This window comes from Paraburkholderia sp. J63, assembly GCF_905220245.1.
GTDB lineage: Bacteria > Pseudomonadota > Gammaproteobacteria > Burkholderiales > Burkholderiaceae > Paraburkholderia.
This window is the reverse complement of the sequence record NZ_CAJMZF010000041.1, coordinates 1-57671: the sequence shown is the minus strand read 5'-3', so window position 1 is coordinate 57671 and position 57671 is coordinate 1. Positions and strand designations below refer to the sequence as shown.

General features: G+C 67.1%; 49 protein-coding genes and 1 tRNA gene (1 of these 50 running past the window's edge). 26 read left to right on the top strand and 24 right to left on the bottom strand.

Features of this window, described 5'->3' with window-relative positions:
• The 3 genes from U5775_RS30980 to U5775_RS30970 all read left to right on the top strand — a co-directional run.
• A protein-coding gene (locus U5775_RS30980) for an HlyD family secretion protein (RefSeq protein ID WP_322061939.1) crosses the window boundary here: on the top strand, positions 1–812 show its 3' portion. It extends 52 nt beyond the left edge of the window; 812 of the gene's 864 nt are visible here — the last part of the coding sequence; the start codon falls outside the window, past its left edge; its stop codon occupies positions 810–812.
• Between the two features lie 258 nt (positions 813–1070).
• A complete protein-coding gene (locus U5775_RS30975; RefSeq protein ID WP_322061938.1) occupies positions 1071–1709 on the top strand; it encodes a HyaD/HybD family hydrogenase maturation endopeptidase in 639 nt (212 codons plus the stop codon).
• Between the two features lie 174 nt (positions 1710–1883).
• The gene (locus U5775_RS30970) at positions 1884–3788 is read left to right on the top strand and encodes a propionate--CoA ligase (RefSeq protein WP_322061937.1); all 1905 of its coding nucleotides are present in this window, start codon (positions 1884–1886) and stop codon (positions 3786–3788) included.
• 169 nt (positions 3789–3957) lie between these two features.
• On the opposite strand, the gene U5775_RS30965 is transcribed toward U5775_RS30970, so the two are convergent.
• The 4 genes from U5775_RS30965 to U5775_RS30950 form a co-directional block, all read right to left on the bottom strand.
• Positions 3958–5331 (bottom strand): MFS transporter, encoded by a 1374-nt coding sequence (locus U5775_RS30965; RefSeq protein WP_322061936.1) that lies wholly within the window; start codon positions 5329–5331, stop codon positions 3958–3960.
• Positions 5332–5529: 198 nt separating this feature from the next.
• Positions 5530–6351, bottom strand: a complete 822-nt coding sequence (locus U5775_RS30960) for a 5'-methylthioadenosine/adenosylhomocysteine nucleosidase (protein WP_322061935.1) — start codon at positions 6349–6351, stop codon at positions 5530–5532.
• Positions 6352–6450: 99 nt separating this feature from the next.
• On the bottom strand, positions 6451–8817 hold the full coding sequence (locus tag U5775_RS30955; RefSeq protein WP_322061934.1) for a UvrD-helicase domain-containing protein: 2367 nt from the start codon (positions 8815–8817) through the stop codon (positions 6451–6453).
• Between the two features lie 172 nt (positions 8818–8989).
• Positions 8990–9712: a hypothetical protein gene (locus U5775_RS30950; RefSeq protein ID WP_322061933.1), complete on the bottom strand. Its 723-nt coding sequence runs from the start codon at positions 9710–9712 to the stop codon at positions 8990–8992.
• Positions 9713–10101: 389 nt separating this feature from the next.
• On the opposite strand from U5775_RS30950, the gene U5775_RS30945 reads away from it, so the two are divergent.
• On the top strand, positions 10102–12969 hold the full coding sequence (locus tag U5775_RS30945) for a valine--tRNA ligase (RefSeq protein ID WP_322061932.1): 2868 nt from the start codon (positions 10102–10104) through the stop codon (positions 12967–12969).
• A gap of 65 nt (positions 12970–13034) precedes the next feature.
• Positions 13035–13916 carry a UTP--glucose-1-phosphate uridylyltransferase GalU gene (gene galU, locus U5775_RS30940; RefSeq protein WP_322061931.1) on the top strand — a complete coding sequence of 294 codons (882 nt, stop codon included), beginning with the start codon at positions 13035–13037 and terminating at the stop codon, positions 13914–13916.
• Positions 13917–14034: 118 nt separating this feature from the next.
• Here the strand turns inward: galU and U5775_RS30935 are convergent, their stop codons facing one another.
• The 4 genes from U5775_RS30935 to U5775_RS30920 form a co-directional block, all read right to left on the bottom strand.
• Positions 14035–14262, bottom strand: a complete 228-nt coding sequence (locus tag U5775_RS30935) for a sulfurtransferase TusA family protein (RefSeq protein WP_028208042.1) — start codon at positions 14260–14262, stop codon at positions 14035–14037.
• Positions 14263–14420: 158 nt separating this feature from the next.
• Positions 14421–15476 (bottom strand): Gfo/Idh/MocA family oxidoreductase, encoded by a 1056-nt coding sequence (locus U5775_RS30930; protein ID WP_322061930.1) that lies wholly within the window; start codon positions 15474–15476, stop codon positions 14421–14423.
• An 82-nt stretch (positions 15477–15558) separates the two neighbouring features.
• Positions 15559–16566: an inositol 2-dehydrogenase gene (gene iolG, locus U5775_RS30925; RefSeq protein ID WP_322061929.1), complete on the bottom strand. Its 1008-nt coding sequence runs from the start codon at positions 16564–16566 to the stop codon at positions 15559–15561.
• Complete coding sequence (locus U5775_RS30920; RefSeq protein ID WP_322061928.1) at positions 16559–17449, bottom strand: MurR/RpiR family transcriptional regulator; 891 nt, start codon at positions 17447–17449, stop codon at positions 16559–16561. The genes iolG and U5775_RS30920 overlap by 8 nt, the downstream gene beginning before the upstream one ends.
• 257 nt (positions 17450–17706) lie before the next feature.
• Here U5775_RS30920 and U5775_RS30915 point away from each other — a divergent pair, with 257 nt between their 5' ends.
• The 7 genes from U5775_RS30915 (at position 17707) to iolB (ending at position 26784) form a co-directional block, all read left to right on the top strand.
• Positions 17707–18768 (top strand): sugar ABC transporter substrate-binding protein, encoded by a 1062-nt coding sequence (locus tag U5775_RS30915; RefSeq protein WP_322061927.1) that lies wholly within the window; start codon positions 17707–17709, stop codon positions 18766–18768.
• 127 nt (positions 18769–18895) lie between these two features.
• On the top strand, positions 18896–20071 hold the full coding sequence (locus U5775_RS30910) for an ABC transporter permease (protein ID WP_322061926.1): 1176 nt from the start codon (positions 18896–18898) through the stop codon (positions 20069–20071).
• Between the two features lie 13 nt (positions 20072–20084).
• Positions 20085–20921, top strand: a complete 837-nt coding sequence (locus tag U5775_RS30905; protein WP_322061925.1) for an ATP-binding cassette domain-containing protein — start codon at positions 20085–20087, stop codon at positions 20919–20921.
• A 32-nt stretch (positions 20922–20953) separates the two neighbouring features.
• Positions 20954–22969, top strand: coding sequence for a bifunctional 5-dehydro-2-deoxygluconokinase/5-dehydro-2-deoxyphosphogluconate aldolase (locus U5775_RS30900; RefSeq protein ID WP_322061924.1), 2016 nt, complete (start codon positions 20954–20956; stop codon positions 22967–22969).
• A complete protein-coding gene (gene iolD / locus U5775_RS30895; protein WP_322061923.1) occupies positions 22966–25035 on the top strand; it encodes a 3D-(3,5/4)-trihydroxycyclohexane-1,2-dione acylhydrolase (decyclizing) in 2070 nt (689 codons plus the stop codon). Before U5775_RS30900 ends, iolD begins: the two co-directional genes overlap by 4 nt.
• Positions 25036–25060: 25 nt before the next feature.
• A complete protein-coding gene (iolE, locus tag U5775_RS30890; RefSeq protein WP_322061922.1) occupies positions 25061–25984 on the top strand; it encodes a myo-inosose-2 dehydratase in 924 nt (307 codons plus the stop codon).
• Complete coding sequence (gene iolB, locus U5775_RS30885) at positions 25981–26784, top strand: 5-deoxy-glucuronate isomerase (RefSeq protein WP_322061921.1); 804 nt, start codon at positions 25981–25983, stop codon at positions 26782–26784. Before iolE ends, iolB begins: the two co-directional genes overlap by 4 nt.
• A gap of 91 nt (positions 26785–26875) precedes the next feature.
• On the opposite strand, the gene U5775_RS30880 is transcribed toward iolB, so the two are convergent.
• Complete coding sequence (locus tag U5775_RS30880; RefSeq protein ID WP_415913690.1) at positions 26876–28456, bottom strand: methyl-accepting chemotaxis protein; 1581 nt, start codon at positions 28454–28456, stop codon at positions 26876–26878.
• A 540-nt stretch (positions 28457–28996) separates the two neighbouring features.
• Here U5775_RS30880 and U5775_RS30875 point away from each other — a divergent pair.
• From U5775_RS30875 to U5775_RS30865, 3 genes are all read left to right on the top strand, one after another.
• The gene (locus U5775_RS30875; protein ID WP_322061956.1) at positions 28997–30250 is read left to right on the top strand and encodes an MFS transporter; all 1254 of its coding nucleotides are present in this window, start codon (positions 28997–28999) and stop codon (positions 30248–30250) included.
• Between the two features lie 279 nt (positions 30251–30529).
• Positions 30530–31015 carry an adenosine-specific kinase gene (locus tag U5775_RS30870; protein ID WP_322061919.1) on the top strand — a complete coding sequence of 162 codons (486 nt, stop codon included), beginning with the start codon at positions 30530–30532 and terminating at the stop codon, positions 31013–31015.
• A 6-nt stretch (positions 31016–31021) separates the two neighbouring features.
• Complete coding sequence (locus U5775_RS30865) at positions 31022–31951, top strand: ATP adenylyltransferase family protein (protein WP_322061918.1); 930 nt, start codon at positions 31022–31024, stop codon at positions 31949–31951.
• Positions 31952–32002: 51 nt separating this feature from the next.
• Here the strand turns inward: U5775_RS30865 and U5775_RS30860 are convergent, their stop codons facing one another.
• The 7 genes from U5775_RS30860 to U5775_RS30830 all read right to left on the bottom strand — a co-directional run bounded on the left by U5775_RS30860 (position 32003) and on the right by U5775_RS30830 (position 38457).
• Complete coding sequence (locus tag U5775_RS30860) at positions 32003–32713, bottom strand: ABC transporter ATP-binding protein (RefSeq protein WP_322061917.1); 711 nt, start codon at positions 32711–32713, stop codon at positions 32003–32005.
• Entirely contained in the window at positions 32710–33486 is a 777-nt protein-coding gene (locus U5775_RS30855; protein WP_322061916.1) for an ABC transporter ATP-binding protein, read from the bottom strand. Before U5775_RS30855 ends, U5775_RS30860 begins: the two co-directional genes overlap by 4 nt.
• Positions 33483–34796 (bottom strand): branched-chain amino acid ABC transporter permease, encoded by a 1314-nt coding sequence (locus U5775_RS30850; RefSeq protein WP_322061915.1) that lies wholly within the window; start codon positions 34794–34796, stop codon positions 33483–33485. Before U5775_RS30850 ends, U5775_RS30855 begins: the two co-directional genes overlap by 4 nt.
• Before the next feature lie 6 nt (positions 34797–34802).
• The gene (locus U5775_RS30845) at positions 34803–35786 is read right to left on the bottom strand and encodes a branched-chain amino acid ABC transporter permease (protein ID WP_322061914.1); all 984 of its coding nucleotides are present in this window, start codon (positions 35784–35786) and stop codon (positions 34803–34805) included.
• A 66-nt stretch (positions 35787–35852) separates the two neighbouring features.
• Complete coding sequence (locus U5775_RS30840; RefSeq protein ID WP_322061913.1) at positions 35853–36314, bottom strand: thioesterase family protein; 462 nt, start codon at positions 36312–36314, stop codon at positions 35853–35855.
• A gap of 88 nt (positions 36315–36402) precedes the next feature.
• A complete protein-coding gene (locus U5775_RS30835) occupies positions 36403–36933 on the bottom strand; it encodes an NUDIX domain-containing protein (protein ID WP_322061912.1) in 531 nt (176 codons plus the stop codon).
• Between the two features lie 171 nt (positions 36934–37104).
• Positions 37105–38457, bottom strand: a complete 1353-nt coding sequence (locus tag U5775_RS30830; protein WP_322061911.1) for a YbfB/YjiJ family MFS transporter — start codon at positions 38455–38457, stop codon at positions 37105–37107.
• Positions 38458–38583: 126 nt separating this feature from the next.
• On the opposite strand from U5775_RS30830, the gene U5775_RS30825 reads away from it, so the two are divergent.
• The gene (locus U5775_RS30825) at positions 38584–39504 is read left to right on the top strand and encodes a LysR family transcriptional regulator (RefSeq protein WP_322061910.1); all 921 of its coding nucleotides are present in this window, start codon (positions 38584–38586) and stop codon (positions 39502–39504) included.
• A gap of 154 nt (positions 39505–39658) precedes the next feature.
• Here the strand turns inward: U5775_RS30825 and alaS are convergent, their stop codons facing one another.
• Positions 39659–42283, bottom strand: coding sequence for an alanine--tRNA ligase (alaS, locus tag U5775_RS30820; RefSeq protein WP_322061909.1), 2625 nt, complete (start codon positions 42281–42283; stop codon positions 39659–39661).
• 358 nt (positions 42284–42641) lie between these two features.
• Between alaS and U5775_RS30815 the strand changes: the two genes are divergently transcribed.
• Entirely contained in the window at positions 42642–43862 is a 1221-nt protein-coding gene (locus U5775_RS30815) for a CaiB/BaiF CoA-transferase family protein (RefSeq protein WP_322061908.1), read from the top strand.
• Here the strand turns inward: U5775_RS30815 and U5775_RS30810 are convergent.
• Positions 43859–44461, bottom strand: coding sequence for an RBBP9/YdeN family alpha/beta hydrolase (locus tag U5775_RS30810; protein WP_322061907.1), 603 nt, complete (start codon positions 44459–44461; stop codon positions 43859–43861). The genes U5775_RS30815 and U5775_RS30810 overlap by 4 nt on opposite strands.
• Before the next feature lie 163 nt (positions 44462–44624).
• On the opposite strand from U5775_RS30810, the gene U5775_RS30805 reads away from it, so the two are divergent.
• Positions 44625–46349, top strand: a complete 1725-nt coding sequence (locus tag U5775_RS30805) for a glutamine--tRNA ligase/YqeY domain fusion protein (protein WP_322061906.1) — start codon at positions 44625–44627, stop codon at positions 46347–46349.
• A gap of 127 nt (positions 46350–46476) precedes the next feature.
• Here the strand turns inward: U5775_RS30805 and U5775_RS30800 are convergent, their stop codons facing one another.
• Both U5775_RS30800 and U5775_RS30795 read right to left on the bottom strand, forming a co-directional pair.
• Positions 46477–46926 carry an NUDIX hydrolase gene (locus U5775_RS30800; protein ID WP_322061905.1) on the bottom strand — a complete coding sequence of 150 codons (450 nt, stop codon included), beginning with the start codon at positions 46924–46926 and terminating at the stop codon, positions 46477–46479.
• A gap of 7 nt (positions 46927–46933) precedes the next feature.
• A complete protein-coding gene (locus tag U5775_RS30795) occupies positions 46934–47320 on the bottom strand; it encodes a hypothetical protein (RefSeq protein ID WP_322061904.1) in 387 nt (128 codons plus the stop codon).
• A gap of 223 nt (positions 47321–47543) precedes the next feature.
• On the opposite strand from U5775_RS30795, the gene U5775_RS30790 reads away from it, so the two are divergent.
• Complete coding sequence (locus tag U5775_RS30790; RefSeq protein ID WP_322061903.1) at positions 47544–47786, top strand: hypothetical protein; 243 nt, start codon at positions 47544–47546, stop codon at positions 47784–47786.
• Positions 47787–47827: 41 nt separating this feature from the next.
• Here U5775_RS30790 and U5775_RS30785 read toward each other — a convergent pair whose 3' ends face one another.
• Positions 47828–49282, bottom strand: a complete 1455-nt coding sequence (locus U5775_RS30785; protein WP_322061902.1) for a cytochrome-c peroxidase — start codon at positions 49280–49282, stop codon at positions 47828–47830.
• Between the two features lie 298 nt (positions 49283–49580).
• Between U5775_RS30785 and U5775_RS30780 the strand changes: the two genes are divergently transcribed.
• The gene (locus U5775_RS30780) at positions 49581–51164 is read left to right on the top strand and encodes an acid phosphatase (protein ID WP_322061901.1); all 1584 of its coding nucleotides are present in this window, start codon (positions 49581–49583) and stop codon (positions 51162–51164) included.
• 58 nt (positions 51165–51222) lie between these two features.
• Here the strand turns inward: U5775_RS30780 and U5775_RS30775 are convergent.
• Together U5775_RS30775 and U5775_RS30770 are read right to left on the bottom strand one after the other, a co-directional pair.
• Positions 51223–51299 (bottom strand) — tRNA-Arg (locus U5775_RS30775).
• A 120-nt stretch (positions 51300–51419) separates the two neighbouring features.
• On the bottom strand, positions 51420–52247 hold the full coding sequence (locus U5775_RS30770) for an undecaprenyl-diphosphate phosphatase (RefSeq protein WP_322061900.1): 828 nt from the start codon (positions 52245–52247) through the stop codon (positions 51420–51422).
• 627 nt (positions 52248–52874) lie between these two features.
• Here U5775_RS30770 and U5775_RS30765 point away from each other — a divergent pair.
• The 5 genes from U5775_RS30765 to U5775_RS30745 all read left to right on the top strand — a co-directional run bounded on the left by U5775_RS30765 (position 52875) and on the right by U5775_RS30745 (position 56990).
• On the top strand, positions 52875–53786 hold the full coding sequence (locus tag U5775_RS30765; protein WP_322061899.1) for an aldose epimerase: 912 nt from the start codon (positions 52875–52877) through the stop codon (positions 53784–53786).
• 163 nt (positions 53787–53949) lie between these two features.
• The gene (locus U5775_RS30760) at positions 53950–54633 is read left to right on the top strand and encodes a peptidoglycan DD-metalloendopeptidase family protein (RefSeq protein ID WP_322061898.1); all 684 of its coding nucleotides are present in this window, start codon (positions 53950–53952) and stop codon (positions 54631–54633) included.
• Between the two features lie 371 nt (positions 54634–55004).
• Complete coding sequence (locus U5775_RS30755) at positions 55005–55301, top strand: hypothetical protein (protein WP_322061897.1); 297 nt, start codon at positions 55005–55007, stop codon at positions 55299–55301.
• A gap of 28 nt (positions 55302–55329) precedes the next feature.
• Complete coding sequence (locus U5775_RS30750; RefSeq protein WP_322061896.1) at positions 55330–55638, top strand: DUF2288 domain-containing protein; 309 nt, start codon at positions 55330–55332, stop codon at positions 55636–55638.
• A gap of 50 nt (positions 55639–55688) precedes the next feature.
• Entirely contained in the window at positions 55689–56990 is a 1302-nt protein-coding gene (locus U5775_RS30745; protein WP_322061955.1) for an MATE family efflux transporter, read from the top strand.
• 26 nt (positions 56991–57016) lie between these two features.
• Here the strand turns inward: U5775_RS30745 and U5775_RS30740 are convergent, their stop codons facing one another.
• Complete coding sequence (locus U5775_RS30740) at positions 57017–57214, bottom strand: hypothetical protein (RefSeq protein ID WP_322061895.1); 198 nt, start codon at positions 57212–57214, stop codon at positions 57017–57019.
• Between the two features lie 111 nt (positions 57215–57325).
• Here U5775_RS30740 and U5775_RS30735 point away from each other — a divergent pair, with 111 nt between their 5' ends.
• Positions 57326–57499, top strand: coding sequence for a hypothetical protein (locus tag U5775_RS30735; protein WP_322061894.1), 174 nt, complete (start codon positions 57326–57328; stop codon positions 57497–57499).
• The last annotated feature ends 172 nt before the right edge of the window (positions 57500–57671 follow it).

The window sequence follows — 57671 nt, the reverse complement described above, 5'->3', positions numbered from 1 at the left end:
TCGCCATCCTGGTCGGGCGCGTCCTGTGGGTGCACTACATGGACGAGCCGTGGACACGCGACGGCCGCGTGCGCGCCGAAGTGGTGAACATCGCGCCCGACGTCTCGGGCGCCGTGGTCGAGCTGCCCGTGCATGACAACCAGTTCGTGCACAAGGGCGACCTGCTGATGCAGATCGACCCGTCGCACTACCAGATCGCCGTGGAGCAGGCGCAGGCCGCCGTGGCCGCGCGCAAGGCCGAGCTGACCATGAGGCAGGACGACGCCCGCCGCCGCGCCGACATGGACAGCCAGGTCGTCTCGCAGGAAAGCCGCGAAAACGCCTCGCACACCGCGAATTCGGCGCAGGCGCAGTACGAGCAGGCGACAGCCGCGCTCGACGCCGCGAAGCTTAACCTCGAGCGCACACGCGTGATCTCGCCGGTGGATGGCTACATCACCAACCTGCAGGTGTTCCAGGGCGACTACGCGACCTCGGGCCAGGCCAAGCTCGCCGTGGTGGACAGCCACTCGTTCTGGGTCTACGGCTACTTCGAGGAAACCAAGCTGCCGCGCGTGAAGGTGGGCAACAAGGCCGACATCAAGCTGATGAGCGGCGGCACGCTCGAAGGCCATGTGGAAAGCATCTCGCGCGGCATCTACGACCGCGACAATCCGCAAAGCCGCGAGCTGCTCGCCGACGTGAACCCGACCTTCAACTGGGTGCGCCTTGCACAGCGCGTGCCGGTGCGCATCCACATCGACAAGGTGCCCGACGGCATGATCCTTTCCGCGGGCACGACCTGCACCGTGGTCGTGAAGCCCGGTGCGTGAGAGCGCTATGAAAATCGCATAAGGGCGATGGAACATGACGAAAAAGAGCGCACTCGTGCGCTCTTTTTCATTGGCTCGCCTGAACATTGCTTGAGATTTTTAACCCTCTACCAGGCATCGTCTGACAGCGAATCGCCCGGACCTGCAAAAACTATCCCGGGATACCGACAAATTCCTACTACCTTGACACGCCTCAACACAAAAACGCGCAACAGCTAAGAGTATTCTGAGTTTTGTGTCCTTCGCAAAGTGATTCGCGTGAGCTTTCTCTACGAACACGTTCCATTTATCTTCGCGCGCTCCCTCCTCGCGGCGCCGACCCAAGCCGCGGTCCGCACCGCCGCGCCGCCGCGCATCGTCGTGCTGGGAATCGGCAATGTGCAATGGGGCGACGCGGGATTCGGCATGCGCGCCATCGAGCGGCTCATGGCCGGCTGGTGCTGTGCATCGCATGTGGAGTTCGTGGCGGGCGGCACGCAGGGGCTCGCGCTGCTGCCCCTCGTGGAGTCGGCGCAACGCATGATCGTCTTCAACGCGGCCGACTTCGGCCGCGCGCCCGGCACGCTGTGCGTGCGCGAAGGCGACGCGGCCGCCCAGCATCTGCATACGCGTCCCGTGAGTCTGCATCAGATGGACCTCGCCGACGCGCTCGCGTGCGCCCAGCTCAAAGGCCACTATCCGCGCGAGCTCGTGCTGATCGGCGTGCAGCCGCTCGCGCGCGACGATTACGGCACCGGCCTCGGTCCTGCGGTGAGCGCGCAGCTCGACCCGGCCATCGCGATCGCGTGCCGCTGGCTGCGGCGCTGGCATGCGCAGCCGCGGCCGCTCGCGCAGTCCGACGCCGGGGATCCCGCCACGGTGCGCTCCGGATCGCGCACGGACGTCCCGCACGCCTGATGCGCCCGCGCGCCTGAAAGCCTGACGCGGCGGCCCCCCGCCGCATAGTGGTGAACCCGCGTTGCCCGCGCCCATTGCGCTGCACTATCCTCGACCCTTCAGAGCCGGATCCGGCCGCCACGCGGGCCTGCGCAACGTGCAGAAACCGCCACACCGCACGGGAGGATGGACGTCATGGGCCGTTACCGCGAGTTCCACCGCGAGTCGATCGATCGACCTGAAGACTTCTGGCGCCGCGAAGCCGCGCGCATCCATTGGGAGACGCCGTTCACCGAGGTGCTCGACCGCTCGAATCCGCCCTTCGCGCGCTGGTTCGCGGGCGGGCGCACGAACCTGTGCTTCAACGCCGTCGACCGCCACCTCGCGACGCGCGCACACCAGAACGCACTCGTCTACGTCTCGACCGAAACCGGCATCGAGCGCCGCTACACCTATGCCGATCTGCACGCCGAAGTGAACCGCATGGCCGCCGTGATGCGCTCGCTCGGCGTGAAGCGCGGCGACCGCGTGCTGATCTATTTGCCGATGATTCCCGAGGCCGTGTTCGCGGTGCTCGCCTGCGCGCGTCTTGGCGCGATTCACTCGGTCGTGTTCGGCGGCTTCGCGGCGCCGAGCCTCGCCGCGCGCATCGACGACGCAAAACCCGCGCTGCTCGTCTCCGCCGACGCCGGCGCGCGCGGCGGCAAGGTGATCGACTACACGCCGCTCGTCGACGAGGCCATGGCGCGCGCCGAACATGCGCCACCGCACGTGCTGATGATCGACCGGCAGCTTGCGCCCGAACGCCTGAACGCGCCGTACCGGGTCGACTACGAACCGTTGCGCGAGCAGCATTACGAAGCGCAGATCCCTTGCGAATGGCTCGAATCGAACGAGCCCTCGTATGTGCTCTACACCTCGGGCACGACCGGCAAACCGAAGGGCGTGCAGCGCGACGTGGGCGGCTATGCCGTGGCGCTCGCCGCCTCGATGGAATACATCTTCGAGGGCCGCGCGGGCGACACGCTGTTCACGGCGTCCGATATCGGCTGGGTCGTGGGCCACAGCTACATCATCTATGCGCCGCTCCTCGCGGGCATGACCACGGTGATGTACGAGGGCACGCCCGTCCGGCCCGATGGCGGCATCTGGTGGCGCCTCGTCGAGCAGCACCGCATCAACCTCATGTTCACGGCCCCCACCGCGATTCGCGTGCTCAAGAAGCAGGACCCGGCGCTGCTGCGCGCGGCCGATCTCTCGAGCCTGCGCACGCTGTTTCTCGCGGGTGAGCCGCTCGACGAGCCCACGGCCGTCTGGATCGCCGATGCGCTCGGCAAGAAGGTCGTCGACAACTACTGGCAGACCGAGACCGGCTGGCCGATGCTCGCGATCCAGTCCGGCGTGGAGGCGCTGCCGCAGAAGGTCGGCTCGCCGGGCGTGCCCTGCTACGGCTACGATCTCGTGCTGCGCAACGAGCATACGGGCGAGCCCTGCGCGCAAGGCGAAAAAGGCGTGATCACGCTTGGCTATCCGCTGCCGCCGGGCTGCATGCAGACCGTCTGGGGCGACGACGCGCGTTTCGTGAAGACCTACTGGGAGAGCGTGCCGGGCCACGAGGTCTATTCGACCTTCGACTGGGGCGTACAGGACGAGAACGGCTATGTGACGATCCTCGGCCGCACCGACGACGTCATCAACGTGGCGGGCCACCGGCTCGGCACGCGCGAGATCGAAGAGGCGATCTCGTCGCACGCGGCGGTCGCGGAAGTGGCCGTGGTGGGCGTGAACGACGCGGTCAAGGGCCAGGCCGCCCTCGCATTCGTGGTGCTCCGCGATGCGGCCGCGGCGGCCGACCCCGCCGCGGCGGAAAAGCTCGCCGCCGCGCTCGCGGCCACCGTGGACCGCCAGCTCGGCGCGATCGGGCGGCCCGCGCGCGTGCACTTCGTCTCGATGCTGCCGAAGACGCGCTCGGGCAAGCTCCTGCGCCGCGCGATCGCGGCGCTCGCCGAGGGGCGCGAGCCGGGCGAGTTGCCGACCATCGAGGACGCCGCGGCGCTGCAGCAGATCCGCGAGGCGGTGGCGTTGGCCGGGAAGGCGTGAGGTGACGGCGCGCGGGGCGGCGCCAAGCGAGGTTGGTCGACTTTAAGCGACGCCCGGAAACGTCAAGCAACCCCAGCCAAGCGAAATCAAACGACGCTAATCGACGGGAGACATTCGGTCAGGTTGCGCCCGCGCGGCTGAGGCCATCGACCGCCGCTTCGAACAAGCCTCAGGAAAGCTGCGCGCCGCGATCGGCGGCGCCTCGCGCCCGAGCACCGTCGCCTGCCGCCTCCCCGCCCTCGCCCGCCTCCACGCGCGCACGCGAGGGCAATGCCGCGACCGCCAGCGCCGCCACGAGCCCCGTCGCCGCGAAGGCCACGAAATTCCACGACCAGTTCGCGCCGACGCTCGCGATATAGCCGCCCATGAGCGGCCCGCACACCGCCCCGAAGCGCGCGAAGGACAGCGCCCAGCCCGTCGCCGCGCCGCGTGCATGGGCCGGATAGAAGTGCGTCAGGTGCCCGGTCAGGATCAGCGAAGCGGAGATGCTGCCGATGCCGGCGAGCGCCACGAGCGCATAGCTCGCAAAGAGCGCATTGCGGGTCATCAGCGCGGCGATCGCGAGCGCGCCGATGGCGTAGGCGAGCGCGACCGTCGCGCGCACGCCGAAGCGGTCGGCGAGCTTGCCGAGCACCACGCCGCCGCAGGCCGAAGTCAGGCTGAACACGAGCAGGAAGGCGAGGCTCGAACCGAGGTCGTAGCCCTGCTTGCGCATGATCATCGGCAGCCAGGTGTTGAGGCCGTACACGAGCAACATGCCGCAGAACAGCGCGACCCAGAAGCAGGCCGTCGCGCGCAGGCGGCGCCGCGCGAAGATCGCCGCCACGACGTCGCTCAGGCTGGCCCGCGCGTGCGATGCGGCGTCTTGCTTAACAGGACGTTCGGCAAGCTCGCCCGTCACGCCGAGCCGCGCGGCGAGCGCCCTCGCCTCGGCCAGGCGTCCGCGCGCGGCCAGATAGTCGAGCGATTCGGGCAGCACGCGCGCCATGGGCACCAGCGCGAGCAGCGGCAGCGCGCCCACGGCCATCACGCCGCGCCAGCCCCACACGGGCAGGAGCACCATCGACACGAGCGCGGCGCAAAGAATGCCGAGCGAGTAGCCCGAATACATCATCCCGTAGTTGACGCTGCGGCGCGCCGGCGGCGAATACTCGATGGTGAGCGCGGCGGCCACCGGAATCACGCCGCCGAGGCCCAAGCCGCCCAAGAAGCGGCACACGCCGAACCAGAACGGCGTGGGCGCGAGCGCGGCGCCGGCCATGGTGAGCGAAAACAGCGCGACGCAGGCCAGCAGCATGCGCCGCCGCCCGAGCAGGTCGCCGAGCGTGCCGATCGCCATGCCGCCGAAGAACATGCCAGCGAGCGCGTAGCTGCCGAGCGCGCCGAGCTGCATCGGCGTGAGGCTCCAGTGGCGGTCGGCGGCGAGCGCGGGCAGCACCGCGCCGAGGCTGCCGACGTCGTAGCCTTCGAAGAGGACGGACAGGCCGCAGACGAGCAGGACGGCGCGCGTCGTGCGCGCGGGGATGGAACGGGCATCGGACATGGGCGGGCACGGCGCCTTCCCGGCCGGCATCTCACCATGCCTTATAGGGGGGTCTAAGGCGCGGGCGCGGACTTTCAGGCGCGGTCGGTCAATGGCGGTTGAACAGTTCGCGCCAGATTACTTTAGATATAAATAATTTCACAGTCATTGTTAACCCGCGCCCACGGGTTGACTGCGGCCCGCCGGGATCCGCTCCGCTCAGCGCCCCGCCGGGGTGTACGACGCGAGAAAGCGCCGCAGAATGCCAGTCGAATACGTGCCGGCGATCTCGGTGAGGAACGACGAGAACGAGGTGCTCGCATGCTCGTCGGCGGTATCGGAGATGGTGCGCACCACGGCGCACGGCACGTCGTACTCGTGACAGACCTGGGCGATGGCGGCGCCTTCCATTTCCACGGCGAGCGCGTCGGGCAAGGCCGCGCGCAGCGCGCCCACGGCCGCGGCGCTCGCCACGAACTGGTCGCCGCTGATCACGAGCCCGCGATGCACGCGCGGCAGCGCCGTTTCGAAGCGCGGCAGCGCGGCGCCAAAGCGCGCGGCCAGCGCCGCGCTCTCCTCGGCGATGAAGCGCTCGCACGCGGCCGCCAGCGCGGCGGCCAGCGCATGGTCGGCGTCGAAGCGCGAGCGCGCGAGCAGCGGGATTTCGTGGCGCGGGAACAGCGGCTCGGCGTTCATGTCGTGCTGGAGCAGCGTCTCGCCGACCACCACGTCGCCGACATGCACGTCAGGTCCCACGCCGCCCGCGACGCCCGTGAAGACCACGGCGTCCACGTCGAATACGTGGATCAGCGCGCTGGCCGTGGCCGCCGCGGCCACCTTGCCCACGCGCGCGAGCGTCACCACGCAGGGCGCGCCGTGCACGGTGCCGAGGTGATAGTCGCGCCGCCCGAGCGTGCGCGTGAGCACACCCGACTCGGCCTGCATCGTGGCGATCAGGTCGCCGAGTTCCTGGGGAAGCGCGGCGAGCACGCCAAGCGGGCGCGCCGCGGCGGGGCTGGACTGCGGGGACGAGGAGTTCATGGCTTCAATGGCCTGCCGGATTGCGAAGGATTACGCCGAAGGATTGCGTCGAAGATTACGCCGAGGGGTCAAGTCGATTCGTGCCAGGCGCCACGGCGCTCACTCGACCGCCTGCAGCTTCGCCACGGCCAGCGCGAGCCACTTCTCGCCGTGGCGCTTGAAGCGCACCTGCGCCTTGGCGTCGGCGCCGCTGCCTTCGAGCGCCGTGATCGTGCCTTCGCCGAACTTCGTGTGGAACACGGCCTGGCCCACGCGGAAACCCGTCTCGGCCGCGCGCTGCTCGTTGGCGAACGCGGGCGCCGGGCTCTTGTCCGCGATATAGGCGTCGCGCTCGCGGCCGCCGGCACTGCCTCCGCCCGGACGCGAGAACCAGTCGCGGCCCCAGCCGGCGTTGTCCGAGCGCCCGCCCCAGCGCGCGCCCGCCTCGACCTTCGGCGTGAGCCACTTGAGCGACTCCTGCGGCAGCTCGTCGAAGAAGCGCGAGCGCACGTTGTAGCGCGTCTGGCCATGCAGCAGGCGGCTCTGCGCGAACGAGATATAGAGCCGCTCCTTCGCGCGCGTGATCGCCACGTACATCAGGCGGCGCTCTTCTTCGAGGCCATCGGCCTCCATCGCGCTGTTCTCGTGCGGGAACAGCCCCTCTTCGAGACCGGTAATGAACACCGCCGTGAATTCGAGGCCCTTCGCCGCGTGCACGGTCATCAGCTGCACGGCGTCCTGACCCGCCTGCGCCTGGTTGTCGCCGGCTTCGAGCGACGCGTGCGAGAGAAAGCCCGCGAGCGGCGTCATGAGGTCGGGGTTCTGCGCGGGATCCGTGATCGCGGGCGCCTCGAGCACTTCGATCTCGCCGTCCTGCGAGACGATCTCGGGCGCCTTGCTCGCGCCGGGGCGCAGCGGAATCGAGCGCGCGGGCGTGTCCATGCCGTAGCCTTCCTCGCTCACGAACGCCGTGGCCGCGGTCACGAGTTCCTGCAAGTTCTCCAGACGGTCCTGGCCTTCGCGCTCATTCTGGTAGAACTCGGCCAGACCGCTCATGCGCACCGTGTACTCGACGGTTTCGGGCAGGCTCATCTGCGCGGTGTCGACGCGCATCTTCGCGACGAGATTCGCGAACGAGCCGAGACTCGTGCCCGCCTTGCCCGTGACGTAGGGAATCGCCGCCGCCATCGAGCAGTTGTAGAGGCGCGCGGCGTCGGCGAGCTGCTCGATCGAGCGCGCGCCAATGCCGCGCGTCGGGAAGTTCACGACGCGCGCGAACGCGGTGTCGTCGTTCGGGTTGTCGATCAGGCGCAGATACGCGAGCGCGTGCTTCACTTCCTGGCGCTCGAAGAAGCGCAGGCCGCCATAGACCTTGTACGGCACGCCCGCGTTCACGAGCGTGTGCTCGATCGTGCGCGACTGCGCGTTGCTGCGGTAGAGAATGGCGATCTCGTTGCGCGCGAGGCCCTGATTGATGAGCGCGCGCACCTCCTCGACGATCCAGCCCGCTTCCTGCGAGTCGGTCGCGGCCTCGTAGACGCGCACCGGCTCGCCGTGGCCCGCGTCGGTGCGCAGGTTCTTGCCGAGGCGCCGCGAGTTGTGCGCGATCAGATAGTTCGCGGCATCGAGAATATGGCCGTGCGAACGATAGTTCTGCTCGAGCTTGATCAGATGCTTGACGCGGAATTCCTCTTCGAAGTCGCGCATGTTGCCGACGTTCGCGCCGCGGAACGCATAGATCGACTGGTCGTCGTCGCCCACGGCGAAGATCGCGTTGCCGGGCCCCGCGAGCAGCTTGAGCCACGCGTACTGGAGCTTGTTGGTGTCCTGGAACTCGTCGACGAGGATGTCGCGAAAGCGCGCCTGATAGTGCGCCCGCAGCGGCGGGTTATGCGCGAGCAGTTCGTAGCAGCGCAGCAGCAGCTCGGCGAAATCGACCACGCCTTCGCGCTGGCACTGCTGGTCATAGGCTTCGTAGAGCTCGACGAACTTGCGGTTGAAGTTGTCCGTGACGTCGACGTCCTTCGGCCGCAGGCCCTGCTCCTTCGCGTTGTTGATGAAGTACTGGAGGTTCTTCGGCGGATACTTTTCGTCGTCGATGTTCAGGCCCTTCATCAGACGCTTGATGGCCGAAAGCTGGTCGGCCGTGTCGAGGATCTGGAAGGTCTGCGGCAGGCCCGCGTCGCGGTAATGCGCGCGCAGCATGCGGTTGCACAGGCCGTGGAAGGTGCCGATCCACATGCCGCGCGTGTCGATGGGCATCATCGCCTGCAGGCGGCTCATCATTTCGCGCGCGGCCTTGTTCGTGAAGGTCACGGCGAGGATCGTCATCGGCGAGGCGAGGCCCTGCTGGATCAGCCACGCGATGCGCGTGATGAGCACGCGCGTCTTGCCGCTGCCGGCCCCGGCCAGAATGAGCGCCGGTTCGTTCGGCAACGTGACGGCGGCGTGTTGTTCGGGGTTCAGGTTCGCGAGCAGTTCGGGCATGAGGGCAGCGGGCTTCAGAGTAGACCGCCATTATAGATGGGCATGGCTCGCAACCCTGCAAGGCGCTTCGGGCCCCGGGACGCCGGCGAATGCCCGGTGTCCCGAGGGGCATGACGGGCGGCGCGAGCGGTAACGCCCCGCTCCGCCACGTCAGTCACTCCGCGCAGGCGGCCTACGCCATGCTGCCGTAGCTGCTGAAGCTGCTGCTTTGGCTCGACGATTGCTCGCCGGTCAGCGCATTGAGGCTATTGCTGGCATCAGCCTCGCTACTGTAGCCACCGGAGGGCGCGACCGCGCCCGAATTTGAGTAGCTCGTCTGGCTGAAGAGTCCGGCCGGATTGCTGTAGCTGTAGCTAGCGCTGTTGTTGTAGTTCGCCGGACCGCCAGCGTTATCGTTCGCTGAACCGCCAGCGCTGAAATTCCCCGTGGATGCGCCTGCCAATGCGTAACCGCCGGCCATATCGCCGCCAGCATCGGGCGGCGGCGGCGGCATGCCGGGCGAAGGCGGCGGCATGCCGGGCGGCAAACCTGCGCCGCCGGCCAGCGCGCCCGGGATGGAAGCCGAACCTGCGCCGCCGTCCGCCCCCGAAGCTGCGGGCGAACCCCCGGCTAGATTTCCCGTAGCGGCGTTGATCAGACCGCTCGCGAGGCCGCCCGCCCCGCCGCCCGCGCCGCCCAGAATCGCGGCCCCGAGCGGCCCCGCCAACGCACCGCCGAGCCCGCGCCCCAGGCGCCCGCCAATCTCGCCACCGGGGTTGCCGCCTGTGGTGCTGCCGTTGCCGCCGGTGCCGTCCTGCGCACCCGTTGGCCAATCGAGCAACGACTGGAGGCCGCAGGAGAGGATGCCGCAACCGCCCGCCACCGATTTCATTTCTTCTCTGTCGATTTTTCGCATGACTATCCTTCAGACTCAAAACCAGAGGACCCGTCTGGCCGGGTTGTCCGGAAAGCCAGCCATAACTGGCCGCGCACGCGCAGTCGGCAACGCCGCTGCGCAACGCGCGCGCCCTTCGCGATGGACCGGTCCCGTGAAAGCTGCCTGCAAACGCAACGAGGCAGTTCCGCGGGCGTCCGGTGCCACAGCCCTGGAGGCCGCTACGCGAAAGCCGGGACAGAGAGGAAGTTACGGGAAGGAAAAACGCCGATGCGATACCTGTACATCATTTTGCGCTGACGGCCGGCGAGCGCCTCGCGACCCGCTCCATCCGGTCCGGGCGCCCGGCCCGGCGACGCTTCCCCTTATAATCGAAGGTTTTCAGCATCTTTTTTCGGCAGATTCCACCCATGAGCGACAGCACGCTAGCGAAAAGCTTCGAGCCGCAGACGATCGAAGCCCATTGGGGCCCCGAATGGGAGCGCCGCGGCTATGCCGCCGCGCCCCTCACGCCCGGCCGCGCCAACTTCTCGATCCAGTTGCCGCCGCCCAACGTCACGGGCACGCTGCACATGGGACACGCGTTCAACCAGACCATCATGGACGGCCTGACGCGCTACCACCGCATGCTCGGCGAAAACACCCTGTGGGTGCCGGGCACCGACCACGCGGGCATCGCCACGCAGATCGTCGTGGAGCGCCAGCTCGACGCGCAGAAGATCTCGCGCCACGACCTCGGCCGCGAGAAGTTCGTCGAACGCGTATGGGAATGGAAACAGCAATCGGGCTCGACCATCACGGGCCAGGTGCGCCGCCTGGGCGCCTCGATCGACTGGTCGCGCGAATACTTCACGATGGACGACAAGATGTCGGCCGCCGTGCGCGATGTGTTCGTGCGCCTCTACGAACAGGGCCTGATCTACCGCGGCAAGCGCCTCGTGAACTGGGACCCGGTGCTGCTCACCGCGGTCTCTGACCTCGAAGTGGCGAGCGAAGAAGAAAACGGCAACCTCTGGCACCTGCGCTACCCGCTCGCCGACGGCTCGGGCCACCTCACGGTCGCGACCACGCGCCCGGAAACCATGCTCGGCGACACGGCCGTCATGGTCCATCCCGAAGACGAGCGCTACGCGCACCTGATCGGCAAGATGGTGAAGCTGCCGCTGACCGACCGCGAGATCCCCATCATCGCCGACGAATACGTGGACCGCGAGTTCGGCACGGGCGTCGTGAAGGTCACGCCCGCGCACGACTTCAACGACTACCAGGTGGGCCAGCGCCACGGCCTGCCGATGATCGAGATCCTCACGCTCGACGCGAAGATCAACGAGAACGCGCCCGAGAAGTACCGCGGCCTCGATCGCTTCGACGCGCGCAAGCAGGTGGTCGCCGACTTCGAGGCGCTGGGCCTGCTCGAATCGGTGCAGCCGCACAAGCTCATGGTGCCGCGCGGCGACCGCACGGGCGTCGTGATCGAGCCGATGCTGACCGACCAGTGGTTCGTGGCGATGACCAAGCCCGCGCCCGAAGGCACGTTCAACCCCGGCAAGTCGATCACCGAAACCTCGCTCGACGTGGTGCGCAGCGGCCAGATCAAGTTCGTGCCCGAGAACTGGACCACGACCTACTACCAGTGGCTCGAAAACATCCAGGACTGGTGCATCTCGCGCCAGCTCTGGTGGGGCCATCAGATTCCGGCCTGGTACGGCGAGAACGGCGAAATCTTCGTCGCCAAGAGCGAGGAAGAAGCGCGCGCGCAGGCCGACGCGAAGGGCTACCAGGGCGCGCTCAAGCGCGACGAGGACGTGCTCGACACGTGGTTCTCGTCGGCGCTCGTGCCGTTCTCGTCGCTCGGCTGGCCAGAGGAGACGCCTGAACTGAAGGCCTTCCTGCCGTCTTCCGTGCTGGTGACGGGCTTCGACATCATCTTCTTCTGGGTGGCGCGCATGGTCATGATGACCACGCACTTCACCGGCAAGGTGCCGTTCGACACCGTCTACGTGCACGGCCTCGTGCGCGACGCCGAAGGCCAGAAGATGTCGAAGAGCAAGGGCAATACGCTCGACCCGATCGACATCGTCGACGGCATCGAGCTCGAGGCGCTGGTCGCCAAGCGCACCACGGGCCTCATGAATCCCAGGCAGGCCGCGACCATCGAGAAGAAGACGCGCAAGGAGTTCCCGAACGGCATTCCGGCCTTCGGCACCGATGCGCTGCGCTTCACGATGGCCTCGATGGCCACGCTCGGCCGCAACGTGAACTTCGACCTCGCGCGCTGCGAGGGCTATCGCAACTTCTGCAACAAGCTCTGGAACGCCACGCGCTTCGTGCTGATGAACTGCGAAGGCCACGACTGCGGCTTTTCCAAGCCGGGCCCCTGCGCGCCGGGCGATTGCGAACCGGGCGGCTACACGCACTTCTCGCAGGCCGACCGCTGGATCGTCTCGCTGCTCCAGCGCGTGGAAGCCGAGGTCGCGAAGGGTTTCGCCGACTATCGCTTCGACAACGTGGCCAACGCCATATACAAGTTCGTCTGGGACGAATACTGTGACTGGTACCTGGAGCTCGCGAAGGTTCAGATCCAGACCGGCACGCCCGAGCAGCAGCGCGCCACGCGGCGCACGCTTTTGCGCGTGCTGGAGACGGTGCTGCGCCTCGCGCATCCGGTGATTCCGTTCATCACCGAAGCGCTGTGGCAGAAGGTGGCGCCGCTCACCGACGCGTACCCCGAAGGCGCGGCCGAGGGCGAGGCATCGATCATGATGCAGCGCTACCCGCTGGCCGAGCCGAAGAAGATCGACGAAGCCGCCGAGCAATGGGCCGCGGATCTGAAGGCCGTGATCGACGCGTGCCGCAACCTGCGTGGCGAGATGGGCCTCTCGCCCGCCACCAAGGTGCCGCTGCTGGTCACGGGCAACGCGGAGCGTCTCGCGTCGTTCGCGCCCTATGCGCAGGCGCTCGCGAAGCTCTCGGAGGTCCAGATCATCGCCGACGAGGCCACGCTGGACGCCGCCTCGGCGGGCGCGCCGGTTGCTATCGTAGGGACAGACAAGCTCGTGCTGAAGGTCGAGATCGACGTGGCAGCCGAGCGCGAACGTCTCTCGAAGGAGATTGCGCGACTGACGAACGAAGTGACGAAGTGCAATGCCAAGCTAGGAAATGACAGTTTTGTAGCAAAAGCCCCGCCTGCGGTGGTTGAGCAAGAGCAGAAGAGGCTGGCAGAATTTCAGGCAACGCTGGGCAAGCTGACCGCGCAACTCGCGCGGTTGCCTGCCTGAATCGGCTAAGGTGAGCTCTGGCGGCGCGCACGGCGCCGGAGCTCACCAGAACCAGGACCATAGACATGCTAAAAGTTACTAAAGCGGTATTCCCGGTGGCGGGCCTCGGCACGCGCTTCCTTCCCGCCACCAAGGCGAGCCCGAAGGAAATGCTGCCGGTCGTCGACAAGCCGCTGATCCAGTACGCGGTCGAGGAGGCCGTCGCGGCTGGCATCACCGAGATGATCTTCGTGACGGGCCGCAGCAAGCGCGCGATCGAAGACCATTTCGACAAATCCTATGAGATCGAGGCCGAGCTCGAGGCGCGCGGCAAGGCCAAGCTGCTCGAGCTGGTGCGCAACATCAAGCCGAACAACGTCGACTGCTTCTACGTGCGCCAGCCAGAAGCATTGGGTCTGGGCCACGCCGTGCTGTGCGCGGAAAAGCTCGTGGGCGACAACCCGTTCGCCGTGATTCTCGCCGACGACCTGCTCTACGGCACGCCGCCCGTCATGAAGCAGATGGTCGACGTGTTCGACCACTACCATAGCTCGGTGCTCGGCGTGGAAGAGATCCCGCCCTCGGAGACGCGTTCGTACGGCATCGTCGACGGCAAGGAGTGGGAAGACGCAATCGTCAAGCTCTCGGGCATCGTCGAAAAGCCGGCGCCCGAAGTCGCGCCGTCGAACCTCGGCGTGGTGGGCCGCTACGTGCTCAAGCCGCGCATTTTCGAGCATCTGCGCGCGCTCAAGCCCGGTGCGGGCGGCGAGCTGCAGCTCACCGACGCCATCCAGTCGCTGCTCGCCGACGAGCAGGTGCTCGCGTACAAGTATCACGGCACACGCTTCGATTGCGGCAGCAAGCTCGGCTACCTGAAGGCGACCGTGGAATTCGCGATGCGCCACCCGGAAGTGGGCGAGGACTTCGCCGAGTATCTGCGCACGCGTAATCCGGTGCTCGAAGGCTAAGACGCGCTTCGTCAAGGCGCCTTCTGGCAAGGCGCCGGCCACGAAAAATGGCCCGCAATCTCACGATTGCGGGCCATTTTTATGCGTTGCGCTTTGAACGCCGCTCGCTCGGTTCGCCTCAGCGGCGACGCATCAGGAAGACGAAGGTCTTGTCTTGCTGCGAGCTTTCCACGATCTCGTTGCCTGTTTGCTTCGCGAAAGCCGCGAAATCGCGCTGCGAGCCGGGATCGGTCGCGAGCACCTTGAGTATCTGGCCGCTTTCCATATCGGCGAGCGCCTTCTTGGCGCGCAGGATCGGCAGCGGGCAGTTCAGCCCGCGCGCATCCACTTCCTTGTGAACCTGAATCTGCATCGGGTGGATCCTTCGTTGGCGCGCCGCCGCTTGCGGATGGCGCTGGGTACGTCACGGATAGCTGCGATTTTACCGCAGCCACGGACAACGACGCTTGCACCCTCTTTGCGTTGGTCGCCCGGTATCCGCGTGCCCCGGCGACGCCCCGCGGCTCAGAGCGTCACCGCCTGCCCCGTGCGCAGCGACTCGCGCAGCGCGAAGCCGATTCGCGTGGCCTCCAGCGCGTCCTCTAGCGTCGCGCCCTGCCCCGCGTCCGCCGATGCGCCGCCCTCGCGCGCATGAACCGCCGCGACAAACGCCTGGGCCTCGACGAGGAAGGCCTCCTCGAAGCGGTCGAAGAAGGTCGGCGTGCAAACGCTCCGCACGCCCTGCGCGTCGTAGATCTCCACGCGGTTCGCGCGCGGCACATGGCCGATCGCGAGCGCGCCGGCCGTGCCGATGACCTCGCTCGACGTGTCGTTGCCGTGCGCCATGGTCCGCGACGCATAGAACATCGCGAGCTTGCCACCCTCGAACTCGCAGATCGCGACGCCGTTGTCGACGTCGCCGAATTCGCGCAGACCCTCGTGCAGCGCGACCGCGCCCGCCGCAAACACGCGCGTGGCGCGCGGCTTGCCGAGCAGCCAGCGTGCAACGTCGATGTCGTGCACGGTGCAGTCGAGAAAAATGCCGCCCGAAGTCGGCGCGAAGCGCACGAAGAAGCCGTCGGGATCGTTGAGATCGCAGGTTTGCGAGCGCACGAGAAATGGCCGGCCGATCGCCCCCGCGCGCACCTTCGCAAACGCGTCGTGATAGCTCGGGTCGAAACGACGCATGAAGCCGATCGTCACCTGCTGGCCGGCAAAGCGCCGCGCCTGATCGACCACGCGCTCGCACTCGGCCACGTCGAGCGAGAGCGGCTTCTCGCAGAACACGTGCTTGCCCGCGCGCAACGCGTCGACGATCTGCTGCGCGTGCAGCGCCGAAGGCGTCACGAGCCAGATGGCGTCGATCGATGTATCGGCGAGCAGCTCGGTGTAGTCGCGGTAAGGGCGGGCCTCGGGCAACGCGTCGCGCGCCCACGCGAGGTCGTCTTCGAGCGGGCTGCAGACCGCCGCCAGCGTCGCGCCCGGCACGCGATACGCGAAGTTCAGCGCGTGCCGCCGCCCGAGCCGCCCGAGTCCCGCCACGCCCACGCGCAACGGCCGGGCACGTTCATTCGCCTGCATCGTTCGCCTCCTTTGCAATTACTTCGGCATCCTGTGCATCTGGCTAGCGCCACGTTTCGTGCGCGGCACCCATGCGATCAAATCACTCTCCGAGCTTCACCACGCGGCCTTCACGCCACGAAAGCGCTGCCGCTTCCGCGAGCTCCAGCGCCTTGAGGCCATCGGCCACGCTCGTGCGCACGGGCGTGCCCTGCGTGAGCGCCTCGTAAAAATGCGCCATCTCGCGCGCATACGCGGCCCGATAGCGCTCGAGGAAGAACGCCTCGGGCACGTCCTGCGCCACCGCGTGCTTCGTCCATGCCACGACCTCGGTGGGCTTCAGGTTGCCGGCCTGGAGCATGCCCTCGCTGCCGAGAATCTCGAAGCGCTGGTCGTAGCCATAGGCCGCGCGCCGCGCCGTGTTGATCTGGCAAAGCCGGCCGCGCTTCGTGCGGATCGTCACGGCGGTCGAGTCGATGTCGCCGGCCTCCGCGATGGCCGGATCGGAAAGGCAGCTACCCGTGGCATGCACGGTCTCGGCTTCGTCGTCGAGAATCCAGCGGAAGATGTCGAAGTCGTGGATCAGCATGTCCTTGAAGATGCCGCCCGAGTGCTTGATGTATTCGACGGGCGGCGCGCCCGGATCGCGGCTCGTCACGATCAGCATCTCCGGCGTGCCGATCTCGCCCGCGTCGAGGCGCGCCTTGAGCGCGGCAAAGGTCGGATCGTAGCGGCGCTGAAAGCCGATCATGGCCACCACGCCCGCGCGCGCGACGCTTTCAGCGCACTCGCGCGCGCGGTCGATGGCGAGATCGACCGGCTTCTCGCAGAAGATGGGCTTGCCCGCGGCCGCCGACTTCAATATCAGTTCGGTGTGCGTATCGGTGGACGAGCAGATCACCGTCGCGCCAATCGAGGCGTCGCCGAACGCGCCGTCCACGTCGGCCACCTGCGCGCCGTGCTGCGCCGCGAGTGCGGCAGCGGCCTCGCGGTTCACGTCGACCACGTATTTCAGACGCACGCCGCTCTGGCGCGCGAGGTTCGCCGCATGAATGCGGCCGATGCGGCCCGCGCCGAACACCGCCACGTTCAGCGTCTTTGCTTCAGTCATCGTATCCTCCGGAGTCGGTCGATTCTTCCACGTTGAGTTCGAGCCGGTACGCGAGCGCCACGAACAGCGCCTGGCACAGGCAGAATGTGCTGGTCAGCGAGCGGAACGCGAACGCGCTCCCCTCCTTCACATAGAGCTGCGCATCGGCGTGACGCGCGAGCGGCGAAAGTTGGCTGTCCGTAATAACCAGCGTCTTCGCCTGGTGTTGCTGCGCCACGCGCAGGCAGTACTGCGTTTCCTTGCCGTAGGGCGCGAAGCTGATGGCGATCACCACGTCGCCCTTCTTCACGCTGCGGATCTGCTCGTGATACATGCCGCCGAGACCCGAGACGAGATGCACGCGCTTTCTCGTGTGCTGGAGCGCGTAGACGATATAGCTCGCCACCGCGAACGAGCGGCGCACGCCGATCACGTAAATGTTGTCCGCGTGCTCGAGCATCTTCACCGCCGCGTCGAACTGCGCGTCGTCGAGCCCGGCCTCGAGCTCGTCGAGCCCGTTGCGGCACGCGCCGATGAATTCGCGCGCCACCGCGCCACCGAGCGCCGGACTCGCGTTGCCGTCCTTCGCCTCGATCAGCTGGCGAATGCGCTGCTGATAGCTCGTGGCCGACGCCCCCTGCCCCGCGTAGGCCTGGCGGAACACCGCCTGCAGATCGGAAAAGCCCGAAAAGCCGAAGCGCTGCGCGAAGCGCACCACCGCCGACGGATGGACCCCGCAGCTTGCGGCGATGTCGCTCGTGCGATCCATCATCACGCTCGCGCGGTTCTGCTCGATATAGGTCGCGACATTCTTCAACTGCCGCGGCAGCGCCTCGTAGTCGTGCGCGATGCGCTGCATCAATTCGTCTACGCCTGCTACGGCGTCGCTGGTTTCATCCGCCATGATGGTTTTTCCCGGTGCGTGCCGCAGTGCCGCAAACCCTTGCCAAGCCTGGTTTCGAGCGACATGCCGACGGAGCCGATTATAGGCAGCCCCACCGCCGATTGGAACAGATTTTCCATTTTTATTTGCAATGAAATTTTCATTGCAACCGGCCAGGCGATCGCCTAATCTTGTCGATGAGCACGCTCGCAAAGCTCGCCACGACGCTTGCCGCGCTCGCCCGAAAAACGAACGACAGACCGAGAAAGGTGGAGACTATGACGCAACGCAAGGGCAGGACCATGCTCCGCAGGTTGGCCGCGGCGCTCGCGCTGGCAGCGGGACTGAGCGGCTTGAGCGTGCTGGGCGCGCAGACGGCGCAGGCCGCCGACGCGCACTTCGTGTTGATCAGCCATGCGCCCGATTCGGACTCGTGGTGGAACACCATCAAGAACGCCATCAAGCAGGCCGACGAGGACTTCAACGTCGAGACCGACTACCGCAATCCGCCCAACGGCGACATCGCCGACATGGCGCGCCTGATCGAGCAGGCCGCCGCGCGCAACTACGACGGCGTCATCACCACCATCGCCGACTACGACGTGCTCAAGAGCGCCATCGGCAAGGTCACGGAAAAGAAGATCCCGCTCGTCACGATCAACTCGGGCACCGAGGAGCAGAGCGCGCAACTGGGCGCGATCATGCACGTGGGCCAGCCCGAGTACGTCGCGGGTCACGCGGCCGGCGAAAAGGCCAAGGCCGCAGGCGTGAAATCGTTCCTCTGCGTGAACCACATCGCCACCAACACCGTTTCGTTCGACCGCTGCCGCGGCTTCGCGGACGCCATCGGCGTGAACTACAAGACCTCGACGATCGACTCGGGCCAGGACCCGACCGAGATCCAGTCGAAGGTGAGCGCGTATCTGCGCAACCATCCGAACACCGGTGCGATCCTCACGCTCGGCCCGGTGCCGGCCGCGGCCACGCTCAAGGCCGTGCAGCAGATGGGCCTCGCGGGCAAGATCTACTTCTGCACCTTCGACTTCTCCGACGAGATCGCCAAGGCGATCCGCGCGGGCACGATCCAGTTCGCCATCGACCAGCAGCCGTATCTGCAGGGCTATATCCCCGTGGCCGTGCTCGCGATCGTGAAGAAAGACCATACGACCGATCCGGCGAAGATCCGCCAGATTCTCGAAGCCAATCCCAAGTTCAAGCAGCGGCTCGAAACCTATGGCCTGCAACCCTCGTACGGGCCGCGCAATATCCGCTCGGGTCCGGGTTTCATCACGAAGGAGAACCTCGACAAGGTTGTGAAGTACGCGGGTCAGTACCGCTGATCTACTGGTTCATTTCATTAGCAACTGCATGAGATCGCACCGGGCACAAAGCGCCAGGTGCGATCGAGCCTTGCATGGGACCGCACTAAGCGCTGAAGCGCCAAGTGCGGTCGACAAAGGAGACATCATGGGTGTAGCCGGCAAACACTTCCCCTCGCATGCAACGGACGGCGCGCAAGATCCGCGCGCAGGCCAGCCGTCGCCGGCGGGGCCTCGCGCCACCGACGAGCGCGTGCGTCGCGAATCGTGGTTCGGGCATCTGCTCGGCCGCCCCGAATTTGCCGCGATTTCCGGCACCGTGCTGGTCTTCGCCGTGTTCGCGATCGGCGCGGGCGGCTCCGGCATGTTCGACCTCGACGGCGTGATGAACTGGTCGCAGGTTGCCGCTTACTTAGGCATCCTCTCGGTGGGCGCCTGCCTGCTCATGATCGCCGGCGAGTTCGACCTTTCGATCGGCTCGATGATCGGCTTCGCCGGCATGATGGTCGCCATTCCCACCATGTACTTCCACTGGCCCATCGCGCTGTCGATCCTGTTCGCGTTCGCGGGCTGCACCGCGCTCGGCGCCTTGAACGGCTACCTCGTGATGCGCACGCGGCTGCCCTCGTTCATCGTCACGCTCGCCTTCCTGTTCATCCTGCGCGGCCTCACGCTCGCGCTCTCGATCATGTTCGCCGACCGCACGATCGTCTCGGGCGTGGGCGACGTCGCGAAAGCCGACTATGTGACCAACCTGCTCTTTCACGGCACCGCGTTCAAGGGCCTCTTCATCGCGCTCGCGCACGTCGGCATCGTCAAGATGCTCGACAACGGCCAGCCGCTCGTGCCGGGCGTGCCGAAAGTGATCCTCTGGTGGTTCGCGCTCGTCATCGTCGGCGCGTTCGTGCTCGCCAAGACGCGCTACGGCAACTGGATCCTCGCCGTGGGCGGCGACGCCAATGCCGCAAAGAACGTGGGCGTGCCGGTCAAGCGCGTGAAGATCTCGCTCTTCATGCTGACCGCGTTCTGCTCGTGCCTGTTCGCGGTGCTGCAGGTGTGCGACATCGGCTCGGCCGCCGCGGACCGCGGCCTGCAAAAGGAATTCGAAGCGATCATCGCCGCGGTGATCGGCGGCACGCTGCTCACGGGCGGCTATGGCTCGGTGATCGGCGCGGCGTTCGGCGCGCTCATCTTCGGCGTCGTGCAGATCGGCATCACCTATACGAACATCGACTCGGACTGGTTCCGCGTCTTCCTCGGCATGATGCTGCTGATCGCCGTGCTCTTCAATCACTATGTGCGCCGCCGCGTCGCGCAATCGTAAGCCGGAGGCCGAGATGACCCAATCGCAAAACAGCGCCGCGAACGAGGCCGCGTCCCCCAGCGAAAGCGGCGACACGATTCTCGCGCTCGAAAACGTCAGCAAGTATTTCGGCAAGGTGATTGCGCTCAACGGCGTCACGCTGCGCCTGAAGCGCGGCGAAGTGCACTGCCTGCTCGGCGACAACGGCGCGGGCAAGTCCACGCTCATCAAGACGCTGGCCGGCGTGCACGCGCCCACCTCGGGCCAGTATTTCGTGGACGGCCAGCCCGTGCACTTCGAGTCGCCGAGGGACGCGCTCGACCTCGGCATCGCGACCGTCTATCAGGATCTCGCGCTGGTGCCGCTGCTTTCGGTGGCGCGCAACTTCTTCATGGGCCGCGAGCCGCAGAAAAAATTGTTCGGTTTCCTCAATGTCATGGATCTCGATTCGAGCGCCCAGATCGCCAAGGAACGACTCGCGGAAATGGGCATCAACGTGCGCGACCCGCTTCAGGCCATCGGCACGATGTCGGGCGGCGAGCGCCAGTGCCTCGCGATCGCGCGTGCGATCCACTTCGGCGCGCGCGTACTGATTCTCGACGAACCGACCGCCGCGCTCGGCGTGAAGCAGAGCTTCAACGTGCTCAAGCTGATTCACAACGCGCGCGCGAAAGGCATCTCGGTGATCTTCATCACGCACAACGTGCACCACGCCTATCCGATTGGCGACTCGTTCACGCTGCTCAATCGCGGCCGCTCGCTCGGCACCTTTACGAAGGACACCATCAGCAAGAACGAAGTGCTCGACATGATGGCCGGCGGCGCGGAAATGCAGAAGATGATCGCCGAGCTCGACGGCGCAACCATCTGAGACCCAATCGACCCCAATCGACAGGAATGCTCATGGCCCTCCCCCGCACTCCCGCTTCGCGCTTCGCGTCCGGACGCAGCCGCGACATCGTCTGCCTCGGCCGGCTCGGCGTCGATCTCTACGCGCAGCAGGTCGGCGCGCGGCTCGAAGACGTCTCCACGTTCGCCAAGTATCTCGGCGGCTCGTCGGCGAACATCGCCTTCGGCTGCGCGCGGCTCGGGCTGAATTCAGCCATGCTCACGCGCGTCGGCGACGACCACATGGGCCGCTTTCTCACGGAAACGCTCGCGAAAGAAGGCTGCGACACGAGCCACGTGCGCGTCGACCCCGAGCGGCTCACCGCGCTCGTGCTGCTCGGCCTCAAGGACCGCGAGACCTTCCCGCTCATCTTCTATCGCGAGAACTGCGCCGACATGGCCGTCGATACGGGCGACTTCGACGAGGCGTTCATCGCCTCTTCGAAAGCATTGCTCATCACGGGCACGCACTTCTCGACCGGACAGGTGAACCGCGCGAGCCTCCAGGCGCTCGACTACGCGCGCCGCAACAACGTGCGCACCGTGCTCGACATCGACTATCGTCCGGTGCTCTGGGGTCTCACCGGCAAGGCCGACGGCGAGACGCGCTTCGTCGCGAGCGCGGGCGTGAGCGAGCATCTGCAGCGCATTCTCCCGCACTTCGATCTCGTGATCGGCACCGAGGAGGAATTCCGCATCGCGGGCGGCAAGGAAACGCTCACCGATGCGCTCAAGCGCGTGCGCGAGGTGACCCGGGCCACGCTGCTCGTGAAGCGCGGCCCGCTCGGCTGCCAGATCATCGAAGGCGCGGTGCCCGATTCGCTCGACGCGGTGCCGCTGCAGCGCGGCGTGGAGGTCGAGGTGCTCAACGTGCTCGGCGCGGGCGATGCGTTCGCCGCAGGCTTTCTCTCGGGCTGGCTGCGCGACGCGCCGCTCGAAGACTGCGCGCGCACGGCCAATGCGTGCGGCGCGCTCGTGGTCTCGCGCCACGGCTGCGCGCCCGCGATGCCCACGCCCGCGGAGCTCGACTATTTCCTGCGCGAAGCCGCTGCGGACCCCGAACGCATGCGCCGCCCCGACCGCGATGCCACGCTCGCGCGCCTGCATCGCGTGACGCCCGCGCGCAAGCAATACGACGAGGTGCTGGGCTTCGCGTTCGACCATCGCAACCAGTTCTTCGACCTCGCCCAGCAGACCGGCGCCAGCGAGTCGCGCATCTCGCACCTGAAGAACCTGTTCGTCGATGCCGTGGCACAGACGGAAAGCGCGCTCGGCCTGCAAGGCCGCATCGGAGTCCTGATCGATGATCGCTACGGCCAGGACGCGCTCAACGCCGCAACCGGACGCGACTGGTGGATCGGCCGTCCCGTCGAGCTGCCGGGCTCGGTGCCGCTCGTATTCGATCACGGACGCTCGATCGGCACGACGCTCGCGGCCTGGCCCATCGGGCACACGGTCAAGTGCCTCGTGCAGTTTCATCCCGACGAGCCCATCGAGCAGCGCCTCGAACAGGAGGCGCAATTGCGCGCGCTCTACGACGCCGTGCAGGCGAGCGGCCACGAGCTGCTGCTCGAAGTGATACCGCCGAAGCTCGACGGCAAGCCCAATGCGCCCGACACGGTCTATCGCGCGCTCAAGCGGCTCTACAACATCGGCCTCTATCCCGAGTGGTGGAAGCTCGAGCCGATGGACGCCGCGCAGTGGCGCGACGTCGACGCGCTGATCGCCGGGCGCGATCCGCATTGCCGCGGCGTGGTACTGCTCGGCCTCTCCGCGCCCATCGAGCAATTGACGAGCGGCTTTCGCGCGGCGGCGGCTTCGCAAACGTGCCGCGGCTTCACGGTGGGCCGCACGATCTTCTACGAGCCGAGCCTCGCCTGGCTCGCTGGGGAGATCGACGACCAGGAACTGATCGCGCGCGTGCGCCGGGCCTTCGAGACGCTGATCGCGGCATGGCGCGCGGCGCGGGGTCAGGTGCAGGGCCAGGCACAAGGCGATGCCCACGCCACGCGCGAGGAGAAAGCAGCATGAATCAGCGCATCGCTCCCATCGCCGGCGCCTCACTCGACGGACAACCGGCCGCCGCCACGCAAACCCCGCCCGCCGCCACGGTGCGCCTCACCGCGGCGCAGGCGCTGGTGCGCTTTCTCGCGGCGCAGCGCGTGGCCTGCGAAGACGGCTCGGGCCGCACCGAGCCGCTCTTCGGCGGCGTGTTCGCCATCTTCGGGCACGGCAACGTGGCGGGCCTAGGCGAGGCGCTCTACCACTATCGTCACGAGCTGCCCACGCTGCGCGCGCACAACGAGCAGGCGATGGCGCACAGCGCGATCGCCTATGCGAAGGCGTATTTCCGCCGCCGCATGATGGCCGTTACCACTTCGATCGGCCCCGGCGCGACCAACCTCGTGACGGCCGCCGCGCTGGCGCACGTGAACCGCCTGCCGCTCCTGCTGCTGCCCGGCGATATCTTCGTCTCGCGCGAGCCCGATCCGGTGCTGCAGCAGGTCGAAGATCCCCATGACGGCGGCCTCTCCGCCAACGATGCGCTCAAGCCCGTGTCGCGCTACTTCGACCGCATCGTGCACCCCGCGCAGTTGCTCAGCGCACTGCCGCGCGCGCTGCGCGTGCTCACCGACGCCGCGCTGTGCGGCCCGGTCACGCTCGCGCTGCCACAGGACGTGCAGGCCACGGCGTGGGACTATCCCGCGAGCTTCTTCACGCCGCGCCTCGTGAGCTTTCACGCGCCCGCGCCCGTAGAGAGCGAGATCGACACCGCGCTCGCCCTGCTGCACCGCTCGAAGCGTCCGCTCATCGTCGCCGGCGGCGGCGTGCTCTACTCGCGCGCAGCGGCGCCGTTGCAGGCTCTCGCGGCAGCGCGCGGCATTCCGGTGGCGGAGACCCAGGCCGGCAAGGGCTCGCTCGGCTGGGACGATCCGCTCAATGTGGGCGCGATCGGCGTGACGGGCTCGCCCGCCGCGAACGCGCTCGCACGCGACGCCGACTGCATTCTCGCCGTGGGCACGCGCTTGCAGGACTTCACGACCGGCTCGAACTCGCTGTTCGCGCACGCGCACGTGATCGGCGTGAACGCGAACGGCTTCGACGCGCTCAAGCACAACGGGCTCGCCGTAGAGGCCGATGCGAAGCTCGCGCTCGCGGCGCTGAACGACGAGCTCGTGAACTGGCGCGCCGACGCCAACTGGACCGCGCGCGCACGACGCCTCGCCGACGAATGGCGCGCGAGCGTCGAAGCGCTCACGCACGCGCCGCAGGAACGCCACAGCCTGCCCTACGACGCCGACGTGATCGGCGCGGTACAGCGCTCGTCGAGCCGTTCGTACACCGAAGATATCGTCGTGTGCGCGGCCGGCACGCTGCCCGCCGAGCTGCACAAGCTCTGGCGCGCGGGCCAGCCCGGCGCCTATCACGTCGAATACGGCTACTCGTGCATGGGCTACGAGATCGCGGGCGGGCTCGGCGCGAAGCTCGCGCGGCCCGAGCGCGAGGTCATCGTCATGGTCGGCGACGGCAGCTATCTGATGATGAACAGCGAGATCGCGACCTCAGTGATGCTGGGCGCGAAGCTCATCATCGTCGTGCTCGACAATCGCGGCTATGGCTGCATCAACCGGCTCCAGCAGGCTTGCGGCGGCGCACCGTTCAACAACCTCTTCGACGATTGCGCGCAAGGGCCGCTCGGCGCGCCGCGCATCGACTTCGCCTCGCACGCGCGCTCGCTGGGCGCGCAGGCCGAGCACGTGGCCAATGTCGCCGAGCTCGAAGCCGCGCTGCAACGTGCGCGCGCCGCGTCGCGCACCTACCTCATCAGCATCGACACCGATCCGGCGCGCACGACCGAGGACGGCGGCTGGTGGTGGGAAGTGGCCGTGCCCGAGGTCTCGCCCCGCGCGGCCGTGCGCGAGGCGCGCGAGCGCTACGACGCGCAGCTCGCGCAGCGCGGCGGGCGCGAACGCCGTGGCGACGCGTCGCGCGCGACCAAGACGAAGGCCGCGCCCGACGCCGGCCGCGAAAAAGAAAGCGAAAGCGGCCAGCAAGGCGATGACGCGGACGGCCCGAGCGACCCGAACCGCGCCTGACGAGACTCACGAACGAGGAACCCCCATGAGCGCATTTGAAGTACGCATCGGCATCAATCCGCTGTCGTGGATGAACGACGACCTGCCCTCGCTCGGCGGCGAAACGCCGCTCGCCCAGGCGCTCACCGAGGGACGCGAGATCGGCTACGAAGGCTTCGAGCTCGGCAACAAGTTTCCGCGCGAGCCGCAGGCGCTCAAGACGCTGCTCGCGCAATACGATCTCTCGCTCGTGTCGGGCTGGTACTCGGGCAGGCTCGCGCGGCGCAGCGTGGAGGACGAGATCGCCGCCGTCGGCCCGCATCTCGACCTGCTCGCGCAAAACGGCGCCACGGTGATGGTGTACGGAGAGGTGGCCGATTCGATCCAGGGCGCGCCGCGTCCGCTCTATCAGCGGCCGCGCTTTTTCAGCGAGCCGCAGTGGGACGAGTACGCCGCGCGCGTGGACGCCTTCGCGCGCCACACGCTCTCGCGCGGCGTGCGGCTCGCCTATCACCACCACATGGGCGCCTATGTGGAAACGCCCGCCGACGTCGACAAGCTCATGGCGCGCACGAGCGACGCCGTGGGCCTGCTGTTCGACGCGGGTCACATCACGTTCGCGGGCGGCGACCCCGTCGCCGAGCTCGACAAGCACGTCGCGCGCGTGTGCCACGTGCATTGCAAGGACGTGCGCCCCGCGGTCGTGAAGCTCGCGCGCAACCGCAACTGGAGCTTTCTCGATGCAGTGCTCGCGGGCGCATTCACGGTGCCCGGCGACGGCGCCGTCGATTTTCCGGCGATCATCGCGCGCCTGAAGCAGCACGGCTATAGCGGCTGGCTCGTCGTGGAAGCCGAGCAGGATCCGGTGATCGCGCCGTCGTACGCGTACGCGCAGAAGGGCTATCGCACGCTGCGCTCGCTCGTCGATTCGGATTCCCAATCAATCGATACCAGCAAGGAGGCAGCATGAGCCTGCTAGTCAAGGCCGCGCGCGAAGGCCAGACGATCGCGCGCGTCACGCCCGTCACGGCGGGCTGGCGCTATGTCGGCTTCGCCGCGTACCGGATGGGCGCCGACGAAATAGTCTACGTGAGCGAGCCGGACCGCGAAAGCTGCATCGTCGTGCTCTCGGGCGCCGTGGACATCGAGGCGGATGGGCAGCGCTATTCGAGTCTCGGCTCGCGCGACAGCGTATTCGAAGATGCCGCGCCGTACGCGCTCTATGTGCCGCCCGGCGTGAAGGCCACGGTGCGCGCCGCGCGCGACGCCGAACTGGGCGTGGCGAGCGCACCCGCCAAAGGGACCTTGCCCGTGCGGCTCATCGAGCCCGCGCGGATGGCGCGCTCCACGCGCGGCAAGGGCGCGAATACGCGCTACGTCTGCGATATTCTTCCGCAGACCGAGCCCGCGGAGTCGCTGCTCGTGGTGGAGGTGCGCACGCCTTCGGGCCATTCGTCGAGCTATCCGCCGCACAAGCACGATGCCGACCGCCTGCCGCAAGAGAGCGCGCTCGAAGAGACCTATTACCACCGGCTCAATCCGCCACAAGGCTTCGCATTCCAGCGCGTCTACACCGATGCGCGCGATCTCGACGAGACCCTGGCCGTGGAGGACCATGACGTGGTAATGGTGCCGCGTGGCTATCATCCCGTGGTCGTGCCGTACGGCTACGATTCGTACTACCTGAACGTCATGGCGGGCCCCACGCGCGAATGGCACTTCCATAACGATCCCGCGCACGCGTGGATCATTGAGCGCGACGCGAAGTAAAACCACATCGCCCACACCATGCAGAACGCCGCACCAACCACGTGAATTCACATGATGGGCGCGGCGTTTTTTGCGTATCGCCTTTAAAGCGTCAAGCGAGCTGGAACTTGTTCACGAGCCGCTTGAGCACTTTGGCCTGATCGTCGAGCGATTGCGCCGCCGCCGTGGCCTCCTCCACCAATGCCGCGTTCTGCTGCGTGCCCGCGTCCATCTGCGTGACCGCGCGGCTGATCTCCTCGATGCCGGCGCGCTGCTCGCTCGACGCCGCCGAAATCTCGCCGATGATGTCGTTCACGCGCTTCACGGCCTTCATGACTTCTTCCATGGTCCGGCCCGCGTCGGTGGCGAGCGTCGAGCCGTTCGCCACGCGTCCGACCGAATCGGTGATCAAAGCCTTGATCTCCTTGGCCGCCGCGGCGCTGCGCTGTGCGAGATTGCGCACCTCGCCCGCGACCACGGAGAAGCCGCGCCCTTCCTCGCCTGCGCGCGCGGCCTCGACCGCCGCGTTCAGCGCGAGGATATTGGTTTGAAACGCAATGCCCTCGATCACGCCGATGATGTCGGCGATGCTCTTCGCGCTCTCGTTGATCTCGTTCATCGTGGCGACCACGCGGCCGACCACGGCGCCGCCCTGCTGCGCGATCTGCGAGGCGTTGCCGGCCAGCGCGCTCGCCTGCTGCGCGTTTTCCGCGTTCAGGCGCACCGTGGAGGTGAGCTGCTCCATGCTGCTCGCGGTGCGTTCGAGCGCGACGGCCTGCTCCTCGGTGCGATGCGAGAGATCGAGATTGCCCGTCGAAATCTGGCCCGATGCGGCGGCAATCGCCTCCGCGCTCGCAGCAATTTCGGCCACCGTCGCGCTCAGCCCATTTTGCATGTCGCGCAGCGCGCCGAGCATGCTGGAGCCGTCGCGCGCATGCACGGCGACCGGCTGCGCGAGATCGCCCGAGGCAATGCGCGCGGCAATCGCCTTCGCGTGCGCGGGCTCGCCGCCGAGCTGGTGCGCGATGCGCCGCACGACCCATTCGCTCACCACGAACGCGAGCACGAAGAGGGCCACCGTCGCCGCGGCGATCATCACGAACGACGACTTGTAGATGAACGCCGATGCCGCGATCGTCGCCTTGGCGGCGGCGCCGCGCTGCGCGACGAGCTGATCGACGAGCTTCTCGAGCTTTTCCGTCTCGACGAGCAGTGAAACGTCCTGCGTGCCGACCTGCCAGCTCATCTGCGAGAGATCGAGCGGCTGCGCCTTCACGAGCGTGACGAAGTCTTGCAAATGGCCGCTCCAGGTTTGCGCGTCCGCTGCGAACTGCTTTTGCTGCGCGAGCGCGCTGCCGTCCGATTTACCATCCGATTTGCCGCCCGGGTTGCCGGCCGCTTGCGACGAATATTGGCCGAGCACGTTCATCTGGTCCACAAGTGCGGCGAGATCCTTCTCGATGCCCGCACCCAGCTCGTCGCGCTCTTTCGCCGTGGTAGCGGTGAGCAGCATCTTCTGCGCGCGGCTTGCCCGCAGCACGTGGCCGCGCGCTTCCTCGGCGGCGCGGCTGGCAAGGTGGCCCTGCTCGTAGATCGACTCCGTGGAATCGTTCAGGCGGCTGATCTGCGCGAGCGAGAAGGCGCCGATCGCGAGCGTGCCGGCCAGCACCACCGCAAAGGCGACGCGCAGCATCGTCTTGACCGAGAGCGACTTGCCCTGCACACCTGCCGCACCGCTGGCGCGCTTGCTGCCCTTGCCCTGCCTGCCACCCCTGCCGCGCTTGCCGCCGCCCGCCGCGCTGTCAGCCCCGGCCGACGCCCCGAATTCCTCCTGCACGAAACTCGCGTGGCCGCCGGGCTCTTTCATTGCTTTCATCGTTATCGGTCTCCTGTATCGGCGCATGCACACCGTCGACCCGCCCGCCTGTCGACTCATATGCATAACGCCTCAACTCCGGTCAACGGCACGGCGCCGCCCATTCTTTAACCGCCTGCTTTGGCCCCACGCCGCGCGCACCGTGGTCCGGCCCCATGGAGTCGGCGCGTGGCCGCGCTCCGCGTGTCCGATTCTCGACAAAACTTGTCCGGACGATTCAGGAGAGACACATTACACTGCGTTTCATAACTCCTATACATGACCTTTTCATGCCATCGCCGCACCGGTTCCTGATGCCTTGACGGATCGCCTGCCGGACGCAGCGCCCGCGTGAAGCCTATTTCGCTTATCGACAATATGGAAACCAGTCTCGACAAGCGCGCCGCGTCCGGCGCCGCGCCTGCGTCCGCTCCGCCCTCGGCATCCGCGGGCGTGCAGCGCACCGTGTACTCCGTGCTCGGCGCGATCAGCTTTTCGCATCTGCTCAACGACATGATCCAGTCGTTGATCCTGGCCATCTATCCGATGCTCAAGGACAACTTCTCGCTCTCGTTCACGCAGATCGGCCTCATCACGCTCACCTACCAGATCACGGCTTCAATGCTGCAGCCGCTCGTGGGCGTCTACACCGACAAGCGGCCGATGCCGTACTCGCTGCCCGTCGGCATGGGCTTCACGCTCTGCGGCCTGCTGCTGATGTCGGTGGCGCCGACCTTCTCCGTGCTGCTCGTCGCGGCGGCGCTGGTGGGCTGCGGCTCGTCGGTGTTCCATCCGGAGTCCTCGCGCGTCGCGCGCATGGCCTCGGGCGGCCGTCATGGCCTCGCGCAGTCGCTGTTCCAGGTGGGCGGCAACGCGGGCTCGTCGCTCGGGCCGCTGCTCGCCGCCGCGATCGTCATCCCGCACGGCCAGAAGAGCATCGCGTGGTTCTCGGTGGCCGCGCTCGTTGCGATGTTCGTGCTCACGCAGATCGGCCGCTGGTACAAGGCCCACCCGGCGATGAAGAAAAAGCGCGCCGACGCCCCGCACGTCGCGCTCTCGCGCCGCCGCGTGGCCACGGCCATCGGCATTCTCGTGCTGCTGGTGTTCTCGAAGTACTTCTACCTCGCGAGCATCAACAGCTACTTCACGTTCTATCTGATCGACCGCTTCCATCTGCCCATTCAGGCCGCGCAGGTGCACCTGTTCGTGTTCCTCGCCGCCGTGGCGGCCGGCACGATCATCGGCGGCCCGGTGGGCGACCGCATCGGCCGCAAGTACGTGATCTGGGGCTCGATCCTGGGCGTGGCGCCGTTCACGCTGCTGCTGCCCTACGCCAACCTGTTCTGGACCAGCGTGCTGACGGTGATCATCGGCGTGGTGCTGGCCTCGGCGTTCTCGGCCATCCTCGTCTACGCGCAGGAGCTGATCCCCGGCAAGGTGGGCATGGTCGCGGGCCTGTTCTTCGGCTTCGCGTTCGGGCTCGGCGGCATCGGCGCGGCCGTGCTCGGCCAGCTCGCGGACGCCACCAGCATCGGCTTCGTCTACAAGGTCTGCTCGTTCCTGCCGCTCATCGGCATCCTCACGGTGTTCCTGCCCGACGTGGAGGGCAAGCACGCGAAGAAGGCGGCTTAGGTCACCTGAGCGGTCACCTGAGCGGTCACCTGAGCGATCTTCGCGATACGAACCGCTGGCGTGCAGGCGCGCCACGCATGAACGACGGCCGGTTGCCCAAAGTGGCGCCGGCCGTTTTTTCATGGCGGCGGCGCGCAGATCAGAACGTCAGGCCTCGCCTTGGACGCGCCGCGACTTCGTACTAGGCTTTCTGAATCACGCCGCCGCACGCCTTCGAAGGTCGAACGTAAAACCTCGGAGCGGCGGCGGCCTTCGAGACGCCCCGCGCGGAGGTCCGCCATGCAACTGTCCACGGTAGAGATCGTCAAGCCCGAAGCGACCAACTTCATCCTCGGGCAATCCCACTTCATCAAGTCGGTCGAAGACCTGCACGAAGCGCTCTACGGCGCGGTGCCGGGCATCCAGTTCGGCCTCGCGTTCTGCGAGGCCTCGGGCAAGCGCCTCGTGCGCCGCTCGGGCACGAACGACGCGCTCATCGAGATGGCCACGAGTAACGCGCTGAGCATCGCGGCGGGCCACAGCTTCCTCGTCTTTCTCGGCGACGGCTTCTTTCCCGTCAACGTGCTCAATGCCGTAAAAGCCGTGCCCGAGGTCTGCCGCATTTTCTGCGCGACCGCCAATCCGACCGAGGTGCTGATCGCCGAGACCGACAAGGGGCGCGGCATTATCGGCGTGGTGGATGGCGAGCCGCCGCTCGGCGTCGAAACCGGCGACGACGTGCGCTGGCGCCACGACCTGCTGCGCGCGATCGGCTACAAGGCCTGAGCGCCGATGACCGCCGCCTTGCTCACGGCCCATACGCTGCGCGATGCGATCGCGCAGCGCACGCGCCACGCCTTGCAGTGCGGCGCGCTGCAGCCCATTGAAACCGCGCTCACGCATCTCGACGATGGCGGCGTGCGCTTTGCGGTTCGCGAGGTGTCGAGCCTCGCGCGCAAGGAGGCGGCGCGGCGCACGGATGCTTCGGAAGCGGCCGGCTCTCAAGCATTTCAAGCGCCGCGGCGCGACCCCTTTCTGCCCTATGAAGACGATCTGTACGTGGGCGACCTCTCTTCGACGCACGTCGCGCTGCTCAACAAGTACAACGTGATCGCGGACCATCTGCTGATCGTCACGCGCCGCTTCGTGCCGCAGGAGGCGCTACTCGATCAGGACGATTTCGCGGCGCTGCTCGTCGCGCTGCGCGGCTTCGACGCGCTGGGCTTCTACAACGGCGGCCCGGACGCGGGCGCGAGCCAGCCGCACAAGCATCTGCAGGCCGTGCCGCTGCCGCTCGATGCGGCGGGGGCCGCGGTGCCCATCGAGACGCTGCTCGACGCGGCGCCGGCCGATGGCGGGCGCGTGCCGGGGCTGCCTTTCGCGCACGCCTTCGCGCGGGTCGATCTTGCCGGAGGCGTTGCGACCGGAGAAGCCGCTGACGCCCAACACGCACTCGACATCTATCGGGCGCTGTTGTGCGCCGCGGACATCGGGACGATCGAAGTCGATGGCGTGCCGCATCAACGCACGCCCTACAACCTGCTCGTCACGCGCCGCTGGATGCTGGTGGTGCCGCGCGAAACGGAGCGCGTCGAAGGCATCGCGCTGAACGCGCTCGGCTTCGCGGGCTCGCTGTTCGTGCGCGATGCGGCGCAACTCGAAACGCTCGCCCGCATCGGCCCGATGACGGCGCTCGCGCGCGTGGCGAAACCACTCTGCTGAAGACGGACGACGGGCGCTGAACACCTGGCGCGGCGCCCGGATCGGCCCTTTTCAGCCCACGCCCAGCCAGTCGCGCACGACGTCCTCGCGCTGCGCGAGCGCCTGCGGCGTGCCCTCGAACACGATGCGCCCATGCCCCATCACCGCGATGCGGTCCGCCAGCCCCGGTGCGAGTTCGAGCCGCTGCTCGATCAGCAGCACCGCGATGCCGCGCTCGCGCAGCGCGCGCAGGCATGCCCCCACGCGCGCGGCCATCTGCGCGGCAAGCCCCTCGGTGGGCTCGTCGACGATCAGCAGATCGGGACCGCCCACGAGCGCGCGAGCCAGCGCGAGCATCTGCTGCTCGCCGCCCGAGAGCACGCCCGCGCGGGCGTGGCGGCGCTCGTGCAGGATCGGGAACAGCGCGCGGGCGTCGTCGAGGGTGAAGCGCTGTGCGTCCGCGCGGCGCTTCGAGAGACCGAGCCGCAGATTCTCGTCGACGGTGAGCGTCGGGAACACGTCGCGCTGCTCGGCGACGTAGCCGAGGCCCAGCCGCGCAATCTCGAACGTGCGCAGCGGCGCGAGATCCGCGCCCGCGAAACGGCGCACGCCGTCGGCATCGACCATCGACAGCAGCGCCTTCGCGAGCGTCGAGCGGCCGGAGCCGTTGCGGCCCGCGAGCGCGACGACCTCCCCCGCGGCGACGCGCAGATCGACGCCGTGCAACACCTGACTCGCGCCGTACCATGCGCGCAGATTGCCCACTTCGAGCAGCGCGCTCACGGCGCGCCCCGCTTGTGTTCCGGCGCATTGAAATGCGCGCCCAGATACGCATCGCGCACGGCCGCATCGGCGCGAATCGCCTCGGGCGTGCCGGTGGCGATCACGCGTCCCTGGACCAGCACCGAGACGCGGTCGGCCAAGCCGAATACGGCATCCATGTCGTGCTCGATCAGCAGCACCGTCTTGGCCGCCGTGGTCGCGCGAATCAGTGCGACGGCGCGCGCGGCTTCGGCGCGGTTCATGCCCGCGGTGGGCTCGTCGAGCAGGAGCGTCTGCGCGCCGCCTGCGAGTGCGAGGCCCAGGTCGAGCGCGCGCTGCTCGGCGTAGCTCAGCGTCGCGGCCTCGCGGTCGGCGGCGTGCGCGAGGCCGAGAGCGGCGAGCAGAACGTCCACCTGGGCATCGGCGCGCGCCGAGCCGAACCAGCGCGCCGCGAGCCCCGCGCCGCCGCGCAGCGACGCCAGCACCGCGCAGCGCAGGTTCTCGCGCACCGCGAGGCGTGCGAACACGCTCGTGGTCTGGAAGCTGCGCGCAAGGCCGCGTCTTGCGCGCGCGACGCTCGCGAGACGCGTGACGTCCTCGCCGTGCAGCACGATGCGGCCCGCGCTCGCGCGGCGCTCGCCCGCGATCAGGCTGAACAGCGTGGACTTGCCCGCGCCGTTGGGGCCGATCAGCGCGTGGCGCTCGCCGGGGCGCACGTCGAGATCGACGCCGCGCAGCACGGCCGTCGCGCCAAAGCGCTTCTCGATGCCGATGAGCCGCAGCGCGGGCGTCATGGCGCCTCCCGCCGCCGCTCGAGCGCGTGCGCCGCGCGCCGCGCACGGAAGCCCGTCCAGAGCGACGCGGCCGTCAACGCGATGATCGCCACGGCCAGCCCCACCGAAGCGCGGGCCGGGAGCGCACCGAGCCATGCGCCGGGATCGTCGTCGCCGAAGCGCAGCGCGTAGGCCCATTGCACCGCGAGCACGAGCGCGCACGCGCCGCACGAGGCCGCGAGCGCGGCCATCGTCCAGCACGCGCCGCAACGCCGCCAGCCGTGCCGCGCGAGCACCGCGCGCTGACGCGCCGCGAGGCCCGCGAGCCCATCGGGCGCCGCCAGCACCACGACGATGAAAAAGAGCCCCACGTAGAGCATCCAGGCGCGCGACACGCTCGCCACGCCCACGCTGAACGCCACCCATACGAGCGCGCCGAGCACCGGGCCGAAGAACGACGCGGTTCCGCCCGTCACGGTCGCGATCAGCACGGCGGCCGAGCGCGTCATGCCGACGCTTTCGGCGGCGGCCAGCTCCACGTTGACGAGCGTGAGCGTGCCCGCGACGCCGGCGAAGCCCGCGGCGAGCACGATCATCGCGGCCCGCACGCGCGCGGGCGACGCGCCCAGCGCGGCGGCGCGCACGGGGTTGTCGCGCACGGCGTTGGCGAGGCGCACGAACGGCGCGCGCGACAACCCGTAGATCGCGGCGCTCGCCACGAGGCACCACGCGGCGATGAGCCAGTACGCCTGGCGATCCGGCCCGAAGGTCCAGGCCGCCGCAAATGGCAAGGGCGGCCCGCTCGCGCGGTCGATGGCGACGCCGGCCTCGCCGCCGAACCAGTCGGGCAGCGCCCACGCGGCGGCGGCGACGAGCTCGCCGAGCCCGAGCGTGATCATCGCGAACGCGGTCCCGGCGCGGCGCGCGGCCACGAGCGCAATGAGCGCCCCGCCCGCCGCGCCCGCCACGCCGCCCACTAGCGGCAGCAGCGGCAACGGGATCGCGTAGCGATTGAAGACGTGCGCGGCCGCGAGCGCCCCGAGCCCGGCGGGCGCGGCGTGGCCGAACGACAGCAGCCCGGTCTCGCCGAGCAGGAGGTTGTACGAGAGCGCGAAGACGATCATCGTCGCCGCCTGGGCGAGGCACGCGAGCAGCCAGCCCTGCGGCACGCCGGCGGGCGAAAGCCATGCCGAAACGAGCGGCGGGAGGCCGAGCAGCGCCGCCAGCGCGAGCCAGGGCGCGCATCGGGCCAGCCTGCCGGATGCCGATGCGCGCGGCGCACGACGCTGGCCAGTTGCATCCACCCGTGCGCGGGATTTATCGGCTTTCATGGCGCGTCAGGCGTCCTCGCCGCGCTGGCCGAAGAGGCCTTGCGGACGCACCGCGAGCATCGCGACCATCAGCAGGTACGGCAGCAGCGGCGCGATCTGCGCCAGCGTGAGCGCGCGCCAGGCGGGCGCGAGCGTCACGCCGAGTTGCGTGGCCAGGCCGCCCAGCGACACGTCGCTCGCCACGGCGAAGGTTTGCAGCAGCCCCACGGCGAGCGAAGCGACGAACGCGCCCGAGAGCGAGCCGAGGCCGCCCGTCACGACCACCACGAAGACGATCGAGCCCACCGATTCGGCCATCGCCGGCTCGACCACGAAGAGCGGCGCCGCGACCACGCCCGCCAGCGCGGCGAGCGCGGTGCCGAGCGCGAACACCATCGTCTGGATGCGCGGCACGTCGTGGCCGAGCGCCTCCACCGCGTCCCGATGCGTGAGCGCCGCGCGCACCACGAGGCCCGTCTGCGAGACGCGCAACGCCGCGTAGATCGCGCCGAGCATCGCTATCGCCACGAGCATCGCGAACGCGCGATAGCGCGAGAACGCTGCGCCGCCGACCCTGAAGAGTGCGCCGTCGAGCCACGCGGGCGCGCTCGCGGCGAGCGGCTGCAGGCCCCAGACGAGCTTGACCAGCTCGCCGATTGCCCAGGCCGCGCCGAAGGTCAGCAAAAGCGCATTGAGCTGGCCACCCGACCCGGGCGATCCGCGCAATCCACCCGCCCCGCCCGCGCGGACCGGCTGCGTGCGGCGCAGGAGCGTGCATTCGAACGCGGCGCCCGCGAAGCCGGCCGCGAGCGGCGCGAGCACGAGCGCCCAGCCGAAACCCAGCGTGCCCGCGAACGTGACGCCCAGATACGCGCCGAGCATGTAGAAGCTCGCATGCGCGAAGTTGAGCACGCCGAGCATGCTGAAGATCAGCGTGAGCCCGGCGGACAGCATGAACAGCAGCAGGCCGTAGCTTGCGCCGTTGAGCGTATCGATCACGAAAGCCTGCACGAAAGGGAGCCTTGGGCGTTGCGTCGGTTTTCGGTTAGGGGCGCAGCGGGAGCAATGCGCACGCGTTCACGCCCGTGGCTCGCCAGCGCCTTCGACCACGAGCGGCGCGAGCGCGGCGTGCAAGGCATCGGGCAGCGCGCGCACGGGACGGCGCGTCGCGCGCTCGACGTAGACGTGCACGAAGTGCCCCTGCGCGGCGGGCGCGGACTCGCCTTCGCGAAAGAGGCCGACCTCGTAGCGCACGCTCGACGAGCCGAGCCGCGCCACGCGCAGCCCCGCCTCGACGCGTTCGGGAAACACGAGCGGCGCGAAGTAGTTGCACTGCGTTTCGACCACGAGCCCGATGGTCGCGCCGTGCTCGATATCGAGCGCCTGGGCGCGGATCAGATACTCGTTCACGACCGTGTCGAAGTAGCTGTAGTAGACGACGTTGTTGACGTGGCCGTAGACGTCGTTGTCCATCCAGCGCGTGGTGATGGACAGGAAATGGCGATAGCCGGAGCGGGCAATGGCGACGGGTCGGTTCATCGAGTGGACGAGGTTTAGATCGACGCTCCAGGAACGAGCGACTTTAGCGTGCAAGGGCTTGTTAGAACGCAGGAGCGTCCAGCCATGCTCATTGCCCGGGCCGCTCGACGTATTCGAACGGCAGGCCGCGCCGGCGCATCCATTCGCCGAGCGCCGGCCCCGTGCCCGCGCGCCATGGCCGCAGCTTCGCGGGCTCCACGAGCTGGTATTCGAGCAGTTCCGGCGACAGCGCGATCGTGCCCGCCGCCTTCACGTGATACGCGATGATGAGCTCGTTCTTGCGGATGAATTCGTAGACGCCCACGAGCTCGACGCTCTGCGCCCGCAGCCCGGTTTCTTCCTGGACCTCGCGCGCGATGCCATCTTCCGGCGTCTCGCCGTTTTCGAGGAAGCCGGTGATGAGCGCGAACATGCCTTCGGGCCACGCCGCGTTGCGCGCAAGCAGGATGCGCCCCTCGTACTCGACGATGGCCGCCACGACCGGCAGCGGGTTGTTCCAATGGACATAGCCGCAGGCGAGATCGGGGCACGCGAGGCGCAGGCGGCCGCCCTCGTGCGCGGGATCGGCGCGTTCGGTGAGACGCGAGGCGCAACGCGGGCAAAACTGGTATTCGCTCATGAGTCGGTGGGGTCGCAGCGGCCGTGCGGCGAAGCGCCCCGGGTAGCTCCGGGGTGAGTTCGCGACGGCGCGCAATGGCAGAAAACAGCACGAAAGGGCTATTTTAGTGCGCCATCGCGCAAGGCGTGCAGACCGGCTTGAACCGAGCGTCACTGGCCACGGACGGCTCGCTCATGCGCGCGTGCGCGCGGCGCGCCACACGAGCCCCGCCGCGCCCGCGAGCAGGGCCAGCGCGGCGAGCCAGAGCGAGGGCGAGAACGAGCCCGTCGACGCCGCGAGCGGTGCGGCGACCAGCGGCCCGGCAATCTGGCCGATCCCGTAAGCGCCCGTCGCATAGCCCATGAGCGCGGCGGCGTGCTCGCCGCGCAGCAGACGCGCCTCGCGCATGGCGAACAGCGTGATCGCCGTGAACGGCAAGCCGATCAGCACGCTGCCGAGCGAGAAGCCCGCGGCGTTGGGCCAGACGATGCCGAGCGCGATGCCCAGCGCCTGCAGTACGTAGCAGGCGGCGAGCATGAGCCGGTTGTCCCAGTGCAGCGGCAGGCGCGCCGCCGAGAGCGCCCCGACGATCAGCGCGATGCCGAACATCGGCCAGAACAGGTCGGGCCAGGCGGAGCCCGGCAATGCGTGGCGCGCGATCACGGGCAGGAAGGTCGCCGTGATGATGTAGCCGAAACCGGGCACGCCGTAGAGGAGCACGAGCCAGAAGGCGTCGGCGCGGGAAGCGTGGGGAGGCGATAGCGGTGCAGCGGTTCGGGTGGGAGATGCAGCCGGGGCGTTCGGTGTATTCGGCGCGTGCGGCGTATCGGGCGCCGCTGCTGACGGCTCGGCCGTCGCGGTCGCTGTAGCTGCCGGTCGCGCCGCGCCTCCCATCGGACGAGCGCCCACTCCCGCGTGAGCCGCCGCTTCGCGCGCATCGTCGCCGAACACCGGCCACACAAGCACCGCGATCAGCACGCAGATCAGCCCGAAGCCGATCCAGCCCGCCTGTGCGCCAAAGCCGCCCGCCGCGCTCACCATGAGCCCCGTCGCGACGATGCCCACTCCGGGCCCCGTATAGATCACGCCGCCCCACTCGTTCGCGCCCAGTTGTGCAAGACGTCGCAGGCCCCATTGCGAGGCGAACACGAAGGTCGCCGCGCTCACCGCGCCCGCCACGAAACGCACGACGGCCCAGATCCAGAACGACTGCGTGAGGCCCATCGCCAGCGTCAGGAGCGCCGTCGCCGCGAGCCCCGCCCGCACGATGCGCGCGGGCGCGAAGCGCAGCGCCACACACCCCACCGCGCCGACAAAATAGCCTGCGTAGTTGAGCGACGCCAGCCAGCCGCCATGGCGCAGATCGAGCGCACCGCCGTGCAGCATCAGCGGCAGGAGCGGCGTGAACGCAAAACGCCCGACGCCGAGCGCCGCCGCCAGCGCCGCCATGCAAGCAAGCGCGGCACGCCGCGCGGCATGCGGACGATGACCTGGATGGGCGGAAAGCGCGCGAGAGGCGTCGGCGCGGGTGGCGAAGTCGTTCATGGTCGGCGGCAGTTCAATGGAGATGACGGACGGCGTCGCGCAGGACGCCGGTTCGATCATCTTAGTCGCCGCAAACGTTCACGAAAAATGAATTATGATGAACGAATTCATCCCGAGGAGAGAATCATGGATCTCGCCGCGCTCGCGATCTTTCGTGCCGTCGTCCGCGAAAACGGCGTGACGCGGGCCGCCGCCAAGCTCAACCGCGTGCAGTCGAACGTCACCACGCGCATCAAGCAGCTCGAAGATCAGCTCGGCACGCCGCTCTTCACGCGCGACGGCCGCCGCCTCGTGCTCACGCCCGCGGGCGAGACGCTGCTGCCCTACGCCGAGCGGCTCCTCGCCCTCGCCGACGAGGCGCGCCACGCGCTCAAGGCCGGCACGCCGTGCGGACGCCTGCGTCTCGGCACCATGGAAAGCATGGCGGCGAGCCGCCTGCCGGGCGTGCTCGCGCGCTACCACCAGAACTGGCCCGAGGTCACGCTCGAACTGGAGACAGGCACGACGGGCCATCTGATCGAGCGTCTGCGCGAATTCGAAGTGGATGCCGTGCTGATCGCGACGCCGCTCGCGGGCGCACCCGACGCCGAGGTGTTCGACTACGTGCGTGTCTACCGCGAGGATCTCGTGATGATCACGCCGCGCGGCCATCGGCCGATCCGGGCGCCGGGCGACGTCGCGCTCTCGACGCTCGTGGCGTTCGAGCGCGGCTGCGCCTATCGCAACTACGTGGAGGCCTGGTATCTGGAACACGGCATCCGGCCCACGCGCGTGCTGGAACTCGGCTCGTATCACGCGATCGTCGCGTGCGTGGCGGCGGGCGCCGGCGTGGCCGTCGCGCCGCGCTCCGTGCTCGATCTGCAACGCAACGCCGACGAAGTGGCGATTCACTCGCTCGGCAAGCTGGGCCAGATCGACACGCTGCTCGCGTGGCGGCGCGGGCATTTCTCGCCTGCGCTCGACGCGTTGAAAACGGCGCTGGTCGAGCATGCGAAGAGTGAGGCGGAAGTGCGTGCTCGCGGCGAAACGGCAGTGGCGCAGAGTTAGTCGACAAGTGCCTGAGGGCACCCGAAAGCCACCAAACCGAACCGCGCCCCACGCTATAGTGCACACCCAAACAAAAAGGGCTGCCCTTTAAACGGACAGCCCTTCTGCTTTTGCACGGCAGCGGCCTCTCAACCGCCTCACAAAACGATTCGCCTTACAGCTTCGCCTCGACCCAGCCCTTCACGCCCGCGAGCGCCGCGCTCAGGTTAGCCGGCTCAGTACCGCCCGCCTGGGCCATGTCCGGACGGCCGCCCCCCTTGCCGCCCACCTGCTGGGCGACAAAGTTCACGAGCTCCCCGGCCTTGACCTTCTTGCTGGCCTCGGCGGTCACGCCCGCGATCAGGCTGACCTTGCCGCCGTCGACAGCCGCCAGCACGATGGCCGCGCTCTTGAGCTTGTCCTTGAGCTTGTCCACGGTCTCGCGCAGCGTCTTCGAATCCGCGCCCTCGAGCGTCGCGGCGAGCACGTGCACGCCGTTCACCTCGATGGCCTGACCCACGAGCTCGTCGCCCTGGCTCGACGCCAGCTTCGACTTGAGCGCGCCCAGCTCCTTTTCGAGCGACTTGACCTGGTCCTGCACTTGCGCGATGCGCTGCGTGAGCTCCGAAGGCTGCGCCTTCAAAGCCGCCGCCGCCGCGTTCACGCGCGCGTCGAGCTCCTGCACGAAACGCACGGCGTTATCGCCCGTGATCGCTTCCACGCGGCGGATGCCCGCGGCCACGCCGCCTTCCATCACGATCTTGAACAGGCCGATGTCGCCGCTGCGGTTCACGTGCGTGCCGCCGCACAGCTCGCGCGAGAAGCCGAGGTCGAGCACGCGCACTTCGTCGCCGTACTTCTCGCCGAACAGCGCCATCGCGCCGCCCTTCACGGCTTCGTCGTAAGGCAGCACGCGCACGATGCCGGGCGCGTTCGCGAGCACTTCCGCGTTGACGATTTGCTCGACGCGGCGAATCTCGTCATCGGTCATCGGCGCGTTGTGCGCGAAGTCGAAGCGCGTCTTCTCGGCGTCGACGAGCGAGCCCTTTTGCTGCACGTGCTGGCCCAACACCTCGCGCAGCGCCTTGTGCATCAAGTGCGTGGCCGAGTGGTTGCGCGCCGTGCGAGCACGGCGGATGGCGTCGATTTCCGCCTTCACGACGTCGCCCACCTTGAGCGTGCCCTGCTCCAGCGTGCCGTGGTGGCCGCTCACGTCGGCCTGGACCTTGAGCGTGTCGGCGACCGCGAAGCGCACGCTCGCGTTCGAAATCACGCCCTGGTCGCCCACCTGGCCGCCCGATTCCGCGTAGAACGGCGTGTGGTCGAGCACGACCACGGCGTCCTGGCCCGTCTTCACTTCGTTGACCGAGGCGCCATCGACATAGAGCGCGACGATCTTCGCGTCGTCGAAGACGATTTCCTCGTAGCCGTGGAACGTGGTCTTCGCGCCCGAGTATTCGAGGCCCTGCGCCATCTTGAACTTGCCCGCGGCGCGCGCCTGCTCGCGCTGGCGCGCCATGGCGTCGTCGAAGGCCGGCTCGTCGACCGTGACGTTGCGCTCGCGGCAAACGTCGGCCGTCAAGTCGAGCGGGAACCCGTACGTGTCGTGCAGCTTGAATGCGAGTTCGCCGTCGAGCACCTTGCCGCCCTTGGCGTCGAGATCGGCCAGCGCGCCTTCGAGGATCGACATGCCGTGCTCGATGGTCTCGAAGAAACGCTCTTCCTCCTGGCGAAGCACGTCCGTCACGCGCTGTTGCGCTTCCGTCAGTTCGGGATAGGCGGCGCCCATTTCCGCAACGAGATCGGCCACGAGCTTGTGGAAGAACCCCGTCTTGCGGCCAAGCTTGTAGCCGTGGCGGATCGCGCGGCGCACGATGCGGCGCAGCACGTAGCCGCGGCCTTCGTTGCCCGGAATCACGCCGTCAACGATCAGGAACGAGCACGCGCGGATGTGGTCCGCGATCACCTTCAGCGAGTTGTTCGTGAGGTCGGCGGTGCCCGTTTCGCGTCCTGCCGCCTTGATCAGGTTCTGGAACAGGTCGATCTCATAGTTGCTGTGCACGTGCTGCAGCACGGCGGCGAGGCGCTCGAGACCCATGCCCGTGTCGACGCACTGCTTGGGCAGCGGCGTCATGTTGCCCTGGGCGTCGCGGTTGAACTGCATGAACACGAGATTCCAGATCTCGATGAAGCGGTCGCCGTCTTCCTCGGGCGACCCCGGGGGGCCGCCCCAGACTTCCGGACCGTGGTCGTAGAACACTTCCGAGCACGGGCCGCAGGGGCCGGTGTCGGCCATCTGCCAGAAGTTGTCCGACGCGTAGCGCGCGCCCTTGTTGTCGCCGATGCGGATGATGCGCTCGGCGGGCACGCCCACTTCCTTCGCCCAGATGTCGAAGGCCTCGTCGTCTTCCTTGTACACCGTGACCGTGAGCTTCTCGGCCGGCAGGTTGTAGACCTTGGTCAGCAGTTCCCAGCAGTAGTGGATCGCGTCGCGCTTGAAATAGTCGCCGAACGAGAAGTTGCCGAGCATCTCGAAGAACGTGTGGTGACGCGCGGTGTAGCCGACGTTCTCGAGGTCGTTGTGCTTGCCGCCCGCGCGCACGCTGCGCTGCGCGGTCGTGGCACGCGAGTACGGGCGCGATTCGGTGCCGAGGAACACGTCCTTGAACTGCACCATGCCCGAGTTGGTGAACAGCAACGTGGGGTCGTTGCCCGGCACGAGGCTCGACGAGCGCACGATCGTGTGGCCCTTCGATTCGAAGAACTTGAGGAATTTCTCGCGGATGTCGGCGGCTTTCATGGCGTGCTGTATTTACCTTCGGGGCGTTCGGTGCTGAATCTTGTGGATCGCCTGGGTCCGCGCAGGCACCAGGATGCACCAGGAAGGATGCGCGCGGAATCGGCGATGCTGAATCGAACGATTATACGGGATCGCCGCCCGCTCGCGGCGGCCCGCTCGGGCAGTGTGCATGGGCGCGACAGCGTGTGCGCGCCGGGTTGTATCTCTCTCACCGCCTCGCCCATGATGTTCCGCTTAGCGGAACCTTGTACCGAAATCCACCATCCGCGGCACAGATCGCTTAAGATGCCTGCATCGGCCGCCTCGCTGCCCGCATGGGCAAATCCGCAGGCCTCAGAACGACATTGGACGACACAGCATGGGCGCTCTCAGCCATATCCGCGTACTCGATCTCACCCGTGTCCTCGCCGGACCGTGGTGCGCACAGACCCTCGCCGACTTCGGCGCCGACGTCATTAAGGTCGAGCGCCCGGGCGCCGGCGACGACACGCGCCACTGGGGCCCCCCGTACCTGAAGACGCCCGACGGCCAGGACACCGCGGAAGCCGCCTACTATCTCGCGCCGAACCGCAACAAGCGCTCGGTGACGCTCGACATCGCGACGCCCGAGGGCCAGCGCATCGTGCGCGAGCTCGCCGCGCAGAGCGACGTCGTGCTGGAGAACTACAAGGTCGGCCAGTTGAAGAAGTACGGGCTCGACTACGAGTCGCTGCGCACCGTGAAGCCCGATATCGTCTATTGCTCGGTCACGGGTTTCGGCCAGACCGGGCCCTACGCGCCGCGCGCGGGCTACGACTTCATCGTGCAGGGCATGGGCGGCTTCATGAGCATCACCGGCGAGCGCGACAGCCTGCCGGGCGGCGGCCCGCAGAAGGCGGGTGTGGCGATCGCCGACCTCATGACCGGCATGTACGCGACGATCGCCGTGCTCACCGCGCTCGCGCACCGCGACCGCACGGGCGCGGGCCAGTACATCGACATGGCGCTGCTCGACGTGCAGGTGGCCATGCTCGCGAACATGAACACGAACTACCTCGCGAGCGGCACGCCGCCGGTGCGCTGGGGCAACGCGCATCCGAACATCGTGCCCTATCAGGCGTTCCAGACGAGCGACAGCTGGATCATCCTCGCGGTGGGCAACGACGGTCAGTTCCGCAAGTTCGTCGAGATCGCGGGCCGCCCCGAGCTTGCCGACGACGAGCGCTTCGCGACCAATCCCTCGCGCGTGCGGCATCGCGAGACGCTGGTGCCGATCCTCGCCGATCTGATCCGCACGCGCACCAAGGGCGACTGGATCGGCGCGCTCGAAGGCGCGGGCGTGCCGTGCGGGCCGATCAACAACCTCGCGGAAGTGTTCGAGAATGAGCAGGTGGTCGCGCGCGGCATGCAGGTGGACGTGCCGCACCCGTCGGGCGGGACGGCGCGGCTCGTGCGCAACCCCATCCGCATGAGCGAGACGCCGCCCACCGTGACGAGCCATCCGCCGACCCTGGGCGAGCACACCCTTGAGGTGCTGCGCGACGTGCTCGGCTATGGCGAGGAGCAGGTGGCGGCGTTGCGGGCCAAGGGCGCGCTCTAAAGCCCTTGCTGGCGTCTCATCGACATCAGCCAGTCGAACCCCTGTTGCCAGTCGCCGAGGCCGCTTTCCGCGTTGATGTGGCCGCGCGCGCCGATCTCGATCCAGCGGCTGCCCCACGCCTGCGCGCAGCGCTCCGAGAACGCCAGCCCGCCATAGGGGTCGTCGCGGCTCGCAACCACGATGCTCGCGAACGGCAGCACGGGCGCCGGTTCGAGCGGCACCGGATCGAAGCCGTGCGCATCGCGCGGGAATGCGGGGCCGTGCGGGTCGGGCACCGCCACCAGCAGCGCGCCCGCGACCTTCGCGAGTGTCGCCGCGCTCGCATGGCGCCCGGCCCAATGCGCGATCGTGAGGCAGCCGAGACTGTGCGCCGCCAGCAGCACGCCGCCTTCGCCCGCCAAATCAGCATTCGCGGCGCTCCCGGCACTCAACGCGGCCTCTAGCGTGCGGCACCAGGCATCGCAATCGGGATGCATCCAGTCGGGCATCGAAACGCGCGCAAAGCCCGCGTGCGCGGCTTCCCAGCGCGTCTGCCAGTGGCCCGGCCCCGAGTTCATGTAGCCCGGCAACACCAGCACCGTGGGGTCGTTCATCGTCATGTTTCCTTTTGCGCCTGGCGAGCAGCCCGCGCAACGCGCCGGCGCAACGCCCGCGAGCCGGGACTGGCAGGCCTGGTTTCGTCAGGTAGAATGGAAGGCACCACCGGGCGCCGCGTTGCGACTTTCCTTATGTACCGCGCCCTCGAACGACTTCCCTTTTCGCATGAATACCGAACGTAAAGACGCCGACCGCACGGACGCGCCTGCGGCATCCAATTTCATCCGCAACATCATCGACGACGACAACCGCTCGGGCAAGTGGTCGCAGCGCGTGGAAACGCGCTTCCCGCCGGAGCCGAACGGCTATCTGCACATCGGCCACGCGAAGAGCATCTGCCTGAACTTCGGCGTCGCGAAAAGCTATGGCGGCGTGTGCCACCTGCGCTTCGACGACACGAACCCGGAGAAGGAAAGCGTCGAGTACGTCAACTCGATCATCGACGCGGTCACCTGGCTCGGCTTCGAGTGGAAGAAAGAGAACGACGATCGCGAGTATCTCTTCTACGCGAGCGACTACTACGACAAGCTCTACGAATTCGCCGAGCTGCTGATCCAGCGCGGCCGCGCCTACGTGGACAGCCAGTCGCCGGACGAGATGCGCACGAACCGCGGCTCGGCCACCGAGGCCGGCAAGAATTCGCCGTTCCGTGATCGCTCCGTCGACGAAAACCTCGATCTGTTCCGCCGCATGAAGGCCGGCGAGTTCGAGGAAGGCGCCCACGTGCTGCGCGCGAAGATCGACATGGCGTCGCCGAACTTCAATATGCGCGACCCGGTGATCTACCGCATCCGCTTCGCGCATCACTACCGCACCGGCGACACATGGTGCGTGTATCCGATGTACGACTACACGCACTGCATCTCGGACGCGCTCGAGAACATCACGCACTCGCTGTGCACGCTCGAGTTCGAAGACCATCGCCCGCTCTACGATTGGGTGCTCAACGAGCTCGCCGATGCCGGCGTCTTCACGCGCCCGCTGCCGCAGCAAATCGAGTTTTCGCGCCTGAACCTCACCTACGCGATCACGAGCAAGCGCAAGCTGCTGCAGCTCGTGACCGAAGGCCACGTGGACGGCTGGGACGACCCGCGCATGCCCACCATCGTCGGCGTGCGCCGGCGCGGCTTCACACCGGAAGCGATTCATCTGTTCTGCGATCGCATCGGCGTGACGAAGATCGATTCGTGGATCGACATGAGCGTGTTCGAAGGCGCGCTGCGCGATGACCTCGACGCCAAGGCGCCGCGCACGGCCGCCGTGCTCGACCCGCTCAAGCTCATCATCGACAACTATCCGGAAGGCACCAGCGAAGACTGCACGGCGCCCGTGCATCCGCATCATCCGGAGCGCGGCCTGCGCACGTTCCCGATCTCGCGCGAACTGTGGATCGAGCGCGAAGACTTCAACGAGACGCCGCCCAAGGGCTACTTCCGCCTGTTCCCGGGCAACAAGGTGCGTCTGCGCTATGGCTACGTGATCGAATGCACGGGCGCGGACAAGGACGAGAACGGCAACGTGATCGCCGTGCACTGCAACTACTTCCCGGACAGCAAGTCGGGCACGGAAGGCGCGAACAACTACAAGGTCAAGGGCAACATTCACTGGGTCAGCGCGGCGCATGCGTGCCCGGCCGAAGTGCGCCTCTACGACCGGCTGTTCCGCGAAGAGCAGCCCGACGCGGGCGGCCGCGACTACCTCGACGCGCTCAACCCCAATTCCAAGCGCGTGGTGCAGGCGTATCTGGAACCGGGCGCACGCGACGCGGCGCCGGAAGACCGCTATCAGTTCGAGCGTCACGGCTACTTCGTGGCCGACCGCTACGACTCGAAGCCGGGCGCGCCGGTGTTCAATCGCATCGTCGGCCTGCGCGACAGCTGGGGCAAGTAAGGAAGGACGACGTCGAGCGGCCGCAGGACGTGCCGCTTCGACTGCAAAGCCCATACGTTCATCGCGTGTGGGCTTTTTCTATTTCTGCCGATGCGGGCGGCCGCGCCGCGCTGCGCAGACGCGTCAATCAGACGCGGTCATGAAGCGCCGCGAGCGAGAGCGTCGTGCCGAAGAGCCGCGCGAGACTGCGGCTGGCGTACTGATCCACGTCCGCGGGCGCGACCCACTTCCAGGCGTCCATCTCGGGGATCATCACGTCGTCGTGCCGGCGCGGAAAAAGCGACACGCATCGGCATTGCGAGAGATCGAGCTCCCCCGCTTGCGCGCGTGCCGCGAACAGATGCAGATCCTTGTCGCGCCGATACGCAAAGCGCCCGAGGTCGACGAGCCGCGACGCATCGATCGCAATGCCGGTCTCCTCGACCATTTCGCGCAGCGCGCTCTGCGCCTCGGTTTCGCCGGGCTCGCCCTGCCCCTTTGGAATGTCCCAATGACCGGTGCCGGTCGCGTGCGCGAGGAGCACGCGACCGTCCGGGTCGAGCAGCACGATGCCGCATGAGACGATCTTGCCGCTCACTGCGTGCTCAGTGCTTCTTCTGATAGACCCAGGCGCCGCTGCCGACGCGACAGAACTGCGGACGCAGCGACATCGTCTGTCCCTTGGCGTTCACGATCACGGCCGCGGCGCGGCAGGTCTTGTCGCCGTCGGTCTCCGGCTTGTCGGGCGTGATGGTGGCGTCGATCTTCACGGGATTACGCAGGCCTTCGTTGCTCCAGTTGGCCGTTTCGCCATCGGCCTTGTTCGCGACGGCGTCGCGCACGGCGTGCGCGAGCGAATCGTAGTCCGCCTGCTTCATCCAGCTCGCGGGCGTGTCGTTGAGAAAGCCCAGATTGGCGGCCTGGACGGCCGGACCCGCCGAAAGCAGGAGCAAGGCCGCGAGACCGGACAGAATACGCGACGATTTCGACATCGAACGTTCTCCCTGAAGGGCAATTGTCAATTGCCGAAAAGGATAACACGTACCCCATTTTTATCCTGCTCTGCACGGCGGGGGATTACCGCGCAAACCTTACGGGCGCGCAGATTTTTGACCTTGATCCGATCGCGTTTCAGATTGGTCCGATAGTCGTTCGGGCAACGGACCCATAAGCTTTGACAGTCAATCGCTTACGCACCAACAGGCATTTTCTGTCATGACTTACGCCACCACCTTAAGAATCTTTGCGGTGATGCTATCGCTGCTGAGCATCGGCCTCATGGCCATGGTCGCCCAGCATACACATAAGCCGCGGCCCGACGCGTCCGCGTCACCCTACGCCATCCAGCTCGACAGCACGCCGGGCTGGCCCGAAACCGTCCTGCGCGGCGGCGTCATGAGCCTGCTCGCCTCGTTCGTCGTGCTCGCGCTCACCTGCATGCTGATCGCGCGCATCTGATCCCACATCTGATCGCGCGCAACGCACGCTTGAACAAGCGCTCAATGCGCTGATGGCGGTGCCGAAGGCTGCCAGCCATCGGTGAGCGTGCCCAGAAACGCAATCACGTCCTTGATCTCGGCGTCGGAAAAGACCGGCGCGTCCCCTGGCTTGCGATCGAACGGCGCATCGGCATTGAGGTTCGCCCAGTACCGGCGCGGCAAGTCGTCGAACTTCCTCACCTTGCCCTTCACCACCGGGTAGAACTCCTCAGGATTCGTGTCGCGCCGCGCGTAGAAGCGCATCACGTCCTCCAGCGAGTGATAGATACCGTTGTGGAAGAACGCCTTCTTGAGCACGATGTTGCGCAGCGTCGGCGTGCGAAAGAGCCCGCAGAATTCGGCGCGGCCGCCCAGATCCGTGCGCTCCGGGCCGCACGCGCCCAGATCGAAGAAGCGCGGATCGCGATTCGCCGCGAGCGCGCGATTGCGCGGCACGCCGACCGCAATCAGGCCGAAGTCGCTGAACTGCGGCGGCGAGCCGTCCTTCGCGCGCTGGCTGATGTGGCAGCTCGCGCAATTGCCCTTCTTCTCGTCGTTGAACAACTGCAGGCCGCGCAGCTCCGCCGCCGTGAGCGTCGTCTTGCCCGCGAGATACGCGTCGTACTTGCTCGTGTACGGATAGAACACGTCCGGAGTCTGCTCGAAGGTTTCCAGCGACTTCAGCACGGCCCTGAAGGTGGCGTCCTCGTCGTCGAAGATGCGCGCGCCGAATGCCTCGCGAAACGCGTCGGCATAAGGCGCCGCGCGCACCGCGTCGGTCACCTTGCGCAGCGTGCTGGCCATCTCGAAGGACGAAAGCAGCGGGATGCGCGCCTGCTCCGAGCCGCGATCGACGCGGCCGTCCCAGGTGAGGCCGCCGGTCGGGCCGGCGTCGACGCTCTCGTCGCCTTCGTCGTCGGAGTCGTGATAGTGCTCGGCGAATGCGGGCACGGCCTGCAGATACTTGAGCGTCGGCACCGCGCGCATGCCGGGACGACGCAGGTCCGCACCGCCGGTCTGCACGTCGAGCGCATTGGCCGGCGTAAATGCGCGAGCGGGATTGTGGCAGGTCGCGCACGACATCTTGCCCGAGCCCGAAAGCGCGGGATCGAAGAACATCTGCTTGCCGAGCGCCGACATGCGGCGCACCTGCGCGTAGACCTCGGCGCGCGACTGGCCGCCCGTCTGGGCGTGCATCTGGCCAGTCGTGCCCGCCCGGACGCCCGGCGAAGACAGGGCGATCTTCATCGGCGTGGCGGCGTTCGTACCGGTCGAGCTGCGCGCGTCGCTCGTGCCACTCGTTCCATGAACGACATCGCCGGTATTCGTGGTCTGGGACGTACCGCTATCGCACGCCGTCAGCAGCGCCAGCACGCCGAGCGCCAGAAACACGCGGCAATGACGGCGAGGCCGCGCTGCGGGCATCGGCGAATGCTTCTGAATGCGCATCGGACGACGCGCCAATCTATCCAACATGAACGAATCCCCGGAACTTGCAGATGCGACGCGCGGACTGCCAAACGCCCTCGCGTCGCGGTTGTCGACGCACATCACCGCGCATCGAAATCGCGAAAGCGTATGTCAACCACATGACGAACCGATGACGCATCGTAAGCACGGAGTCATTAAATCGAAGTGACATTAAAAGCTAAACGTAATTATTTACATATCGCTGTCAAATTCCGCTGAGACACTGCGCGTCGCCCGACGGCCTGCGCCGCGACGTCGTTTGCGCGCTGGCCGCCTTGGGGTCCCCAACGCGAGAGAGAAAAGAATGATCAAGAGAATAGGGTTCTACGCGACGCCGATCGCGGTTGCGGCGGCGGCGCTGACCGTCGCGGCGTGCGGCGGCAGCGACGAGCGCAAGGCCGACCTGTCGTCGGTCAAGAACATCGTCGTGATCTACGCGGAAAACCGCAGCTTCGACAATCTGTATGGCAACTTCCCCGGCGCCAACGGCCTGCAGAACGTGAGCGCGCAAAGCGCCCAGCAGCTCGACCGCGACGGCTCGGTGCTCGCCACGCTGCCGACCGTCTGGAACGGCCTCACGCAAACGGGCGTCACGCCCGTGGTGACGGCCGCGATGACCGAGAACATGCCGAACGCCCCGTTCGCCATCGACGACCCGAAGGGCTATAACGTGCCGCTTTCGGTGACGACGCGCGACCTCTATCACCGCTTCTACGAGAACCAGATGCAGATTCACGGCGGCAAGAACGACATGTTCGCCGCGTGGGCCGATTCGGGCGGCCTCGTGATGGGCCACTACACGACCAATGCGCAAACGCTGCCGCTCTGGAAGATCGCACAGCAATACACGCTGGCCGACAACTTCTTCATGGGCGCGTTCGGCGGCTCGTTCCTCAATCACCAGTGGCTGATCTGCGCGTGCACGCCGTACTACGCGAGCGCGGACAAGAGCCCGGCATCGGGCTCGATCTCGGCCGTCGACGCCGACGGCGTCTCGCTCACGCTCGCCTCGAACTCGCCAGCATCGGCGCTCACCGGCATTCCAAAGTTCGTGAAATCGGGCAACCTCACGCCCGACTTCTACGCGATCAACACGATGCAGCCGCCGTACCAGCCGAGCGGCAACGCGCCGGCATCGGGCGGCGACACGAACCTGGCCGACCCCACCGCCGCCACCACGCTGCCGCCGCAAACGGCGCAGACCATCGGCGACCTGCTCTCGAACGCGGGCGTCTCGTGGGCGTGGTACGGCGGCGCATGGGGCGCGGCCGTGAGCGCCGCGCAGAACAGCACGTCGAACGTGATCTACGGCGCGAACATGACGGCGCCGAACTTCCAGCCGCACCATCAGCCGTTCAACTACTTCGCGAGCTACGCGCCGGGCACCGACGCGCGCGCGAAGCATCTGCTCGATGGCGGCATGGACGGCAGCGAGTTCATCAAGGCGATCGACGCCGGCACACTGCCGCAAGTGGCGTTCTACAAGCCCCAGGGCAATCTCAACGAGCACGCGGGCTATACCGATGTGGCGAGCGGCGACCAGCATATCGCCGACGTCATCGCGCATCTGCAGAAGAGCCCGCAGTGGAACAACATGGTGGTGGTCGTCACGTACGACGAGAACGGCGGATTCTGGGATCACGTCGCGCCGCCCAAGGGCGACCGCTGGGGCCCGGGCTCGCGCATTCCGGCGCTCGTGATCTCGCCGTATGCGAAGAAGGGCTACGTCGATCATACGCAGTACGACACGACTTCGATCCTGCGGCTGATTACGCGACGCTTCTCGCTGCCGGCGTTGCCGGGGCTCACGGCGCGTGACGCTGCGCTCAAGAGCAATGGGGCGCCGGCGATGGGCGATTTGACTAACTCGCTTGAATTGAAGCTTTAAGCGGGGAGCGAGAAACGCAAACGGGCTACAAGTGCAAACTTGTAGCCCGTTTAATGTTTGGCGCGACAGGAGGGGCTCGAACCCCCGACCCTCGGCTTAGAAGGCCGATGCTCTATCCAGCTGAGCTACTGTCGCTTGATTGATCTGCGGAACCGGCGCGGGCGCAGACGGGCGTGGATTATACCTCGTTCGGCCCAGGCCGACCCAGCCCGATCGAAGCCCCGCGCCACTCGCAGCGGCATGGCGCCGGTTCCATCAAACCTGCGGATGCATCACAAACCAGCCGAGAAAGATCGCGCCCGCGATCACGCAGTACAGCCCGAACGAAGCAAGGCGGCCGCGCCCTTCGAAATAGCGCATCAGGAACTTCACGCTCAGCCACGCCGCGATGCCGGTCAGCACGCCGCCCACGAGGGCCGTCATGAGCTGGTCGCGCGCATGAAAAAGCTTCGGCAGCTCGAGCACGCCCGCCGCGAAGATGATCGGCGTGCCGAGCAGAAACGAGAACTCGGCCGCCTTCTCCGTCGTGAGGCCCGCAGCATTGCCGGCGATCATCGTCAGGCCGCTGCGCGAGAAGCCGGGAATCAGCGCGCCAATCTGCGCGAGGCCGACGAGAAACGCCTGGCGGAACGTGAGCTTCTCGGGCGGACGATGGGCGCGTGCCTGTTGCAGACGGTCGCCGAACCACAGCAGCACGCCGTTCACCATCAGCGCCGCGGCAACGATGCGCAGGTCGTGGAAAATCGCTTCGATGCGCTTTTCGAGCACGAGCCCGACGATTCCCGCCGGAATCGTGCCGATGATGAGCGCCCACATCATATGGCCGTCATCGTTCTTGCGGCCCGCAAGCGAGCCGAAGAAGCCGCTGATGAGCGCGACCCAGCGCGCGCGGAAATACCAGAGCAGCGCGACCGCCGTCCCCAGATGTAGCGCGACGAGGAACGGCAGGAGCTGGGGGGCATGCTTGTCGATATGCATGCCGAAGAGCGGCGGCACGAGCAAGGTATGGCCGAGACTGCTGACAGGGAAAAGCTCCGTGACACCTTGCAGCACGCTCAGGAAAAACAGGAACGAGAGACTCACGCGGGGGATCCTCGGGATGGTTGGACAGGGTGCCGGACCATCGCGGGGGACGGTGCGGCAAGGCGCACCGATTATGCCTGGGCCGAATTGCAGCGCCAAGCGTCGGGACTCATTTGTCTGAAAAGTTACCGCGCTGCAACAAAATAGTGCCGAGAAAAATACGAGGCGTGTAACGGAGGGAAAGACGCTACGAGCGCGAAGCCACCCTTTGGGCGGCCTGTTCGCGAGAGGGAGGGGGGCGAACGGAAAGCCGGCGCGAGGTCCGGCGAAAGAAAATCGAAAGCCTGTGCCGATGCTCAGTCTGAGCGAGCGGTCAGCGGGCGAGCTGGTAGAAGAAGTATGCGCTGCTGCCGATAAACAGGCTGAACAGTCCCATGCCCATCGCCATTGCGAGATCCATTTTTGCGTCCCCTTCTTCGTTACTACGTGCGCAAACGCACAGTTGAGGGCGATTATGGGCGTACCGAAGCTTGCGCGACACCCACGATTTCCCGACAAGGGTTTTCACGCATCTGAAAGCGGCGCACAATCCCCACGCGCGCCGGACGCCGACGCAGCCTCGGCTTCGGGCGCCGTTTCGCCTGGATCTTTCCAATCCTTTCGTCCCTTTCGACTCGAAGCCCGCCCATGGAATCACGCCCTCCGCACGACATTCTCGAACTCACCAGCGGCGCCTCGACGTTGCGCCTGGCGCCGTGGGCCGGTGCACGGCTGCTCTCGTGGCACGTCGGTGGCGATGCGGTCATCCGCTGGCCCGACAACGCAAACTGGGATCAGCCGGCGCGCGTGCGCGGCGGCAATCCGCTGCTCTTCCCGTTTCTCGGACGCCATTTCGTCGACGGCCAGATCGGTCGCTGGCGCGATGCGCAAGGCGTCGTGCGCGAGCTGCCGATGCACGGCTTCGCCCGTGATCTCCCGTTCACGGCGCAGGTCGACGACGATGGTCGCGGCGTGCGCATGACGCTGGTCGACTCGCCGGCCACGCGCAGCGGCTACCCGTTCGCGTTTCGCTTCGAAGCCGCCTACCGGCTCGCCGACGAGCGCACGCTCGACGTCTCGCTCACGGCGACGAATACCGGCGACGCCCCCCTGCCCTGGTACGCAGGCCATCACTTTTACTTCGAGCTGCCGCACGGGCAGCGTGCGCAGAGCACGCTCGACATGCCGCCGGCGCAGCGCCGTCATCAGTTGCCCGATGGCTCGATCAGCGCGCCGGAGCCCGGCGCGCCGCAGTATCGTCTCGACGATGCGCGCATCGTGGATCGCTTCCATGTACTCGAGCCGTCGCCGCCCTCATCGCCGGTACGACTTGCCGCGCCGGGGCTCAAGCATGCAGTCACGATCGACCTCGACCGGCCGGGCTCGCTTCCCTGGTACGCCGTGACGACCTGGACCGAAGCCGCCGACTCCGACTTCTACTGCGTCGAGCCATGGCTCGGCCTGCCCGATGCCATCCACAATGGCCTCGGGCTGCGCTGGCTCGCACCGGGCGCAACCGAAACCGCTGTATTGCGCCTGCGCCTCGAAACGCTCGGCTAATGTGCGGCGCGTTGCCGCCACGCGGCGCACGCTAGCGCGACTCGCCGGCCGATTCGTCAGGCAAAACCGCAGTCACGACGCCAAACCCGCTAGAATTGGACGTTTTGCCGGTACGGCACCCCTCCCGGGACGAGCCGCCGGCAGCGTCTTGCGAGGTTCAACGTTGGCAAAGGGATTTAGACGTTTCGCATGCGCGGCGCTCGTCGCGCTGCTCGCCGCGTGCGGATCGGCACCGGTCGGCCCCGGGTTCTACCGGGTGGAGCGCGGCGACACCGTCAGCAAAATCGCACGCAGCAACCGCCAGTCGGTTTCGAATATCGTGCGCTGGAACAATCTGTCGAACCCCGACGCTCTCGAAGTCGGCCAGGTGCTGCGCATCGCGCCGCCGGCCGGCTCGTCGGCGGGCGCGCAGCGCACCGCACCGCGCCCGGCCACGTCGACCGCCCCGGACACCGCGAGCACGGCGGCCGCCCCCGCCTCGTCCATTGCGCTCGTCTGGCCGACCACGGGCCAGGTGGTCCGCAGTTTCGACGGTCGCGACTCGAAGGGCATCGACATCGTCAGCAGCGCCGGCACGCCCATCGTCGCCGCTGCGCCCGGCACGGTGGTGTACGCCGGCAATGGTCTGCGCGGCTACGGCAACCTGCTGATCATCAAGCACGAGGGTGAATATCTCACGGCCTACGCGCACAATCAGGCGTTGTTCGTGAAGGAAGGTCAGGCCGTGACGCAGGGGCAGAAGATCGCCGAAATGGGCAGCAGCGACAGCGATCGCGTGATGCTGCATTTCGAGCTCCGTTATCAGGGACGTTCGATCGATCCCGCGCGCGATTTGCCGCCGCGCTGATAGGCTTCATCCGGGCGTCAGCTTCAATGCCCCGCTCCTGACTTTGCATCGCGGAAAAAAAAGCCCGGCATGGTGCCGGGCTAACGGGGGTTTGGCGCATATCGGCAAAGGACCGGTTTACCATGCGCCGAATGGCAATCTATCAACGCGCCTCTGACGGCGCAATCACTTAATTCGATCGAAAATGTGTCGCGGCGCACGGATTATGTGCCGTATCAATTTTCGATGACCAATCAGCGGCGCCAAACAGCGGTATTGACGCACAAAGATATGCATTGCAGCGCGCCTTTTCCGATCTGCCTGAAAAGGGCGCAAAGGCTTACGGGACGGGCGGCTCGCCGTGTCACCCGACGCATCACTGGAAGCACTGGATGCAGCATTTCCCCGCACTGCAATATAGCGCCGTGGAAGCGCTTGCACGCGTTGCCATTTGGTGTGCAAGCACACAAATAAATGCGATTTTTCGCGGAAGTGGGTTTTTTGAAACACCAGATTTGAGGCTGGCGATTGGCGTCTTTATTCAGACGTTTTGCTTATTCGCCCGTCTTTTCTTTTGTCCGATTATTCAATCTCAAGGCGATACGCATAGCCGCTTCTACTGCACATTAGCGCGCGCCCGAACCTCCATGAGGTCGGCGGGCCGCCCGCCTGCGACCTATCGTTTATAGTATCGGCCGCAACTCAATACCCAAGACCATGACTACCGACGACGCCACCCCTGGACCGCTCTACGCCAAACTGCTCGGCGAGACCGCCAAGATCGACTGGCAGGACCTCGAACGATTTTTCGCACAGGGCAAGTTGCTCGCGGTCGCGCGCGATCTCGACCTCGTGAGCGTCGCCGAAGCCATCGCAAACGACGACAGTACGCAGGTAACGCAATGGCTCTCCGCCGGCCTCGTCGAGCGCATGCAGGCCGCGACCGCCGCCGACTACTCGGCGCGCAAGCCGGAACTCTGGGCCGTCGTGGTTTCGCCGTGGGTCTGCGTGCAGGAACGTAGTTGAGCGAAAATCTCGCGCTGCCGACGCGCAGTGGCTGGCATCGGCGCGTGCTGATGCTCGCCTTTCCGATCGTCCTCGCGAATCTCACCCAGCCGATTCTCGGCGCCGTTGACACAGCCGTTGCCGGTCATCTGGGCAGCGCCGCCGATCTAGGCGGCGTGGCGCTCGGCGGCCTCTTTTTCAATTGCGTCTTCTGGGGCTTCGGCTTCCTGCGCATGGGCACCACCGGGCTCGTCGCTCAGGCCTTCGGCGCCAACGATCAGCCTGCGCTGCGAGCCAACGTCGTGCGAGCACTGCTGCTCGCCTTCGGCATTGGCGCGGTGATCTTGTTGATGCAGTCGCCGCTGATTCGCCATGTCCTCGAGCTGATCGGCGGCAGCGACGAAGTGCAGCGCAATGCGCGTCTCTATTGCCGCGCACGCATCGGCTCGGCGCCGTTCGCGCTCGCCAACTATGTCGTGCTCGGTTATCTGCTTGGCACACAGCGCGTGCGCATCGCGCTGATTGCGCAAGTGCTCATCAATGTCGTCAACGTGATTGCCGTGCTGGCTTACGTCTATGGGTTTGGCTGGGGCATCGCGGGGATTGGCGCAGCGACGGCCACCGCGGACACGGTGGGCTTCGCGTTCGGCGCTGCAGTGCTTTGGCATTTGCGGCCGCGCGGCCTCGCGCCGCTTGCGTGGCGCACGATCGTCGAGCCTGCGGAGCTCAAGCGTCTCATCGCAATCAATCGCGACATCTTCCTGCGGACGATGTGTCTGCTGGGATCATTCGGCTGGTTCGCGCATGTGGGCGCAAGTCAAGGCGATGCAATCCTTGCAGCCAACGCGCTGCTGCTCAATTTTCAGACGTTCATGGCGTACGGGCTCGACGGCTTCGCTCACGCCACCGAGGCGCTCGTGGGCGCCGCGATCGGCGCGCGCGACCGCGATGCTTTTCGGCAGGCCGTGAAGGTGAACCTGTTCTGGGCGGCGCTGGGTGCGCTGGGATTTTCGGCTGTCTACTGGGGTGCCGGCACGTGGATCATCGACAGGTTGACCGATCAACCCGCCGTGCGCGCAGCGGCGCAGACCTTTCTGCCGTGGACGGCGCTCTCGCCGCTCGTTTCCGTGTGGGGTTTCCTGCTTGACGGTGTGTTCATCGGCGCTACGCGCACGCGCGAGTTGATGCAGGCCATGGCCATCTCGCTGGTCGTGTTCCTTGCCGCTTCGTGGATACTCGTTGGCGTGCTCGGCAACCACGGGCTCTGGATCGCACTGTTGATCTTCATGGCGGCGCGCGGCTTGACCTTGTCCCCGCTATTGCCGCGGATCACTGGCGCCATTCAAGCCGCAAAAGTACAACGGGCGCCCTGAGGCGCCCGCTCCATTCGCTGATGCTTTTATTGTGCCGGCGGCGTTTCGATCATCATCGGAGGACGATCGTCGGTCGGAACGCCGTGGTAGTCGGCAGGATCTTGGGGCGGCGGCCCATGATGCTTGCTCGTTGCATTGTCGGCGCAAGCGGAAAGCAGTGCGGCCATCGCAATGGCCAGCAAGACACGTGACATCAGCGCAAACTCCCTGAAAAATGTTGCCATGCAGCAGTCTAACGCGCGCCCTGCACTTTTGACGGCTCGCGGGCATTGCTATTTTTTTCTGCCTGGCTCTGTCCTAAGATGCTCACATGGCTGCAACCGAAGGAGGCTGCCATGGATGCCGAAACTATTGCGGGTCTGATTGGTCTTGCTGTGGGTCTGCTGGTTCTGCTCGGGCTATCGATTTTCGAATCGCGTGCCTATAAGCAGGAACACGACGGCGAAGGCATGATGCACCACTGGCTGGCCGCGCATCACGTGCTTGATCGGATGCACCGCAGACGCTGAGCTGGGACATATGGGGACTGTCGGACGGTCTCCATACACCTCCCGGTGAGCTTTCTTCCTGGCGCGGCTGGGTTTGCCAGCCGTCAATGAGTGATTTTGTTGCCAACGATCTTAGGTCTGGGCCTGAGAGGGTTTAGCATGTCTGCCGAAATTCCATGCGCGTAAACGCCAA

What these genes read in the sequence shown, in the direction of transcription:
- U5775_RS30970 (WP_322061937.1), top strand. Translation starts at nt 1,884, where the DNA reads ATGGGCCGTTACCGCGAGTTCCACCGCGAGTCGATCGATCGACCTGAA.
- U5775_RS30965 (WP_322061936.1), bottom strand. Translation starts at nt 5,331, where the DNA reads ATGTCCGATGCCCGTTCCATCCCCGCGCGCACGACGCGCGCCGTCCTG.
- U5775_RS30960 (WP_322061935.1), bottom strand. Translation starts at nt 6,351, where the DNA reads ATGAACTCCTCGTCCCCGCAGTCCAGCCCCGCCGCGGCGCGCCCGCTT.
- U5775_RS30955 (WP_322061934.1), bottom strand. Translation starts at nt 8,817, where the DNA reads ATGCCCGAACTGCTCGCGAACCTGAACCCCGAACAACACGCCGCCGTC.
- U5775_RS30950 (WP_322061933.1), bottom strand. Translation starts at nt 9,712, where the DNA reads ATGCGAAAAATCGACAGAGAAGAAATGAAATCGGTGGCGGGCGGTTGC.
- U5775_RS30945 (WP_322061932.1), top strand. Translation starts at nt 10,102, where the DNA reads ATGAGCGACAGCACGCTAGCGAAAAGCTTCGAGCCGCAGACGATCGAA.
- galU (WP_322061931.1), top strand. Translation starts at nt 13,035, where the DNA reads ATGCTAAAAGTTACTAAAGCGGTATTCCCGGTGGCGGGCCTCGGCACG.
- U5775_RS30930 (WP_322061930.1), bottom strand. Translation starts at nt 15,476, where the DNA reads ATGCAGGCGAATGAACGTGCCCGGCCGTTGCGCGTGGGCGTGGCGGGA.
- iolG (WP_322061929.1), bottom strand. Translation starts at nt 16,566, where the DNA reads ATGACTGAAGCAAAGACGCTGAACGTGGCGGTGTTCGGCGCGGGCCGC.
- U5775_RS30920 (WP_322061928.1), bottom strand. Translation starts at nt 17,449, where the DNA reads ATGGCGGATGAAACCAGCGACGCCGTAGCAGGCGTAGACGAATTGATG.
- U5775_RS30915 (WP_322061927.1), top strand. Translation starts at nt 17,707, where the DNA reads ATGACGCAACGCAAGGGCAGGACCATGCTCCGCAGGTTGGCCGCGGCG.
- U5775_RS30910 (WP_322061926.1), top strand. Translation starts at nt 18,896, where the DNA reads ATGGGTGTAGCCGGCAAACACTTCCCCTCGCATGCAACGGACGGCGCG.
- U5775_RS30905 (WP_322061925.1), top strand. Translation starts at nt 20,085, where the DNA reads ATGACCCAATCGCAAAACAGCGCCGCGAACGAGGCCGCGTCCCCCAGC.
- U5775_RS30900 (WP_322061924.1), top strand. Translation starts at nt 20,954, where the DNA reads ATGGCCCTCCCCCGCACTCCCGCTTCGCGCTTCGCGTCCGGACGCAGC.
- iolD (WP_322061923.1), top strand. Translation starts at nt 22,966, where the DNA reads ATGAATCAGCGCATCGCTCCCATCGCCGGCGCCTCACTCGACGGACAA.
- iolE (WP_322061922.1), top strand. Translation starts at nt 25,061, where the DNA reads ATGAGCGCATTTGAAGTACGCATCGGCATCAATCCGCTGTCGTGGATG.
- iolB (WP_322061921.1), top strand. Translation starts at nt 25,981, where the DNA reads ATGAGCCTGCTAGTCAAGGCCGCGCGCGAAGGCCAGACGATCGCGCGC.
- U5775_RS30880 (WP_415913690.1), bottom strand. Translation starts at nt 28,456, where the DNA reads ATGCTGCGCGTCGCCTTTGCGGTGGTGCTGGCCGGCACGCTCGCGATC.
- U5775_RS30875 (WP_322061956.1), top strand. Translation starts at nt 28,997, where the DNA reads ATGGAAACCAGTCTCGACAAGCGCGCCGCGTCCGGCGCCGCGCCTGCG.
- U5775_RS30870 (WP_322061919.1), top strand. Translation starts at nt 30,530, where the DNA reads ATGCAACTGTCCACGGTAGAGATCGTCAAGCCCGAAGCGACCAACTTC.
- U5775_RS30865 (WP_322061918.1), top strand. Translation starts at nt 31,022, where the DNA reads ATGACCGCCGCCTTGCTCACGGCCCATACGCTGCGCGATGCGATCGCG.
- U5775_RS30855 (WP_322061916.1), bottom strand. Translation starts at nt 33,486, where the DNA reads ATGACGCCCGCGCTGCGGCTCATCGGCATCGAGAAGCGCTTTGGCGCG.
- U5775_RS30850 (WP_322061915.1), bottom strand. Translation starts at nt 34,796, where the DNA reads ATGAAAGCCGATAAATCCCGCGCACGGGTGGATGCAACTGGCCAGCGT.
- U5775_RS30840 (WP_322061913.1), bottom strand. Translation starts at nt 36,314, where the DNA reads ATGAACCGACCCGTCGCCATTGCCCGCTCCGGCTATCGCCATTTCCTG.
- U5775_RS30835 (WP_322061912.1), bottom strand. Translation starts at nt 36,933, where the DNA reads ATGAGCGAATACCAGTTTTGCCCGCGTTGCGCCTCGCGTCTCACCGAA.
- U5775_RS30830 (WP_322061911.1), bottom strand. Translation starts at nt 38,457, where the DNA reads ATGAACGACTTCGCCACCCGCGCCGACGCCTCTCGCGCGCTTTCCGCC.
- U5775_RS30825 (WP_322061910.1), top strand. Translation starts at nt 38,584, where the DNA reads ATGGATCTCGCCGCGCTCGCGATCTTTCGTGCCGTCGTCCGCGAAAAC.
- alaS (WP_322061909.1), bottom strand. Translation starts at nt 42,283, where the DNA reads ATGAAAGCCGCCGACATCCGCGAGAAATTCCTCAAGTTCTTCGAATCG.
- U5775_RS30815 (WP_322061908.1), top strand. Translation starts at nt 42,642, where the DNA reads ATGGGCGCTCTCAGCCATATCCGCGTACTCGATCTCACCCGTGTCCTC.
- U5775_RS30810 (WP_322061907.1), bottom strand. Translation starts at nt 44,461, where the DNA reads ATGACGATGAACGACCCCACGGTGCTGGTGTTGCCGGGCTACATGAAC.
- U5775_RS30805 (WP_322061906.1), top strand. Translation starts at nt 44,625, where the DNA reads ATGAATACCGAACGTAAAGACGCCGACCGCACGGACGCGCCTGCGGCA.
- U5775_RS30795 (WP_322061904.1), bottom strand. Translation starts at nt 47,320, where the DNA reads ATGTCGAAATCGTCGCGTATTCTGTCCGGTCTCGCGGCCTTGCTCCTG.
- U5775_RS30790 (WP_322061903.1), top strand. Translation starts at nt 47,544, where the DNA reads ATGACTTACGCCACCACCTTAAGAATCTTTGCGGTGATGCTATCGCTG.
- U5775_RS30785 (WP_322061902.1), bottom strand. Translation starts at nt 49,282, where the DNA reads ATGTTGGATAGATTGGCGCGTCGTCCGATGCGCATTCAGAAGCATTCG.
- U5775_RS30780 (WP_322061901.1), top strand. Translation starts at nt 49,581, where the DNA reads ATGATCAAGAGAATAGGGTTCTACGCGACGCCGATCGCGGTTGCGGCG.
- U5775_RS30765 (WP_322061899.1), top strand. Translation starts at nt 52,875, where the DNA reads ATGGAATCACGCCCTCCGCACGACATTCTCGAACTCACCAGCGGCGCC.
- U5775_RS30755 (WP_322061897.1), top strand. Translation starts at nt 55,005, where the DNA reads ATGCAGCATTTCCCCGCACTGCAATATAGCGCCGTGGAAGCGCTTGCA.
- U5775_RS30750 (WP_322061896.1), top strand. Translation starts at nt 55,330, where the DNA reads ATGACTACCGACGACGCCACCCCTGGACCGCTCTACGCCAAACTGCTC.
- U5775_RS30745 (WP_322061955.1), top strand. Translation starts at nt 55,689, where the DNA reads ATGCTCGCCTTTCCGATCGTCCTCGCGAATCTCACCCAGCCGATTCTC.
- U5775_RS30740 (WP_322061895.1), bottom strand. Translation starts at nt 57,214, where the DNA reads ATGGCAACATTTTTCAGGGAGTTTGCGCTGATGTCACGTGTCTTGCTG.
- U5775_RS30735 (WP_322061894.1), top strand. Translation starts at nt 57,326, where the DNA reads ATGGATGCCGAAACTATTGCGGGTCTGATTGGTCTTGCTGTGGGTCTG.